The sequence below is a fragment of the Flavobacterium sp. KBS0721 genome (assembly GCF_002007065.3).
In the GTDB taxonomy this organism is placed as follows: Bacteria; Bacteroidota; Bacteroidia; order Flavobacteriales; family Flavobacteriaceae; genus Flavobacterium; species Flavobacterium piscis.
In genome coordinates, this window is sequence record NZ_CP042170.1 from 115,344 (window position 1) to 173,014 (window position 57,671).

Consider the following 57,671-nt stretch of genomic DNA (forward strand, 5'->3'; position numbering starts at 1 on the left):
CCGCTGTGGCGCAAACAGAACTAGGAACCTATGATGATCCGGAAGAAGCACTTGCCGCAACGCAAAAAGCTTTGGCCTTATTATCAAGCAATGTTAATGTAGGTATCGAAAGTGTACAATACATTAAAGAATACGAACAATCAAAAAACAAAATTTTTAAACAGTAATTAAAATTCAATCAAAAATGAAAAATTTCATCATAACACTAGTTTTAGCATTTGTTAGCACTACTTTTTATGCTCAGGGAGCATTTGACAAATTTGACGGTCAGGACGATGTAACCTCAGTAATTGTAAACAAAAAAATGTTCGATTTAATGAGCAAAGTAAAAGTTGATGCCTCTGATAAGGAAACACAACAATACATTAAACTAATTAAAAAATTAGATTATCTGAAAGTGTTTACCACTAAAAACCCAAAAATTGAAGCAGATATGAAAGCTTCTGCCGAAAAATATGTAAAAACAGCTGGTTTAGAAGAATTAATGCGAATTAACGATGGTGGCAGAAACGTTAGAATATCAGTAAAATCAGGAGCTACAGATTCTCAGGTAAGAGAATTACTGATGTACGTAGACGGAGCCAAAAATGACGAAACTGTTTTATTATCATTAACAGGTAATTTTGATATTAACGAAATCTCAGTACTTACAGACAAGATGCAACTTCCTGGCGGTTCTGATCTAAAAAAAGCCTCTAAAGGCAAAAAATAAGATGAAAACCAACATTTTTACCTCAGCCCTTTTACTAATACTAACTTTAGTAAGTTGTAATTCTGATCCTTCATTGCAGAAATATTTTGTAGAAAATACAGACAACAAAAATTTTATTGCTCTGGATGTTTCGCCCAGTATTTTAAACGTAGAGAAAACAAAACTATCTGCAGAACAAACCGAGGCTTTAAAATCATTTGATAAGATGAACATTCTGGCTTTTAAAGCAAATGCCACCAATCAGGTTCAGTTTGAGGCAGAAAGATCCAAAGTAAAAGCGATTCTAAAAGATCCAAAATACCAGCAATTAATGAGTTTTGGCTCAGGTAAAGATGGAGCATCAATAAGTTATGTAGGTTCTGATGACAATATTAAAGAATTTGTCGTTTTTGCCAACAGAAAAGAAAACGGTTTTGCAGTGGTTAGGGTATTAGGCGAAAACATGAACCCAAATAACATCATGACTCTAATGTCGGTTTTAAAAGAATCCAAAATCGACATGGAACAATTAAAGCCTTTACAACAATTGATTAAATAATACATCTTACTTTAAACGAAAAAAAGCTCCATTTTCATGGAGCTTTTTTTAATTGAAAATGGATATCTTTATATTTTGCTACTAAACTAACTTTTATGCATAGATATACAAAAATTGGTCTTTCACTTATTGGCTTAGCGTTTTTAATGTTTTTATTAGTTATGAGTCTTATTGCAAGTATCAGATCTATTAATCCAATTCTAAATATCATAGCAGAAATTTCATTTGCAATATGGCTTCCCACACTCATCGTTGGATTTTTTTATCTGATGCGTTCCAAAAAAAAAGACTCTAAATAATTAGAGCCTTTTATATCAGGATTTGAGATTATTTACTCAAATACATTTTTCTTCTAGAGTACAATTCGTAGAATTGATCGTCTTTTAAGTCATCAATAAACAAGATGCTTTCTCCTGTTGATTTCATCTCTGGTCCTAATGCTTTGTTTACATTATGAAATTTGCTGAAAGAGAAAACCGGTTGTTTAATCGCGTAACCTTTCAATTGCGGATTAAAGTTGAAGTCCGTTACTTTATTGTGTCCTAACATTACTTTTGTAGCGTAGTTCACATAAGGTTCTCCATAAGCTTTTGCAATAAAAGGTACTGTTCTTGAAGCTCTAGGATTTGCTTCGATAATATAAACCGTATCATCTTTAATAGCAAACTGAATATTGATTAAACCAACAGTTTTAAGTGCTCTCGCGATTTTCACCGTATGATCTTTTATTTGTTGCATTACAAATTCTCCTAAGTTAAAAGGAGGCAAAGTAGCATTACTGTCTCCAGAGTGCACTCCGCAAGGTTCGATATGCTCCATAATTCCGATGATATATACATTTCCATCAGCATCACAAATTGCATCCGCTTCAGCTTCGATTGCTCCGGCTAAATAATGATCTAAAAGTAATTTATTTCCTGGAATCGTTTTCAATAAGTTGATAACGTGCTCTTCTAATTCTTTCTTGTTGATTACAATTTTCATTCCCTGACCTCCTAATACATAAGAAGGACGAATCAATAATGGGAAGTCAAGAGTATCTGCAAGAGCAGAAGCCTCGTCAGCCGTTTCAGCAATTCCGAATTGTGGAAAAGGAATATGTAATTCTCTTAATAGATCTGAGAAACGTCCTCTGTCTTCAGCTAAGTCAAGTGCATCAAAACTAGTTCCGATGATTTTTACTCCGTATTTAGATAATTTTTCAGCCAGTTTCAAAGCCGTTTGTCCACCTAACTGTACAATAACACCTTCTGGTTTTTCATGCTGAATGATGTCATATATATGCTCCCAGAAAACCGGTTCGAAATATAATTTATCAGCTGTATCAAAATCAGTCGAAACTGTTTCAGGATTACAGTTGATCATGATGGTTTCGTAACCACATTCTTTAGCAGCCAAAACTCCGTGTACACAAGAATAATCAAACTCAATTCCTTGTCCAATTCTGTTTGGTCCTGAACCAAGAACTATGATTTTCTTTTTATCAGTAACAATACTTTCGTTATCTACATAGCGCTCACCATTTGCTTTTTCTATCTCAGCCTCAAAAGTTGAATAGTAATAAGGTGTTTGCGCTTTAAACTCAGCCGCACAAGTATCAACCAGTTTAAACACACGGTTAATATTTTGATCCATACGTAGAGTATGTACTTCGCTTTCTAAACAATTTAACATGTGAGCAATTTGTCTGTCGGCAAAACCTTTTTGTTTCGCTTCAAGCAAAAGTTCTTTTGGAAGATTAGAAATTTTATAGTTCGAAATTTCTTTCTCTAAAGTATAAAGCTCTTCGTATTGTTTCAGGAACCACATATCAATTTTTGTGATTTCATGAATACGGCTCAACGGAATTCCCATTGCAATCGCATCATAAATTACAAAAACACGATCCCAACTTGCAAAAGTTAGTTTCTCGATAATCTCTTCGTAGTTTTTATATCCTTTTCCGTCAGCACCTAAACCGTTTCTCTTGATTTCTAAAGATTGAGTAGCTTTGTGTAATGCTTCCTGGAACGAACGCCCAATTCCCATTACCTCACCAACAGATTTCATCTGAAGACCTAAAGTTCTGTCAGCACCTTCAAATTTATCAAAGTTCCAACGTGGTATTTTTACAATTACATAATCTAAAGTTGGTTCAAAAAGAGCCGAAGTTGATTTTGTAATTTGATTTTGTAATTCATCTAAATTGTACCCTAAAGCCAGTTTAGAAGCAATTTTAGCAATTGGATATCCAGTAGCTTTAGATGCCAATGCAGAAGAACGAGACACACGAGGATTAATCTCGATCGCTACGATATCTTCTTTTTCGTCTGGCGAAACTGCAAATTGCACATTACAACCTCCAGCAAAATTACCAATACTACGCATCATCAGGATGGCATAGTCACGTAATTTTTGGAAAGTCGTGTCTGATAATGTCATTGCCGGTGCAACCGTAATCGAATCTCCGGTATGAATTCCCATTGGATCCATATTTTCGATCGAACAGATAATTACAACATTATCATTTTTATCTCTTAAAAGTTCCAACTCATATTCTTTCCATCCCATTAAAGCTTTATCAATTAAAACTTCGTGAATTGGAGAAGCTTCAAGTCCGCGTGTTAAAAGCTCATCAAAATCTTCTTTTTTGTAAACAATTGCAGCTCCTGTTCCTCCTAGAGTAAACGAAGGACGAATTACAAGCGGGAAACCAAATTCCTGAGCAATCTCTTTACCTTCTAAATAAGAAGTAGCCGTTTTTGCCGGTGCAGTTGGCACATTAATTCTTTCTAAAAGCTGTTTAAACTGCTCTCTGTCTTCGGTAATATTAATAGCGTTTACATCAACCCCAATTAATTTTACTCCAAAATCCTGCCAGATTCCTTTTTCTTCAGCCTCCAAACATAAATTTAAAGCTGTTTGTCCACCCATTGTTGGTAAAACAGCATCAATTTGTGGATGTTCTTTCAGAATCTCAATAATCGATTTTGTAGTTAAAGGTTTCAAATAAACATGATCGGCCATTGTTGGGTCGGTCATGATAGTCGCTGGATTCGAGTTTATCAAGATAACTTCAATTCCTTCTTCACGAATAGAACGTGCAGATTGAGAACCTGCATAATCAAATTCGCAAGCTTGACCAATAACAATAGGTCCTGACCCTATTATTAAAACTGATTTTATTGATGTGTCTTTAGGCATTTTATTTGTATTGTGTAGTTATATAAAGTACTTTAAAAAACATTCGTAGTATATTCTAAACTAGAACGTTGCATCTTTTTTTACCGACAAGGTATAAAAAAAGGCGATACTAAAAAAGTAATCGCCTTATGTATGTTTATACAAACATTATTTTTTGTGTCTAGGCTCGCTAGAAACAGTTAATTTATGTCTTCCTTTTGCTCTTCTACGCGCTAGAACTTTTCTTCCATTCGCAGAAGCCATTCTGTCCATAAATCCGTGCTTATTTCTTCTTTTTCTTTTCGATGGTTGAAACGTTCTTTTGCTCATTGCTTTGTATCTTTAAAATGGTATCTAATATCTCTTTTCTGTTTTAGAATATCGTTATTCTAAAACCGAGTGCAAATATACAAAGACTTTTTTTTCTGGCAAGTACTTTAATAAAAATATTTTTAATTCATTTTACTATATTTGCAATCACAAATATACATCTATTATGTTTCACAAGAATATTAAACTTATTTTGGCCGGACTTCTTGTAGTTGCTGGCGTTTGGCAATTTACTGAAAGTAATATCGGGAACGGAATCTTCCTTATATTATTAACGGCAATTCCGATTTTTCTTTACTTTAAAAATGAATTTATCCTTTTAGCTTTCCTTAAATTAAGAAAACAAGACTTCGAAGGTGCTAAAAAATGGCTGGCATACATCAAAAACCCGGAAGCTGCTTTAGTAAGAAAACAACAAGGATACTTTAATTACCTACACGGAATCATGTTATCTCAAACAAATATCAACCAGGCCGAGAAACATTTCAAAAAAGCTATCGAGCTTGGACTATCAATGGATATGGATTTAGCCGTAGCAAAATTAAACCTTGCCGGAGTTGCAATGTCACGCCGCAGAAAGCTTGAAGCAACTAATTTATTAAACGAAGCTAAGAAATTAGACAAACAAGGAATGCTGAAAGAGCAAATCACAATGATGAAAGATCAAATGAAGAAAATCTAAAATTGCTGAAATTCCAAATATTTAAAATCCCAAATTCCAATTAATGGTATTTGGGATTTTTTTTGTTGCTTTTTATTTTTTCAAAATATTATGAATATTGGAATTTGGAATTTAAAAAATTTGGGATTTTAAAGATTTCTAATCTTCCAAGATGATCGAAGGCAAATTCTCATTCAGCCATTTGTATTTATTCAGGATCATAATATGGGTTCCTCCTTTTACGACAATACAGCTGTTGATATATTTTATAGGAAAAACATCATCATGATCACCATGAATATGAATCACTTTGGGATCAATTTCATTTCTGTCCCATAAAATAACTGATTCTACCGCCCATTGTAAATACTTAAGGTCACGAACCGCTAAAAACTTCTCGTACAGTTTAATTCGCTTATTGATTTTTTCTCCAAAGGAATATTTTGCCAGATTTTCGATATTCAAAATCAGCTTCATCGGAATCAGCTTGTAGGCTTTTGTAGTTTTACCAATTTTCATTCTTCTAGGAAATTCGACATTACTTCTCACACTCGAAATAATAATTACTTTTCGTACTTCGATATGTTTTGCAATTTCCTGAACCAGAATTCCTCCAAACGAAACTCCAATCAAAACCGGATTCTCATGTTTAATGTTTTTAGAAATTCTAAGCGCATAATCAGATAAAGATTCTTTTGACTGCGGAATCTCCCATTCTAATAAACATACTTCAAAAACAGATTCATCTAATTTGATTCTTTCAAAAATAGCAGGACTAGCTGCCAGACCAGGCATAAAGTATACGGGAATTTTACTCATTTTAACAGAAACAGATTATGGTTACAGCTTTTAATTTCAAGCTAAAATTACTTTTTTTAGTGATATGCACTGCAAATCTTACACCATAATTAATTTAAACAAAATAAAATAACAAAAACCGCACGCAACCCAAGCCTTTACAGGACTATCAAAAAATAATTTTATATTGAAAATCAAATGATTACCTTTGTAGTCATTATAATCAATATCAAAAGATCTTTCCAGGATTTTTTAAACAATACTATTAACGTTCTTTTTCTATTATTTTTTTAATTCAATCCCCAAAAAAACATGACTAATATGGAACCTATTGAAACTATGGAAATCAAAGACAATACTTTTGCAAGACAATTTGAAACCATAGTCCCTGAAGGATTACTTTCTGTTGAATATTCATTTCAGGAAAAGAAAATCTTTCTAACCAAAATCAACTCACCAGAAGGTTTTGACAATCAAGCATTAATTGATGTAGTACTTAAAAACATCATGGAACTTATTATCGAAAAGAAATTCAGATTAATGCCTATTCATCCCAGAATTGTATTATTTATCAAAAAAAACCCTCAGTACAAGGAATTACTTCCTCCCGGAATTAGAATTTAATTTTAAAAATAGCCAATAAGTCATAGTCATAATCCACCGATAACCATGCAAATAAGAAGCATTGTTAATCGGTGATTAATCTTTTGACCCACGAGCTTTTTAAATCTATATAGCCGCTCCCAAAGAAAACAGGTGCCGGCCCGTGACCATAATGCGTTAAAGTTCTGTAAAGAGACCCTACTAAACCAAGCATAAAAGCAAATAGGAAAAATCACTAAATACAAGCTTTACTATTTTCTCGAAAAAAAAAGCACAAGATCTCTCTTGTGCTTTTTTAGAATTAAAACTGTCTTGTCCTGAAATAGCGATACACAAAAAGTATCATTATGGAAAAAGATCAAGAATTGCGCTATGTTAAGCGTACACAGAAAGATTACAGTATGTCTTTAAAACTTCAAATTGTTCAAGAAATAGAACAGGGAAAAACCTCAATTTCTCAAGTTAAGAAAGATTATGCTATTCAATCACGTTCAACAATTGTTCAATGGCTTCGAAAATTCGGTAACTTTGATTGGGACAATCAAACACCTTCTCTTATGCAAAAATCTCCTGAACAGAAAATAATGGAACTTGAAGCCAAAGTGAAGTTATTGGAAAAACAAAGAGCATTTTTAGAACAGCAGGCTTTCGTTGCTGATAAAAAAGCTATTATTTTCGATATGATGATTGATATAGCAGAAAAAGAATATCAAATTGACATTCGAAAAAACTCACCACCCGAACAATCGACCATTTTAAAAAAGAACAACAACAAACAATAATGTTTGCCTGTACTTTGTTCGGGATTGACAGACAGGTTTACTATCGTCGAGTAAAAAAAAGTTGCGATAAGAAGCTTTTGGCTTCAAAAGTTGTTAATATGGTTTTGGAAATTAGAAATACAATGCCTCGAATTGGAGCAAGAAAATTGTATTATCTTTTAAAAAGCGAGTTGAATCAACTTAAAATAGGCCGAGATAAATTTATAGATATACTTAGAGCAAATCATTTATTGATAATATCAAAACGTTCTTACCATATAACAACAAACTCTCATCATAGATTTAGAAAACATCAAAATCAAATATTAGAGTTAGAGATTTGTAGACCAGAGCAAGTCTGGGTATCAGATATAACCTATATTGGAAAAAGAAAGAATCCATGTTATTTAAGTCTAATAACTGACGCTTACTCTAAAAGAATAATGGGTTTTAATGTGGCAGATAATATGAATGCTCATAGTAGTTTAACAGCTTTAAAAAATGCAATAAAAAAACGCAGAGATAAAGGCAAAACATTAATACATCATTCAGATAGAGGAATACAATATTGTTCTGATGAATATCAAAAACTATTACATAAAAACAATATAAAATGTAGTATGACCCAAAACTCTGATCCCTATGAGAATGCAGTAGCTGAGAGAATAAATGGAATTTTAAAACAAGAATTTAATATTGATAAGTTTAATCTAAAACTTGCTGTAATGAAGGTTTTAGTGAAAAATGCAATTGATATTTATAATAACAAAAGACCACATTACTCTAATTATATGCTCACTCCAAGTCAAATGCACCAACAAAGTGTAGTAAAGATGAGAACTTATAAAAGAAAAACACCTGCAATAAAAAATATTACAGGTGTCTAATTAAATATATTTGTCTAATAATCTGTATCGATTATTTAGGACTAGTCAAACCTTTAAATAATAATAATTAATCTTATAACAGTTCTACCAATCCAAAACCTACAATAACTGCTGTCCAGACTGCAATCATACCCGGAATCATAAAACTATGATTCAATATCCACGAACCTGCCTTAGTAGTTCCTGATCTGTCAAAATTGATTGCTGCCAAATCACTTGGATAAAAACAGAAGAAGAAATAGGCATATGACGCCGGAATACAAGCTATCAATACCGGCGTTGGAATTCCTAAAGAAATTCCCAAAGGCATAATAACCAACAATGTCGCTGCCTGACTTTTTAGAAAAGCAGAAGCGCAAAACATAGCCAGAGCAAATGTCCACGGATGTGCCGTAACCGTTTCGCTAATGAGTGACAAAATATAGGGTTTGTTATTTTCTATCACTGTATCGCTCATCCAGGCAATACCAAAAATCATAATAGCCGCGACCATACCTGCATTGAAAACTTTTGTATCGGAAATACTTTTTGCCGATATTTTTGTAGCAAAAAGTATGATTGCACCAACCGCCAACATTACAAATTGCAGTACTATACTCATTTTTAAAGAATTCCCTTCTTTATCTAATGGAAGTATGGCTTCGGGAAAAATAGCAATAATTACAATTCCTAAAATTCCAAGCAGGAACAGCGCTAAAGCAGTTTTAGATTTTTTTCCGAATTTGTTAGTTTGTTCTTCCAGATCTCCAAAAATATATTTTCGTTGTTCTTCATCTTTTATTTTTTCCTGAAAAACAGGATCGTTTTCCAGATCTTTTCCTCTTTTCAAACTCCAAAGTGCTGCAAGAAGCAAACCGGCAAGACCGGACGGAATTGTAATTTTTAGAATATCGATAAGACTTACATGTAAATTGGCCGCTGCAAAAATTCCAACCAACGCTGCTGCAGCTGCAGAAATTGGACTCGCCGTAATTCCTAACTGACTACAAATTGCAGCCATTGCCATTGGGCGTTCCGGACGAATTTTATTCTTAATCGAAACATCGTAAATAACTGGCAATAATGGATAAACTGCATGTCCCGTACCTACCAGCATGGTAAGAGTAAAACTTGTTAATGGCGCTAAAAACACAATTTTATTTGGATTCTTACGAAGCAATTTTTCAGCATAACTTACAATTAAATTTAATGCTCCTGTCGCTTCTAACGATGATGATGTTGTCACTACTGCCAGAATAATCAGCATTACCTCTACTGGAGGTTTTCCCGGTTCTACTCCATATAAAAATACTAATAAGGTAACTCCTAAACCTCCCAGCATTCCCAAGGCAATACCTCCATATTTTATTCCGAAATAAATAATTACCAGAAGCAAGACTAATTGACTCCAAAACAAGAACGGAGCGTTTGCCGGTATTGCTTTTTCGGAATCAGTTGAAGCATTTTTAACGGTTTCATTTTGTGCCTTTGAAGGTGTTGCAATCTCTTTTTGAACAGTTATTTTTGAATTTGAAGGAACTGAAACCTGAGCTATAGCTTGCTCTGCAACAATATCTTTTTTGTTTGTGCTATTGGCAAAAGAAGGATTCATTCCTGCAATTGCAAAGAAGAGACAAAGTACTATTTTGATACTTGTTTTCATTTTTATTTTAAATTATTGATTAGTTAATATTTGTTTAGCCATACACTACGCAGGAGTTTTATTTCTAGAAAAATCTTCCTTGAAATTGTATGATAAATAAGTTGTTATCGTATGCCGTAGTATTAGCGACGTTTCGTTTATAATTATCGAATTGCATTCCCATTTCGATACGTCCCGTGTACCCTTTTCCAAATTCCAGACCTGCCATTGGCGTATAAGTCTGTCTTGCATTTGAATTGATTTTAAAACTTCTGTCAAAATATTCATAACGACATGAAAATTCTATAGCGGTTAATTTTTGATATTGAATTTCATATCTCAAATTGGGCAGGAAGTATGCCCCACGCATTTCGTAATCATTAATATTTCCTGTTCTGGATTCTGCAGCTAAAGAATAATATAAGTAGTGATTTATTCCTTGTTTGCCTTCAAGCTGCGTTTGTAATATTAGTTTATCCGCCAATTTAAAATCAGCTGTAAAATCTAAGGCAACTGCAAAAACTTTGGTATTAAAAACTTCCCCAAAACCACCATTAATACCAAAATTGATATTATGTTTTTTATTCAACTCGAAAGCAAAACGCGAAGAGTATTGTTTGCCATCATCTTTATCAGATGCCTGATTTCTCCCATTTCCGTTTACAGCAGAAAATGCATAACTAACGGGAAGCTTTCCTAAATTAAACCCTCCAAATACAGAAGCTCCCATTTGAAAACTTGCCCATCCATTATTACCAAACTCTGTATATTGATTAGAATAATCGAATGATTTAAGAATATCGGCAGGATTTAGTTCCTCAAGTCCAAAAGCGGGTCTAAACTGACCTGCCATAATACCAATGTTTTTATTAAAAATATACCTTGCAAAGGCATTTTCAAGAATCTTGTTTTTAGGATCTGATTTTACGTCTGCAAAATTTGCCAGAACAACAATATCAAATCCATCACTTAATTTTGTTGTAAGCCCAAGACGCATTCTTTTTATATCGAATGTATCTTCGACTCCTTCACCATCTAAATGCTGCAGTCCGGTTGCAGCATCTATTCCTTTCGTAAAGCCACTTAAGTAACGGCCCTGAAAAAGCCCCTGTACTTTAAATTGAGGATATTTTACTTCTGTTTGAGCATGAGAATCTATAGTTTGCCCACTCAAGAAAAAGGGAAATAAAAAGATTAGAAGTATAATCTTTTTGGAGAAAAATTTATTTAAAAGGTTCATAATAAAAGTTTAGATTTATTTTATTTTTATAAAAATCAAGCTATGAATAACCCATTTTTACTCCATTAAAATTATCTAATCCTTAAAGTTACGTTTGTGATTTATATCATGTTTTTAACATTTATTTAATAAATCGTTTTTCCATATTTTTTCATAAAAAAAAGGCGTTAGAATTAACTAACGCCCTTTATATTATTATATTTTTAACTAGTTTACTTCTCTATCTCTCTCATAGAATCCATTTTTTTATGAGCAAGAAAACCTGCTACATCTTCAAAATGCTCTTTTACACGTTTGTTTCCAAATTCAAAAACTTTAGTCGCTAATCCGTCAAGGAAATCACGGTCGTGAGAAACCAAAATTAAAGTTCCGTCGAAGTCACGTAAAGCATCTTTGATAATGTCTTTGGTTTTCATGTCAAGGTGATTTGAAGGCTCATCCAGAATCAATAAGTTAACTGGTTCAAGCAATAATTTAATCATTGCCAAACGCGTTTTTTCTCCTCCGGAAAGTACTTTTACTTTTTTAGTAATATCATCTCCCTGAAACATAAATGCTCCCAAAATATTTTTAATCTGCGTTCTAACATCTCCAACAGCAATATTATCAATCGTTTCAAAAATTGTTGCATTTTCATCCAATAATGAAGCTTGGTTTTGAGCGAAATATCCAATTTGAGAATTATGTCCAATTTCAACACTTCCTTCATCAATACCAATTTCTTTCATGATTGCTTTAATCATGGTCGATTTTCCTTCACCATTTTTACCTACAAAAGCTACTTTTTCACCTCGTTCGATCACAATATTAGCATCTTTAAAAACAACATGATCTCCATATGATTTAGAAAGTTCTTTTACCACTACAGGATATTGGCCTGAACGTGCCGCCGGAGGAAATTTTAATTTTAATGCAGAATTATCTACTTCATCAACTTGTACGATCACCAACTTTTCAAGCATTTTAACACGAGACTGAACAGCATCTGTTTTAGAGAATGTTCCTTTAAAACGGTCGATAAAAGCTCTGTTATCAGCAATCATTTTTTGCTGCTCATCATAGGCTTTTTGCTGGTGTACACGACGATCTTTTCTTAATTCCAGGTAATGAGAATATTTAGCTTTATAATCGTATATCCTTCCCATTGTCACTTCGATAGTACGATTGGTAATATTATCGACAAACGCTCTATCGTGCGAAATTACAACAACCGCTTTTGCTGAATTGATCAGGAATTCTTCCAGCCACTGAATACTTTCAATATCCATGTGGTTGGTTGGCTCATCCAGTAAAATTAAGTCCGGTTTTTGCAATAAAATTTTAGCCAATTCAATTCTCATTCTCCATCCTCCGGAAAATTCTGAAGTCTGACGAGCAAAATCTTCACGCTCAAAACCTAAACCTACTAAAATCTTCTCCACTTCAGCTTCGTAATTCACTTCTTCGATTGCATAAAATTTTTCGCTTAAGTCAGAAACTCTTTCGATCAATTTCATGTAAGCATCACTTTCGTAATCTGTACGAACGGTTAATTGTTCGTTGATTTCATCTATTTCAGCTTTCATTTTAAAAATTTCACCAAAAGCTTTAGATGCTTCTTCCATCACAGTCGAACCATCTTTGGTCAATAAATGCTGAGGCAAGTAAGCAATAACCGCTTCTTTTGGAGCCGAAATACTTCCTGTAGAAGGTTTACTCTGACCTGCAATTATTTTTAAAAGTGTCGATTTTCCCGCACCATTTTTACCCATAAGGGCAATTTTATCATTTTCATTTATAGCAAAAGAAACATCGCTAAATAGTGTAGTTCCACCAAACTGAACCGAAATATCGTTAACTGTAATCATTGAGATTTTTAGATTTTTAGACTGCTTAGATTTTTAGACTTCTCAGCAAGTATTTTTTTAAAAGCGCAAAGATAGATTAATTAGACTATTAGACAATATTATTTAAACCACAGCGCGCTCCATTTTTTAATATTACACCAATATTCCTACATCTTTAAAAATTTAGCCTTATCTTGTATTAGAATTAAAATCAGCAAAATATGAGAACGAAATTAAACGTGGTAGCCAGCCTAATTGCAGGATTACTGTTTGGATTTTCTGCAAATGCACAAAAAGCCGTCATTAAAAAAGAAGCCTTACCCGCAAATGCGCAAACTTTTTTAAAGGCTCACTTTGGATCTAAAAAGCCAAGCTATATATTAGAAGATAAAGAAATCCTTTCTACAGAATATAAAGTACAGTTTGACAATAAAATTGAAATAGAATTTGATAAAAAAGGAAACTGGAAAGAAGTTGACGGTAATGGAGATAAAATTCCTTCCTCTGTTATCCCGAAAAAAATTGCTTCGTACGTAAAAACTAATTTTCCTAAAGAGAAGATAACGAAAATAGAAATAGGAACTTTTGGTTACGAAACAAAACTGACAAACGGTTTAGAATTAAAATTTAACTTAAAAGGAGATTTTACTAAACTTGATAATTAGTAATTAATTTAAAACATACAAACCCAACGAGTTTTAAAAACTTGTCGGGTTTGCTATATTGTCTAATTGACTAATTATCTCATTAAATTAATCCTTTCTCCATTTTTTAGTTTCCTCAAAAATGTGTTCTAAAATTGCAGATTCTGTTTCGTCGAAATCTATATTTCGTCTTCCCATCACTAATTTTGCAGTTTCGAAAGCTTTCTTGGTTACATAAGTAGTAAAACCTCCTGCACCTCCCCATGAAAAACTAGGAACAAAATTACGAGGAAAACCACTCCCGAAAATATTGGTACTTACTCCTACTACAGTCCCGGTATTAAACATGGTATTGATTCCGCACTTACTATGATCTCCCATCATTAAACCACAAAATTGAAGCCCGGTTTTCGCAAAGCCTTCGGTTTCGTAACTCCATAACTTTACTTCTTCGTAGTTGTTTTTCAGGTTTGAATTGTTACTGTCTGCGCCAATATTACACCATTCTCCCAAAACTGAATCACCTAAAAACCCGTCGTGTCCTTTGTTTGAATTAGCAAAAAGAATCGAATTTTTAACCTCTCCGCCTATTCTTGATCCCGGACCCACTGTTGTAGCGCCATACACTTTGGCATTTAGTTTTACCTGAGCATTTTCGCATAAAGCAAAAGGACCACGAATTACGGTTCCTTCCATAATTTCGGCATTCTTACCTATATATATAGGTCCTGTTGAAGCATTCAGCGTAACAAACTCTAACTTTGCTCCTTCTTCGATAAATACATTCTCGGGCGCAATAACATTAACACTTTTTGGGATAGGCTGTGATTTTCTGTCTTCGGTTAGATAAATAAAATCTTCACGAATGGCTGCATCGTTTTTAGAAAAAATATCCCATGTATGTTCTACAGTCAGAGCATCTCCGTTATATTGAATGATTTCGTAAGCATCAAAATCTACTTCTTCCTGATTTTCTGTTGTAAAAAAAGCGATAACATCATCTCCTTTAAAGATTGCCTGATTTTCTTTTAAATCAGAAACCAGTTCTGCAAGCGTATCATTTGGTAAATATGCCGCATTGATCATTACATTTTCTTCCATTTCCACCATCGGAAATTTAGTTGACAAGTATTCTTCGGTAATAGTTGTAATGGTCGAACCTAAACGTGCTTCCCATTTTTGACGAATCGTCATGATTCCTATTAGTATATCAGCAACAGGCCTTGTAAAAGTAAAAGGTAGTAAAGCATTCCGGACGGGACCGTCAAAAAGAATGTAATTCATAAATATAAAATTTGTACTTGTTAAAATCTTGATTTGGTTATCGAGATCAAAGTTACAAATATTTATGCGTTTTCATTAAATGTGTTTCTGTTCAAAATGGAGAAATATTTTTTTTTCGCCACGAATTCACGAATTTATCTAATTTTAAACTATTATTTTTTCTCTTTAACTCCCAGATATTCAAACAAATTGGTGGCTATTATTTATCCAAAAATAATTGCATAAAAAAAGCCTCCCAAATTGGAAGGCTTTTGTATAAGTAAAAACAGTTATTAGTTTTTAACGTGTTTTGCATATTTAGTTTTAAATTTATCAATACGTCCTGCAGTATCGATAAGTTTAGATTTACCAGTATAAAAAGGGTGAGATGTTCTAGAAATCTCCATTTTTACAACTGGATACTCAACTCCGTCAACTTCAATTGTTTCTTTTGTATCTGCAGTAGATTTAGTGATAAAAACTTCGTCATTTGACATGTCTTTAAATGCAACTAATCTGTAATTTTCTGGGTGAATTCCTTTTTTCATCTTTTCTTTTATTTTATTGTTTAGAGCATTTTTATTTTGAAGCTTTTTCATGGTTAGAAAAAGGTGTAAACAAAGGATACTCTTTTTTTGTTTAAAACTTTTAATTATTTGAGTTTGCAAATTTACAATTCTTTTTTAATCTACAAATGTTTATCCCACTTTTTTTTAGTTAAATTCAAAAAGCTTTTTTATCTCTCATATATTGGGAATTGCTATATTTGTGGATTAATTAAACTAATAATTATATGGATAAAAATATATCTCCTGCCAAGTCGGGAACTATGTACGGTCTTTTGTTCGGTGTTATAATGGTTTTAGAGTTTGTCATTATGTATGTAATTGGCATGAAATCATTAGTAAACTCAAGTGTTGGAGTAATTGTAAATATAGCCAACTATTTAGTTCTGCCTCTTATTTTTATATACTTAGGTTGCAATCATTATAAGAAGGATATCAACAATGGATTCATATCTTTTTCTGAATGTTTAAAAACAGGAGTTTCAATTACTGTTATTGCAGGCTTGGTATATGCCATATTTAGTGTAATTTTTAATTTGATATTTCCTGAATTCATAAATGAAATGCTGGAAATTTCTAAAGAAGGAATGATAACTCAAAATCCTAATATAACATCACAAGAATTAGAAATGGGACTTAGCATGGTTAAAAAATTCATGAACCCATTAATTGTTCTTCCAGTAACACTTGTCATGTATTCATTAATTGGATTAATATATTCTCTAATTATTGGAGCAATAGTAAAGAATGACAAACCTTAAGTCTATAATAAAATATAAATGAATTTATCTATACTTATACCGCTTCTTAATGAAGAGGAATCACTTAAAGAACTCTATTCGTGGATTATTAAAGTGATGCAATCTAACAATTACTCTTATGAAATCATTTTTGTAGATGATGGAAGTACAGATAATTCTTGGAATATTATTGAAAGTTTTTCTAACGAAAACCCTAATGTAAAAGGAATTCGTTTCATGAAAAACTTTGGAAAATCGCAGGCCCTACATGCTGGTTTTGCAAAAGCGCAAGGTGACGTTATTATTACAATGGATGCCGATTTACAGGATAGTCCGGATGAGATTCCGGGATTATACGAAATGATCACCGCTCAGAAGTTTGATTTGGTCTCAGGATGGAAAAAGAAACGTTACGACTCTGTTGTGGCAAAAAATCTTCCTTCTAAACTTTTCAACTGGGCGGCGAGAAAGACTTCGGGAGTTGAATTGAATGATTTCAATTGCGGATTAAAAGCTTACAAAAATACAGTTGTAAAGAATATTGAAGTTTCGGGCGAAATGCACCGATATATTCCTGTTTTGGCCAAAAATGCCGGTTTTAATAAAATTGGCGAAAAAGTAGTGATTCACCAGGCTCGTAAATATGGCGAAACCAAATTTGGAATGGAACGTTTTATAAACGGTTTCCTGGATTTAATTACAATTTGGTTCTTGTCAAGATTCGGAAAAAGACCAATGCACCTATTTGGCGCGATGGGATCGGTAATGTTTATTATCGGTTTTTTATCTGCCGCATATATTGGTATTTCTAAATTATACCATATGTATAACGGAATGAAATATAGCCTCGTAACTAGTAATCCCTGGTTTTTTATCGCCTTAACAACCATGATTCTGGGAACTCAATTATTTCTTGCAGGTTTTCTTGGGGAGATTATTTTGAGAACTAAAAGCAACGAAGCACGTTACAAAGTAGCCCGAGAGGTTAATTTTTAACATGAAGCCCTAGCCTTGATTACTTCACTATACTTCTATTTTTATTGGAGTTCAGTGAATTTCATTTGAAGGGAAAAATCCTTTTTTTGTTGTTTTTTCTACAACAAAAAAGATTGGAATGATAGCAGGATTAGCTCCTGAAAATTATTATTATTTTAAATTAAATATAAAAATATACGAATGATGAATATAGCACCTAATATCCTGAATGCTGTAAACGAATGGTTAACACCTACATTTGACAACGATACACAAGCTGCGGTTAAAGAATTAATGACTACATCGCCAAAAGAACTCGAGGAAAGTTTTTATAAAAATCTTGAATTTGGAACTGGAGGAATGCGTGGTGTTATGGGCGTTGGAAACAACAGAATCAACAAATATACGCTTGGAAAAAATACTCAGGGTTTATCTGATTATTTACACGAAGTTTTCCCAAACCAACCTTTAAAAGTAGTTATTGCTTATGATTGTCGTCATAACAGTAATACTTTGGCTAAAGTTGTGGCTGATGTTTTCTCGGCAAACGGAATTCACGTTTACTTATTCTCAGACTTACGACCAACTCCTGAATTATCATTTGCACTTAAACATTTAGGATGTCAATGCGGAATCGTACTTACGGCTTCTCATAATCCGCCGGAATACAACGGATACAAAGTATATTGGGAAGATGGCGGACAAATTGTTCCTCCTCAGGATGCTGCAATTATCAATGTGATCGAAAATTTAAGCTACGATAAAATTAAATTCAATGCTAACGAAAGTCTGATTGAATATATTGATAATGAAATTGATAAGGCCTTTATAAAATCATCTATCGAAAACGCAAGTTTTAATACTCCGGCTGAAGCCAAAGATAATTTACATATTGTTTTTACTTCATTGCACGGAACTTCTATAAAATCTATTCCGGATACTTTAGCGCAAGCGGGCTACAAAAATGTTCATATTGTACCGGAACAAGCAATTCCTGACGGAGATTTCCCAACAGTTAAATCTCCAAATCCAGAAGAGCCTGAAGCTTTGACTATGGCTTTGGCTTTGGCCGATAAAACCAATTCTGACATTGTTGTAGGAACAGATCCTGATTGTGACCGTCTTGGTGTAGCGGTTAGAAACAACGATGGCAAAATGATTTTGCTTAACGGAAATCAGACGATGATTTTGATGACTTCTTTTTTATTGAAACAATGGAAAAAAGCAGGCAAAATCAACGGTAAACAATTTGTAGGCTCTACGATTGTTTCGACTCCGATGATGATGGAACTGGCTACAAGTTATGGCGTAGAATGTAAAGTTGGTTTGACCGGTTTTAAATGGATTGCCAAAATGATCAAAGATTTCCCGGAACTTGAATTTATTGGCGGTGGCGAGGAAAGCTTTGGTTTTATGGTTGGTGATGCCGTGAGAGATAAAGATGCCGTTGCAGCTACTTTATTAATATGCGAAGTTGCAGCTCAGGCAAAAGCGGCAGGAAGCAGCGTTTATAATGAACTTTTACAACTTTATGTAGAAAATGGTTTCTATAAAGAATACCTGGTTTCATTGACCAAAAAAGGAATGGAAGGTTTGCAGGAAATCAATCAGATGATGATTAATTTACGTCAAAATCCTTTAAAAGAAATCAACGGACAAAGAGTGATTATGGTTGAAGATTATCAATCATCGATCGCTTTGAATTTATTGTCTGGTGAAGAATCTGCAATGGATATCCCGAAATCGAATGTATTGATTTATTACACAGAAGATGGTTCTAAAATTTGTGCAAGACCAAGCGGAACTGAGCCTAAAATTAAATTCTACATTAGCGTTAATGCAGAATTAGATTCGGTTGCTAATTTTGATGCTGCAGAAAGTTATTTAGACGAAAAAATACAAAATATCATTGCAGGAATGCAATTGAAATAAAAAATAATGAGTGATAAACCGGAAACAAATGAGCAGCCTGAACTATTAAATTCGATTATAGGATTAATAGACCAGACCCGTCATTTTGTTGCCAAAACGGTGAATCAGGAATTAACGCTGTTGTATTGGAAAATTGGAAAGACCATTAATGAAGAAATTCTAAAAAATGATCGTGCCGATTATGGGAAGAAACTCATTAAGAATTTAAGCGAGGAACTTTCTACACGATACGGAAGTGGATTTAACAAAAGAAACCTGCACAGCTTCATCAAGTTAAACTCTATAATTCAAGACTTTACAATTGTGCACACACTGTGTGCACAATTGAGTTGGTCTCATATTAGAACCTTAATTTATATTGAAAATAATATTAAAAGAGAGTTTTACATTCAAATGAGCGTTCACGAACGTTGGAGCGTGAGAACTTTACAGGAACGCATTGACAGTATGCTTTTTGAAAGAACTGCCATTAGTAAAAAGCCCGAAGAAACTATTCTTAATGATCTTGCTCTTTTAAAATCAGAAAAACAAATTAGTCCGGACCTCACCTTTAGAGACCCTTACTTTCTTGATTTTCTGGGACTTCATGACAGTTATTCTGAGAAGGATCTGGAAAGTTCTATTTTGGCACAATTGCAAAATTTCATTACTGAAATGGGAAGCGAATTTGCTTTTCTTGCACGTCAAAAAAGAATAACAATTGATGATGAAGATTTCTATATCGATTTACTTTTTTATCATCGCGGACTTAGAAGATTGGTTGCTATTGACTTAAAACTAGGAAAATTTAAAGCCGGATACAAAGGCCAAATGGAGCTCTATTTACGTTGGTTAGAGAAAAACGAACAAAAAGAAGGTGAAAACAAACCAATTGGATTAATTTTGTGCAGTGAAAAATCTCCTGAACAAATAAACTATTTAATGCTTGACAATGACGAACAAATAAAAGTTTCAGCTTATTTAACCCAATTACCAGAAAAAAAATTATTGCTAGAAAAACTGGAAAAAGCCATTGCTATAGCAGAAAACAACATCTATAAATAAATGAGTAACATAAAAAAAATAATCCCTTTTATATATCCGTATAAAAAATATGCATTCTTAAACATTTTTTTCAATGTTTTGTATGCGCTTTTTAGCACACTTTCGTTTGTTGCTTTAATACCGATGCTTCAGGTATTATTTGATAAAAATAAGCAAATTAATGTAAAACCGGTATATCAGGGAATTTTAAAAATTCAGGACTACGGTCAGGACTATTTAAGCTATTACATTACCACCACAAAAGGCACACATGAATCCGGATATGTTTTATCGATAATGGTCGCGATTATTATTTCGATCTTTTTGCTTAAAAATTTAGCCGATTATGCCGCTATGTTTTTTATCACTTTTTTGCGAAATGGTGTTTTAAGAGACATGCGAAATGCAATGTACAAGAAAACGCTGGAACTGCCTTTGGCTTTTTATTCTGAAAAAAGAAAAGGAGATGTGATCTCAAGAATTTCAGCCGACGTAAATGAGGTACAAAACTCATTTTTAGCCATTCTGGAACTTATTGTAAAAGAACCTCTGACTATCATTTTCACCATAACCACAATGTTGATTATCAGTCCTAAGCTAACGCTTTTTGTTTTTATTTTCATTCCTGTTTCCGGTTATATCATTTCATTAATTGGAAAACAGCTAAAAAAACAATCTACTAAAGCACAACAGGAACAAGGTACTTTTTTATCGACTATAGAAGAAACTATTGGAGGTTTGAAGGTTGTAAAAGGATATAATTCTGAAAATTATTTCAACAATGTTTTTCAAAATTCTACAGAACGTTTTTTTAATTTATCAAATAGTATTGGTAATCGCCAGAACTTAGCCTCTCCTGCAAGTGAATTTATGGGAATCACTGTAATTGCGATCTTATTATGGTACGGAGGACAAATGGTTTTAATCGACAAAAGCTTAGATGGCGCTGCTTTTATCGCTTACATGGGATTAGCCTACAACATCCTGACACCTGCAAAAGCAATCTCTAAAGCTTCTTACGGAGTAAAAAGAGGAAATGCAGCAGCAGAACGTGTTCTGGAAATTTTAGATCAGGAAAACCCTATTACTTCTAAACCTGATGCTATTGTAAAAATATCTTTTGATGATAGTATCGAGGTTAAAAATATCAATTTTAAATATCAGGACGAAACGGTTTTAAAAGACTTTTCTCTTAGTATTAAAAAAGGCCAAACAGTAGCACTAGTTGGACAATCAGGAAGCGGAAAAAGTACTATTGCCAACTTAATGACTCGTTTTTATGATGTAAATGATGGTACTATTGCGATTGACGGCATCAATATAAAAGACATGAACTTACAATCTCTTCGTGGTTTAATGGGATTGGTTACTCAGGACAGCATTTTATTTAACGACACTATAAAAGCGAACATTTCGTTAGGAAAATTAGACGCTACAGATGATGAAATTATCGAGGCTCTAAAAATCGCGAATGCTTATGAATTTGTAAGCGAGTTACCTTTAGGAATCTACACTAACATTGGAGACAGCGGAAACAAACTTTCAGGAGGACAAAAACAACGTTTATCAATTGCCCGTGCGGTATTGAAAAATCCTCCGATTATGATTTTGGATGAAGCAACATCTGCTTTGGATACTGAAAGTGAAAAATTTGTTCAGGTGGCTTTAGAGAACATGATGCAAAACAGAACTTCGATTGTAATTGCGCACCGACTTTCGACCATTCAAAAAGCAGACCTGATTGTGGTAATGCAAAAAGGAAAAATCGTTGAGCAAGGAACACACGACGAATTGATTGCTCACAACGGAACTTACAATAAGCTGGTAACGATGCAGTCTTTTGAATCGTAAATAAAAGAATCAACGTTTAGCCACAGATTACACAGATTAACACGGATTATTTTTCTACTAAAGAATTAAAATCATATATTTATCTGTATAATCTGTGGCTTTTTTTTAGAATAAATCTTAAAACTCAAAAAAATGTATCTCAACAATCCAAACATAACGCTTCCTGATGATCCGGATACTATTGTTTGGAAATACTTGGACTTATCTAAATTTCTTGATTTATTATTGTCGAAGAAATTATTCATGTCCCGATCTGATAAATTCGAAGATCAGTATGAAGGTACTTTTAGCGAACCTACCTTTGAAGAGATTAAAAAACTGGCAATAGACAATCCTGACTTTTTAAATTATTACAAAACGCATCGCGAACAAGTCGCTATAAGCAGCTGGCACATCAATGAATACGAATCATTTGCCATGTGGCAGATTTTCACTCAAAACAGCGAAGGATTAGCTATCCAGTCTACTATTGGAAGATTGCAGAAAGCTTTGAATCCCGAGAATAATTTTGACCAGTATATTGGCGAAGTCAACTATATCGATTATAAAAAAGAGTATATTCCGTTTGATGATTTGTTCTTCCCGTTTTTATTTAAGAGAAAAAGTTTTCAGTACGAGCGTGAAGTCCGCATTATTACCGATACTTCAAAAAGTAATTTGAGACTAAATGACGGTTTAAAAATAAACGTCGATCTTAAACAATTAATTGAAAAGATCTATATTCATCCAAAATCTGAAAACTGGTATAAAAAGCTGGTTATTGAGCTCGTAGAACGATTAGGATTTGGTTTTGAAATTGAAAAATCTGATTTGGAAAGTGATATTTTGATTTAGATTTTTTTTTTAAGTTGCTAAGATTCTGAGACCCTAAGGCTCTAAGTTTTTTTTAGCCACTGATTACACAGATTAAAAGGATTTATATCTTATTGGCTGTGGATTTTAAATAATTTCTTAAAATATTAACCTAAACTGGACTAAAGTCCAGCTCTACAAAAGTTATCGAGCCTAGTGGCTCTTTTTTTTTGATCATAATTAAAAACAAGAAAACCATTTAGAAATTAATTTCCAAACGGTTTTATTTTGAATCAGATCTAAACTTTAATTTCAATCTAAAATCAGAAATCAGAAATCTAAAATTTAAATCGGCTTATAACTCTTCACTTCCCATTTTTTAGAAGCCAGATCAATATAGTTGTAATGCAAAACGTCGTTTTTATCAAATTGTCCGTTTTGGTTGGTATCTTCTATTGTTCTAAAGTATAAACGGCTTTTAGATTCTACTAAACTCCAGTCTATTAATTCCTGAAAATCTTCTGAAATCTTTGTGAAATTTTCTCCGCTAATACTACTTAGATATAATGTTTTAATATCTCCTGAATCAATTTTCCCATCTTTATTCGTATCAGCATCAGCCAATGTATACACCATAATTTGGTTTTGAGTTCTGTCTGCAACCGCTTTCAAATAAGTAGCCGTTAAGATCAAAGCTGGCTTATCTGTCAAAGGGCGAATAGAATCTGAATCGACTTTTTGAAACTTCAGGTTTTGCAAATATCCTGTAATTTCATATTCTCCTAAATTCGAAATTGTAAAGCTCAAGTCGTTTACACTCGAAGATCCATAACGTGATTTCGTTCCTTTTTCGAAAACGCGTAAATCACCAACAGGATGTATTAAATAACTCGTCCCTTCCATCTGAATAGGCAAATCGGCTATTTCAATCTGCGTTGAATCTGTTTTGGATACAACATTTGATTTGTTGGCAGCATCATAAATCACTTTCGGTTTCTGAACGTCGTCTTTACAACTCACTAATGTTCCGACGATTGCCAAGGCTATATATATTAAGGTTTTTTTCATGTATGCTAATTATATTAGGATATCAAATATAGTATTTTTGATTGTATTATTTCGTTTTATTGAATTTTACTAAGGCAAAGATGTTGAGAACTACAATTCCCAGATAACCGAGAAAAAGATACAAATACCTTTTATGTAGTGCCGAAATATACTGAAATTGCCTTTCTTTTCGTTCTTTTAAGATATATTCTTTATTAGCCTCCCAATATCCACATGTAATAGGGACTATTTCTTCTAAATTTTTATCAGGCTTCGGTTTTGGCAACATTAAAACAAAAAAATCATTGTTATATTGTAGATAAGTAGGCATTTGTTCAATTGCTAAAATATCCCAAATTCTAACATAAACTTCATAAGTCATTTTATTTCCCAAATGAATCTGAACCCCATTTATAGTATCATTTTCACGATTCAACTTCCTTAAAACAGCCTGAAGATTTTCTAAATCTTTAGATTGCAAAACTTCAGAACTATTAAAGCTAAAAACCTGATAATTTCTTTTAATAGATTGCAAATTTGACTTGGCAATAGACTTTTCAGGAAAATAGATATTAATACATCCTTCGCTCTTAAAGACACCTGCTTTATACCAAGAATACAAACACAACAACGGAATAAAAACCAAAGATATTATTCCCGGCACGTAAAAAATTCGTTTTCTTTTTTCACTCTTATTTGTCATAGCCTCGCATTCAGCTTTACATTAAAAACCCTTGAAGTCATATAATTTGGAATCGCGTATTGGTTTTTAGAGTACACATCACGAACCCAGGTATTGGTGATTGCGTTTTGATTATTAAAAAGATTGAAAATTTCTAACCCAACAGATAATTCTTTGAAGTTTTTCAACCATTTTGCCTTAGCCACTTTTGTACTATTGTCTACAAAAACTTTAGCAAAACCAACATCTACTCTGCGGTAATCGTTCAATCGGTTTTGATACAAATACGGATCTGAATATGCCGGCGCTCCACCTGGCAAACCAGTATTATAAACCAGATTAAGATATAATTTCACACTCGGGATATTCGGCATATAATCCTGAAACAGCATTGCGAATTTCAATCGTTGATCTGTTGGTCTGGCGATATATCCTTTATCTGCATAATTTTCTTCGGTTCTTAAATAACCAAAACTAATCCATGATTCCGTTCCCGGAACAAATTCTCCGTTCAGCCTGAAATCAAGACCTTGTGCGTACGCTTTTGCATTATTATTGGCGATATAACGAATTCTCACATTATCGATCGAATATACATTGACATCTGAAAGTGATTTGTAATACAATTCCGTTACCCATTTAAACGGACGGTTCCACATCTTGAAATTATAATCATTACTCAAAACAATATGCACGGATTCCTGCGCTTTTACATTTGGATTCACAACGCCATCCAGATCACGAAGTTCTCTATAGAAAGGCGGCTGATGATACAATCCTCCCGAAAGTCTGAAAACCATATCCATATCCCAATCCGGCTTAATTGCAAACTGAGCACGCGGACTAAAAACAACTTGATTTTTTCCTTCAACCGAGGCTCCGGAAACATCCCAACTTTGAAAACGAGCACCTACATTATACCAAATCTGATTGGATCCCAGTTCTGATTTCTTATTGTATTGGGCGTATCCCGAAAATCTGTTGATAGTATTAAAATTAGTCGCACGAACATCCTGATACGGCAAAAGTGGCCCTGTATAAGGTTCGTAAGGCTGATTGTTTTTAGGTAAAATAACAATAGGCGGATTAATAGAAAAACCTGCCGAGTCAATCATCTCCCACTCTACAATTCTGTCACGAATCGATTCTCTGGTATATTTTAGACCAAACTCTAACTGGCTGTCATTTTTCCATTCCTTAAAACCTTTAATTTCTGCATTCGCAATTAAAGCATCCAAATCATTTCTGGCGTGATTGAGCTGCGAACCAATTCCGCGTGTAAAATCGACTTGAGTTGATCCGTCGTCTCCTACATTTCCTAAACGATATTGCGCCAAAATATCAAAATGCTCCTCCTCTTTTGTATGAAACAGCGAACCTATAAATTTTAAAGTAAAACTTGGCGAAACCTTGTAAGTTGTTTTCAAAGCGCCAAAATACGTATCGTATTGATCTCGTTCTTTTCCTTCGTAATACACCGCCAGAGACATAGGCTGATCTATTGTTCCAAATTTTGTTTCGCGTGTTAATGGCTGATACAAATATTTATTCTGAGAAATATTACCTAAAAAACTCACCTGCCATTTATCCGAAATATCATAATTGACATTTGTCTGAATATCGGCAAAAGTAGGAGTATAATTGGTTTGCGTGTCCTGACTATTTACGAGCAAACTGTTGTTTCGATAACGAACTCCAGTCACCGCTGACCACTTTTTATTTTTAGAAACAGCATCAACAGCAATACTTCCGCCCAATAAACTAGCCTCTAACGAAGCGCCAAACTCAGTTGGCTTTCTATAAGTAATATCCAAAACTGAAGATAATTTATCGCCAAATTTAGCCTGAAATCCTCCTGCCGAAAAATCAACATTCTGGACCAGATCTGTATTCGTAAAACTCAAACCTTCCTGTTGTCCGGAACGAATCAAAAACGGACGATAAACTTCTACTTCGTTTACATAAACTAAATTTTCATCGTAATTACCCCCACGAACTGCATATTGCGTACTGAGTTCATTGTTTGAATTTACTCCAGGCAATGTTTTTAGAATATTTTCGATCCCTGCATTTGCTCCGGGAATTTTCTTGATTGTCGCCGCATCAACAGTAGCAATTCCCTGAACACGCTTTTTATTTTTGGTAGAAACAAAAACTTCTCCCATTTGCTCTTCTGAGCTGCTCATAACGGGATTAAAAACAAAAACTTCATTGGGATTTAAATTCACCGCAAGACTCATCATTTTTAAAGAAATATGAGTAAAAATCAGCGAAGTTTTTTTGTTTGAAGGGATATTGATTTCAAAAAAACCATTTTCATCAGATTGCCTTGTGGTTCCTAAAGAAGTAATATTTACATCAGGAACAGGACGGTTATGATCATCTAAAATAACACCTTTTACATGAGCATTTTGAGCAAATGAAAAACACGTAATACATAAAAAAAGAAAAACGAATAATTGCTTATTATGGTTCAATCGCTTTGGTTTTATTTTTGTTGACTTCTAAAAAAACGAGTTTCAAAGATAGCAGAATTACCCACATTATCAATCACTTCTATTTTTAAAACATTTTCTCCATCCAGCAACAATTCATTATCAAAAGTGTGCGTAATTCTTCTTGCTTTATTTTCATATTCAAATAAAACCCAGTTTCCGTTTAAATATCCATTGTATGATTTTATGCCGGATGCAGCATCGCTAATGGTAAAATCGATTTTTTTCTGGTCACTTATCCATTTTCCTTCAACAGGTTTTGCAATCCTAATGACGGGAGCAATTGTATCGAGAACCAAACCGTATTGGCCCAGTATTTTAGCTTTTGCAGTAAAAACATCTCCTTTTCTAATGGTTCCGTTATAACTGGTACCTTTCCCGATATACAATTTATCACGCAAAGATTCAGGATAAACAGTATCTTTAATAGTAATGGTAAAGTTCGAATGTACCGGAACCGTATCATCATGAATATAAATTTTATTGTTCCTTACATCAAAATTCATATTAAAATCTTCATAGAAAGTTCCTGCGGGAAAGAAAACTGACATATTATCTTTCTCGAAATTGGAGTCCTTATTATATTTAATAAAATATTTCGACATAACAGGTTCCGCCTGTACAAGCGGTGTTGCAGTATCGTATTCAATTGGAACTGTAATTGAATTTTGATTCCCAAAATAATCAGAAACTTCAATTCTATACGTCGAAGCCAGATTGGGTTGAGCCGAAATTATACCGCGTTCTGAATCTGTTTTAACAATACTTAAAGCAAAAGGCGTTTTCATGAAAAGCTTTTGAATACGCTGACTTGTCTTTTTATATCTCGAATAATCAATAAAAGCATTGATATAACGCATTTCGTCAAACGAATAGGTATTAAACTGATAATTATAATTTTGATTTCCGTTTAAAAAACCGGATACATTAAAGACCCCATTTTTATTATGAGAAACATCATCGTTATCAACTGCATTAATTCCAAAACCAATTTTTCCGTTTGTTTTTACTTTTCCTGCCAAATAAGTTCCGTCTTTTTGAAGCGTCATATTTACCAGCAAAGGCTGTTTCGACTGATTGACCGTTGCATTATCTAAAGGATAAACATATAAACTCGTAAGCGTGGGTTTTTGGGTATCCTTAATATTTTTATCGAATCCAAAAAACAGTGGATTGATTACAAATTCTGTTTTACTATCCCGAATTTCAAAATGCAAATGCGGCCCTTCAGAAGAACCTGTATTTCCGGAAAGCGCAATTATCTGTCCTTTTGTAACAGGCAATTCGTTTGGTTTCAGAAACATTTCGATTTCGTATGCTTTTTCTTTATAATGTGTTTTTTTTACATACTCCTGAATTTCATCCACAGTAGTTTGTAAATGTCCGTAAACTGAGGTATATCCGTTCGGGTGCGTAATATAGATACATTTTCCGTTGCCAAAAGTTGAGATTTTTATTCTTGAAACATAACCATCAGCAATTGCATGCACACTTAAACCTTCTCTTTGATTGGTTTTTAAATCGAATCCCGCATGAAAATGATTGGGCCTTAACTCCCCGAAATTACCGGAAAGCTGCATCGGAATATCAAGCGGAGCACGAAAATCATTCTTTGGATATTGCGTCTGAGCAAAAATAAAAGGGCAAAAAAATAAGGTGAGTAGTGAGAATTTCATAAGCAACATTTTTGCTAAGATAAAAAAATAAGAAGCCAAAACCGAGTAAAAAGCTACAAAAATACAATTGATTGAATTTCATTTAATTGGTTATTTTTAATGTAAAAAAATCGATAAAAAATTGCATTAATAAAAAGGAATACTAACTTTGTATGATTAAGTAATGAATAGGATTTACAATGAGTGTAATTGCAGAAATAATTGATACTCTTGAATATAAAGTCGAAAAGCTTTTTGAGAAGTCAAAAGCTCTAGAAAAAAATAATCAGGTATTACGATTAGAACTAGCCAAAGCTGCGCAAATTATCCAGAAACAATCTGAAGAAATGGAGGCTTTGAAGAAGCAATATGATACACTTAAAATAGCCAATTCGTTGCTCGGCAGCGACAATAACAAGAGAGAGACAAAGCTTAAAATAAATTCATTAATTCGCGAAATTGATTACTGTATAGCGCAACTATCAGACTAGAAAGACATGGACGGAAAGCTAAGAATTAAAATATCAATTGCAGACAGGGTTTACCCGCTAACGGTAGAACCTACTCAGGAAGAAGGACTTAGAAGTGCTTCAAAAAAAATTGATGCTATGATCAAGCAATTCGAAGAAAGTTACGCGGTTCGTGACAAACAAGATGTTCTGGCTATGTGTGCTTTGCAATTTGCATCACAAGTAGAACAAAAACAAATTGATAACGCAATCGATGGAGAAGAAACCATCGAAAGAATTAAAAGATTAAATTCGCTATTAGATCAATATCTCGAAAATTAAACGTTCTTTACAGAAACTAAGATACTGCCTACATTAGTTCACAATTGGTAAACTCAACACTAACAAATTAAAGTGAGTGAATCTTCGCTACTATAGTATGCCATGCTTCGGCAAGGAAACTTGAACAGTGAGTTAGCTCAAAACTTGTCTTTACGAGTTTATTCAAGCAATTAATGTAGGCTTTTTTTATATATAAATTTTAACAAACATGGACATAATAACGATCATTATTTCAGGTATTATAGGGATTGCGGCAGGTTTTGCAATAGCTAAAATTATCGAAAAAAGCAATATTTCTAATCTAATCAAGAACGCAAAAAAAGAGGCTTCTTCAATTTTAAAAGATGCTAATTTAGAAGCCGAAAACATTAAAAAAGATAAAATTCTTCAGGCAAAAGAAAAATTCATTGAATTAAAATCTGAGCACGAACAAGTTATTTTAGCCAGAGACAAAAAAGTAGCCGAAGTAGAAAAAAGAGTTCGTGACAAAGAATCTCAAATTTCTAACGAACTTTCGAAAGCCAAAAAAGTAAACGACGATTTTGAAGCTAAAACAAACGAGTACAATAACAAAATTGAAGTTTTAGATAAAAAACAAGCTGAAGTTGACAAATTACACAAAAGTCAATTGCAGCAACTTGAAGTTATTTCAGGGCTTTCTGCAGAAGAAGCAAAAGAACAATTGGTGGAAGGTTTAAAAGCTGAAGCTAAAAGTAAAGCCATGTCTCATATTCAGGATACTATTGAAGAGGCAAAACTTACAGCTCAGCAAGAAGCGAAGAAAATCATCATCAACACTATTCAGAGAGTAGGGACAGAAGAAGCGGTTGAGAATTGCGTTTCTGTATTTAACATTGAATCTGATGATGTAAAAGGTAGAATTATTGGTCGTGAAGGTCGTAACATTAGAGCGCTTGAAGCTGCAACGGGAGTAGAAATCATTGTTGATGATACGCCGGAAGCTATTATACTTTCTTGTTTTGATCCGGTTCGTAGAGAAATTGCACGTTTGTCATTGCACAAATTGGTAACTGACGGACGTATTCACCCGGCAAGAATTGAAGAAGTTGTAGCTAAAACAGCCAAACAAATCGATGACGAAATTATCGAAGTTGGTAAACGTACGGTTATCGATTTAGGAATTCACGGTTTACACCCAGAATTGATAAAAGTAGTTGGTAGAATGAAATACCGTTCATCTTACGGACAAAACTTATTACAACACTCAAGAGAAGTTTCTAAACTTTGTGGTATCATGGCAGCTGAATTAGGCCTGAATGTAAAACTGGCTAAAAGAGCAGGTTTACTACATGATATTGGTAAAGTTCCGGATACTGAAAGTGATTTACCTCACGCATTGTTAGGTATGCAATGGGCTGAGAAATATGGTGAAAAAGAAGAAGTTTGCAACGCCATTGGAGCTCACCACGACGAGATCGAAATGAAATCATTACTTTCTCCTATCGTTCAGGTTTGTGATGCTATTTCAGGTGCAAGACCAGGAGCAAGACGTCAGGTTTTAGATTCATACATTCAACGTTTGAAAGATCTTGAAGAAGTAGCGTACGGTTTTAGCGGTGTAAAAAATGCATACGCAATTCAGGCCGGTAGAGAACTACGTGTAATTGTAGAAAGCGAAAAAGTTTCTGATGACAACGCAGCCAACTTATCTTTCGAAATTTCACAAAAAATTCAAACCGAAATGACTTATCCAGGTCAGGTAAAAGTTACTGTAATTAGAGAAACAAGAGCAGTTAATATCGCTAAATAATCTCAACATTCTATAAAACAACAAAGGCTATCTTCTACAGATAGCCTTTATTATTTATATCAATTTAGGATTTTAAATATCGTTAAAGATGATTTTAAAACTAGTCCCTACTCCAACTTCACTTTCTACAGAAATAGTTCCTTTCATAGCCTCAATTTGATTTCTGGTTATATACAAACCAATTCCTCGGGCTTCCTGATGTTTATGAAAAGTTTTATACATCCCAAATAATAAATCACCGTATACATTCAAATCGATACCTAATCCGTTGTCTGTAATTTTTAATGATTTATGCCCTTCGGGTTCAATCGAAAAATCGAACACAATAACAGGATCCCGCTCAGGATGCGCATACTTAATGGCATTTGTTGCAAAATTCAACAACACACTTTCCATATAAGCCGGATTAAAATTAATTGTCAAATATTTAGGAACATTATTTATTATCGTAACATTCTTTTGTTTATCAAATCCTTTGATAGTCGAAATCGTTTTGTCGATATATTCACAAAGTTTTACTGGCACAACAGCAATATTTATATTGCTTTGTGTCTTTACAATCTGAGTCAGATTGGCTATAGTATCATTCAAATCGTTAGAAACGGTTCTTAAATGCTCTAGCATTTCATTAACGGTTTGGCGTTCGATATCGGCATCAATAAAGTCCAAAATCGATTTTATATTTCCTGCCTGTGTATTTAAATTATGCGAAACGATATGCGAAAAATTCACCAGTCGGCTGTTTTGATCACTGTATAATTTCATGGTTTTTAAAAGCTCTAACTCTTTTTCCTTTTGTAAGGAAACATCAGTATGTGTACCAATAACGCGTAACGGCTTTCCATTTTCATCCCGTTTAATCACTTTTCCGCGATCCAGAATCCATTTATAATTACCACTGGAAGTCATTACACGATGATAATTTTCATAATACGGAATTTTATTATCAAAGTGTTCCTGAATATCCGAATAGTATTTTGGCAGATCATCGGGATGCACAATTTTATCCCAGCGCTCGGGGTCATCAAAAATATCCGAAGAATCTAATTCTAAAATTTTAAGCGATAAAGAAGAATAGAAAACATTATTGGTCACCATATCCCAATCCCAAATTCCGGCTGTTGAGGCTTCTAAAGCAAACTGAAAACGCTCCTCGGACAAACGGAGCTTTTCTTCCTTATCTTTTAATACTGTAATATCCGAAACATGCCCGTAAAAACTCACGCAGCCATTTGAAGACAATTCTGTTTTAGAAGAAATTTTAAACCAACGCAATCCTTTTTTGGGCAAAACAGCTCTAAACTCAATATTCCAGGGTTTGATCTCTTTTCTTGCTTTGACTAAAGACTGAAAAAAAATATCCTGATCCTGAGGAAAAATTCTATTGTAAATAATAAGTTCCGGATTACTTAAAAACATTTCTGTATTAAGTTCTAAAATTTCATCAGCAGATTTACTGACAAGGGGGAAAGTATAATTGTTATCACAATCAATAATAAACTGAAAAAGCAAATCGGGCATTTCTGCAAATAACTTCTTGTAAAAATTATTCACCTCTAAGCAATCTTCATTTCCATATAAATCAAAAACCATATGCTACTTATTTTACTTAAATTTAGTGATCAAAATAACATTTAAAACAATAAAAGTGCTGTTTGTCGATCTTATCTGCTTTTAGTAGAAAATACATCACAATATATTAAATTTTCACTTAAAATGACTTGTCAGAGCAAAAAAATTATTTTCGAGGATGATAGGAATGCATTACTTCTTTTAGAAAACTTCGATCCAAATGCACATAAATTTCGGTAGTTGTGATAGACTCATGCCCTAACATTAATTGAATCGATCTTAAATCGGCTCCATTTTCAAGTAAGTGAGTAGCAAATGAATGGCGCAAAGTATGAGGACTAATGCTTTTATGCAAATTGATTTTTACAGCCAAATCTTTGATAATCGTAAATATCATGGCTCGTGTAAGCTGATTCCCTCTTCGGTTCAGGAATAAGGTATCTTCGTGACCTTTTTTGATCGTTAGATTTACACGAACTTCCTTTTGATAAATCTGCATGTATTTTTGCGTCAGTTTTCCTATGGGAACAAAACGTTCTTTGTTTCCTTTTCCGGTAATCTTTATAAAACCTTCATCAAAAAACAAATCAGAAATTTTAAGCGAAACGAGTTCAGAAACCCGAAGTCCGCAACCGTATAAGGTTTCCAGCATGGCGCGATTTCGCTCGCCTTCGTTAGAACTTAAATCAATGGCAGCAATAAGCGCATCAATTTCTTGTACAGACAAAGTATCCGGTAATTTTCGGCCTGTTTTGGGCGTTTCGATTAATTCAAGCGGATTATCATTTCTATAATCTTCAAAAACCAAATAATTAAAAAAACTTTTTAATCCCGAAATAATTCTCGCCTGCGATCGAGGATTCACCTCTTTTGCAACCGCGTATATAAATTGCTGTATTGTTTCTTCATTTATTTTTAAAGGAGAAACTTCAATTTGATTTGTTTCTAAAAAAAGACACAATCGCTCGATATCAAAACCATAATTTTCGATGGTGTTTTTAGACAGCCCTCTTTCGATCCTTAAATACGATTGATAATCTTTGATATACCGGTTCCAATTCATACTTACAAAGTAAAACATTTTTGGGCATAAAAAAACCTTCCTGAATCAGGAAGGTTTTAAATCCAAAAATAAAATTTATTGAACTCTTGTTGGTTCAACGGTTATAGAATACAATCCGGAATTATATTCTCTCGTTGTATAAGTTGATCCAGTCGTTCCTATAATAACATTATCTGCAAAATTGACAATTACATCACCAAGCAAATCATTTCCTTGGGTAAAAGTTCTCTGAACAGTACTTGTTTTAACAACTTTTTGACTTGTTCCATACTTAAGCCCTACTTTTACTAATTCTTTAAAAAAACTTCCACTTGCTTCTATACTAAAATTAGACGCAAACTCAACACTTCTTGATTCTGTTAAAATAGTTGTTTCAGTTAAATCTACCTCTTCAATATCTATTTTAATTGTAGAAGCATACTGATCTAAATCCCAATTAAAAATTGGAATATTTAAATCTACAGTTTTTAAGCCCGTAATATTTCTTTGAAATCTTGAATATGAATATTCTACAATATTGTATTCAAACAAATCACTAACTTTTGCACTAAAATATTTAATTATTTCTGAACCAATTCCATTCTTACCATTAACAATTACCCGAATTTTAAACTCAAAGTTTCCACCAGCCCATGCAGAAATAGTAGCAACTGCTTTACTTCTAGGAATTAATGTCTGAAATTTCAAATAAGGATCCCCTGTCTGATCAGCAATTTTATCATATGCTGCGGTTGGATCTCCTTGTAACCTAAATGATCTAAGAGACTCTTGAAAATCATATTTAAATGGGCCTATTGGATTGTCTGGTGTAATTCCATAATAAATATAATCTCTTTGCCACCCATCAACATTGACTGCTGTATAAGTATTATAAGCAGTAACAATTTTAGAATCTAAAGACGCAAAAGCCACTGTTCTTGAAGTTTCGTTTTTCAAGTTTTTAGAGCTATCAAAACAATCATCTAAAAACTTATAATCAACTCCATTAATATTAGCAACTCTATTTGTTTTAATATTTTTACTATTACTGTTATTACTAACAATCATCCTTTCATTATCTTTTATCACAATCACAGGAAATGCAGGAATATATTGAGATTCTAAAACCTCTTCACTGCCATCTAAATTAATTATCGGTACATCATTGCTTTTAGTAAGTCTAATTGCAACTGCTGGAATTTGACTTTGAGTATCCCATATTTCAGCAGAAAAAGAATTCTCTGGCAATTCAGGAACAAAAATTGTCAATGTTGGGTTATTAATTTCAATCTGATTTAAAAGAGCTTCACTACCAAGATTTTTTATTAGAATTTGCCTGAATGTTAAATTATTTTCTAATTTCTCATCTTTAATCATTTGATACAAAACATCGTAATCATTATCAAACATTTTTAGAGATTCATTTTTAATTAAATTTCGTAATGCTTTACTTTCGTTCAACGATTTCACTAAGGCTTTTCCAAACTCTCTTTTAAGATTTGAATCTGCATCATATAAATTTTCAACCTTTAATTCATTGTTTTTCTTAGTTGTTGGATCAACATTTTCATTTTGATTGTCACAGCTGGAAAGAGCTAGCAAATAAAAAAAACTAAATAATGATAATTTAAAACTTCTGTTCATAATGTAATTACTTTTTAAGTTAATATTATACAATTATAAGTTTTTTTTTATAATAAAAATAAATACATTAGATATTTTCCTATAAATAAAAAAACCTTCCTGAATCAGGAAGGTTTTTAAATATGAAATTATCTAATTTGATTAGAATTTGTATCCTACAGATAAAGAGAAAACACTGTTTTTAACTTTTGCATCACTACCTTCTTCTGTTTCAGCAATATTTGACAAGCCAAGGTTATAACGCAATCCTACAGAAAGATTTTCAGTAAAATCATATCCAGCACCAAAGTTTACTCCAAAATCAATTGATTTAAAAGCATCTTTTACATCTACATCATCTGAATATGTCTCACCATCAACAGTTTCCTTATACTTTGACTTAGCACTAAGTAAAAATCCAATTTGTGGTCCAGCTTCAAGACTAAATTTTTCTGCAACATAATATTTAAACATTACAGGAACATTTAAATAGCTTAAATTTACTTTATTTTCATATGAACTAAAAATATCGCTTCCTTCCTCTTTTGCTCCTTGAGTTGAGAATAAGATCTCAGGTTGAATAGCGAATTTATCAGTCAATTTAATTTCAGCGAAACCACCTACTTGAAAACCAACTAAAGATTTTGCATCTTCAACATCTCCTGTAAATGTAGCTAAGTTTGCACCAGCTTTAACTCCAAATCTTGTTTCTTGAGCACTAACACTCATAAATGCCATAACTGCAACTGCAGATAAAAGAACTTTTTTCATTTTTAATTGTTTTGGTTAAATTAATTCGAGGCAAATATAGAAATATACTTACCAAAAAATTATTTGTATTTTAACATTTTTTGTAGTAACTAGGCGCAAAATCTTATTAAAAATGATTTTTTCTTACAAAAAAAAGCCTCTCTGAACTAGAAAGGCTTTCAATCTTTTTTATAGTGATCCTAGAATTTATAAGCTAAAGATAACGCAAGGTTACTATTTTTAGCACTATCATAATAATCATCTTCATTATCAATATCTTTATCAGAAAGAGGAGATAAACCAAGAGTATATCGAAGACCAATTGAAAGATTATCTGTAAAATTATATCCTGCTCCTATATTAAAACCAAGATCTACTGACCTTGTAAAATCTTTAATGTCTTCACCATCAACTTTAGCAGACAATAAAATACCTAACTGTGGTCCAGCTTCAACACTAAATTTTTTATCTACGATATAATATTTAGCCAATACCGGAATATTTAAGTAGTTCAGCTTAGTATCGTAATCTTCTCCTAAAGGACCATCAAATTTAGTTCCCTGAGTTGAGAATAAAAGTTCTGGTTGTATAAAAAATTTCTCAACAACATGAATTTCCGCAAAACCTCCCACGTGAAAACCAACTAATGATTTAGTATTATCAACATCTCCGCCAACTACAGTTGACATGTTAAGACCTCCTTTTATTCCAAATCTCGTTTGTTGCGCATTAGCAAATCCAAATGCCATTACTGCTATCGCAGCTAAAATAATTTTCTTCATTTTAATTTGTTTTGATTAAATTTAATAATCAAATATAAAAATATACTTCACAAAAAATTATTTGGAATTTAACAAAGAAAGTGGTAATTAGACACTTAACCGCATTAAAAGCAAACGAAGACTCTGTAATTTGTTTTAAATTAAACAATTCTAAACAAAAAAAGCCTTCCTAAATTAGGAAGGCTTTTCAAAATTATTGTAATTCCAGATTAGAATTTGTAAACCACTCCAAAGCTTACATCTCTTAAATCAGTACCAAAACCAAAAGTATTTGTTTTTTCAGCACCATGTCCTCCGTTATTATTTACACTATAACCTACACCAAGCCAAGTAGCTTCAATTGCAAAATGGTTTGATAAGAAATAACTTAAACCTAAACCTAAATTTGCTCCAATTTCATTAGCTTTTGCATCACTTGGTTTGTATTTGTGGTTAGTAAAGTCAATACCTGCCTGACCATAAATAGAAAACTGAGAAGCTGGAGTAAAGTAATATCTACCAAAAGCTCCCGCTGTAAATGAATTATCTTTGTAATCATTGTCCTTCTCTGAACCAAAACCTAATTTAGCTCCGATTGCGATATTTTCAGTTACAAAGTAACCTACTTTAGGCTCAATAACAAATCCGCTAGTCTTGTCGTCACCAGTTTTTTGAGAACCTACATTTAAAGCTCCCGAAATAAAAGCATCACCTTTTGAAAATCCTCCAGTTTGCGCATTAGCAAAACTAAATCCCATTACTGCAATAGCAGCTAAAATAATTTTTTTCATGTTTACAATTTTTATTTATTATTATCTCGTAAAACTAATCTTATACTTGTTAAAAAAAGTCCATCATAAGACTGAAAAGTATTAAAATAAGCCACAATTGATAACGAAACAAAAAACTGAAAGACAAAGGATTAAAGGCAAAAACACGAAATAAGAAACACAAAAAACAAAAATGAGTGCGAATTTTATTAATTATTTAAAGCAATATATAAAACAATAAAATCAAAAAAATGTAGTTTTGACTTATAGATAACGTTAAAAAATACCAAATTTTAAAAAACACTTTTATGAAAAAGATAATTTTAGCAGCTGTTTTGTTTATGGCAACATCAGCTACAATTCAGGCTCAATTATTAAAAATTGGAGTTAAGGCAGGGGTTAACTTTGCAAATCAAACTGGAGGAAACTTTGATGGAATTTCCGTTGATAAAGAAGGTATCACAAGTTACCACGCAGGTCTTGTTGCAGAAGTAAAATTATTAGACAAATTTTCTATTCAGCCAGAGCTTTTATACTCTACAACTGGTGCATCTTATAAATTTGATGACGTGAGCGAGGATATTAAAAATGAGCTAGGATATATCTCTATTCCTGTAATGGCTAAATTTTATTTAAATAATACATTTAGTTTAGAAGTGGGTCCACAAGCTTCTTTCCTAGTTAGTGAGAAAAATGATTTTGATGTTAAAAACGGAGAAACTTTTGAATTTGGTGTAAATGCCGGATTGGGAGTAAAACTTACCGAAAACTTCTTTTTACAAGGACGTTATGGTTTAGGATTGACAGAAGCTTCTAAAAATGCTGATGTTAAAAATTCTGTATTCCAGATTTCAGCAGGATTCATGTTCTAAAAAATATATCACATACTTTTACAAAAACCGTTCTATTAATTAGAACGGTTTTTTTATTTTTACCAAGTTCAATGGTAATGTCAATGTCAATTGCAATGTCAAAAATCAATGGCAATTTCAAAATCAATTGCAATATCAATCAACTAAAAAATCAACAATACAATAACTTAGATTAAATGAACTTATATTACTTATATGGTTTAAAAAAATCTAATATTTTCAAAATAACTTAAATATGAAAATCGCTATAATCAACGGACCCAATTTAAATCTTTTAGGAAAAAGAGAACCGGAAGTTTACGGAAGTCAAACTTTTGAAGATTATTTTGAAACGTTGCAAAAAACGTATCCAAATATTGAACTGTCCTATTATCAAAGTAATATCGAAGGCGAACTGATTGGCAAAATTCAGGAATTTGGTTTTACATACGACGGAATCATTTTGAATGCCGGCGCTTATACACATACCTCTGTAGGTTTGGGAGATGCTATTAAGGCGGTAACTACACCAGTAATCGAAGTACATATTTCGAATACATATGCCCGTGAAAGTTTCAGACACCAATCATATTTATCAGGCAATGCAAAAGGTGTAATTTTAGGTTTTGGACTCAAAAGTTACAATCTCGCTATTCAGTATTTCTTATAGGTTTTTATTTAACAAATTTTTAATAAGCTCATTTTTAACTTATTCTATTTTTGTTAGAGAAACCTATTTCATGAAAAACTATACTTTACTTGCCTTTTTATTTTTTTCAATTTCAAATTTCGCCCAAATAAAGGGAACTATAACGGATGAAAAAGGAAATCCGCTGCCTTTTGTTTCTGTATTTGAAGAAAACACTTATAGCGGAACCACTTCGAACGAACAAGGAAAATATCAGCTAAATGTCAAGGAAATTGGTAAAAATAAAATCGTTTTTCAATATTTAGGTTTTAAAACTCAAAAGATATCCGTTTCGGGAGATTCAAAAACAATTGTTTTAGATGTAAAAATGCCTGAAGAAAGCTTTGCTCTAAATGAAGTTGTAATTGATCCTAAAAAAAATCCTGCTGATGCTATTATAAGAAGTGCTATAGCAGAAAAAAAAGACAACTCAGACAAAACCGGTAGATATACAGCTGATTTTTATTCGAAAGGAATGTTTAAAGTTAAGGATTTGCCTAAAAAAATTCTGGGCAAAAAAGTAGATCTGGGACAAGATATGGCATCCAATCTGGATTCAACCGGAAGCGGAATTTTGTACTTGTCTGAAACTATTTCTAAAATTATTTTTGAAAAACCCGACAAATTAAAAGAGAAGATTATTGCCTCTAAAATTTCGGGAAATAATAAAGGATATAGTTACAATACTGCTTCGCTCTCTACTTATGACTTTTACGACAACACGCTGGACTTTGATGTCAAGCTCATCTCTCCTATTGCTGATAATGCTTTTAGTTATTACAAGTACAAACTCGAAGGGACATTTTATGATGATAACAATCAGCAGATTTACAAAATTAAGGTAATTCCCAAACGTGATAAAGAACCTGTTTTCGAAGGTTACATTTATATTGTCGACGATAGTTTTGCCATTTATGCCCTGGATTTAGATATAAAAGGGTACCGCATGAAGAATGAACTTACTGAAGTGATGACCTTAAAACAAAGCTTTAGTTACAATACAAAAAATAAAATCTGGACAAAAAATGCGCAAACACTGGACTTTAATGCCGGTATCTTTGGCGTAAAATTCTCGGGAAAATTTAATTATGTGTATTCTAATTACGAGTTTCCGGCTTCGTTTGAGAAGAAAACATTTGGAAATGAAATTGTTGCCTTTGAAGCCAATGCCAACAAAAAAGATGATGCTTTCTGGAACCAGATCAGACCCATTCCGCTAACGATCGAAGAAAGCACAGATTATACTAAAAAGGATAGTCTGCAAACCATTAGAAAATCTCAAAAATATATCGATTCTGTAGATGCAAAAAACAATAAGTTTAAAGTCACCGATATTTTAATGGGTTATGATTATAAAAACACTTTCAAAAAATATTCTTTTGATTACAAAGGATTATTAAACATTGCTTCTTTAAGCTTTAATACCGTTCAGGGATTTAATTTAGATTCTGGCTTTTCCTTTAGAAAATGGGATGAAGACAAAGGAAAAAGCACTTCGATAAGTACGACATTTAACTACGGTTTTTCGGATGAGCGTTTTCGCATTGTTGGTGAATTCAGTCATAAATTCAATAACCTGAATTTTGCGACCATTGGAGTTTCCGGAGGAACAAAGGTCACACAGTTTAATAGTTTCGAACCTATAACGAAGCTGGTCAATTCTGTAAGTTCTTTATTTTTTAAAGACAATTATATGAAATTATACAACCTTGAATATGCTCAGATTAACTATTCGCAAAACATTCTAAATGGCGTGAATTTGTTTGGAAAAGTAGCTTATGAACAGCGAAAACCTCTTTTTAATACCACAGATTATTCTTTCTTTAAAAAAGATGATATCTACTCTTCAAACAATCCGGTGCCACCAAATGATTTTACAACACCGGCTTTTAATCAGCATCATTTATTTAAGGCCGCTATAAGTACCCGCATTAATTTTGGCAACAAATACATTTCAAGACCTGATGGAAGATATAACATTAAAAATGATAAATATCCAACAGTATTTTTAGCATTTGAAAAAGCATTTGCTGTCAGTGAAAAAAAATACGAGTTTGAACGAATTGGCGCTTCTGTTGTTTACGATTTATCATTAGGTAACAAGGGAACTCTGGGAATGAATATTAGAACAGGAAAATTCTTTAATGCCGAAAATATTTCGTTTATAGATTACAGACATTTTAACGGAAACCAAACTCATATAGGAACAAGCGATCGTTATTTGAATGTTTTTAATTTGATGCCATACTACGCTAACAGCACAAACGACAGTTATTTTGAGATGCATTTAGAGCACAACGATACCGGATTTATCATGAATAAAATCCCGCTATTGAATCTTTTAAAATCTACCATGAATCTTGGATTTCATTCATTGGCCATTCCGGATAGAAAACCTTATACTGAATTAACGGTTGGTTTAGACAATCTTGGATTCGGAAAATTTAAATTGTTCAGGGTGGATTATGTTCATTCTTATCAAGGTGGAATTGAACAAAACGGAGTTGTTTTTGGGTTGAAGATTTTGAATGTCCTTGATTAGATTAAAGACAATCTTGTCACTTCGACGAAGGAGAAGTCACATAAAGAAGTTCATACAAAGTAACTTCTGCATATGCTTTGTTTAAAGTGACAAAAAACTATAAAAACATTAAAATTATGTTTAATCCACAAGAAGGATTTCATTCCTATTATGTGTACATTTTAACCAATAAATATCGTTCTACTTTTTATATCGGCGTAACTAACAATTTAAAATTAAGATTACAACAACATAAAGACAATTTAGGAAATGGAAACAAAACTTTCGCTTCAAAATACACTATAGAATTTCTAGTTTATTATGAAAAATTTGTTTGGATCCAAGAAGCAATTGCTCGAGAAAAAGAATTAAAAAAATGGAGAAGAGAAAAGAAAATAGAATTAATACAAAGTTTCAATTCAGGCATGGAATTTCTTAATTATCATTTCGAATAAACCATCAAATTGTCAATTTTGTCATTCGAAAGAGAAATTACGTGACGTGATCTACTTTATGTGACTTCTCCTTCGTCGAAGTGACAAACTTTATCTATAAAAAAATCCGCTTACTCTTTAAAAAAAGAATAAACGGATTTTTTTCTAGATTCAAAACCTTAGCACCTTTGAACCTTTGCCCCTTTGAACCTCAGAATCAATGATAATCATCCGGTTCAATATGTATCAAAACATTCCCCAATTGAGGAATTTTTTCTTTTAAAGTATCTTGCAATTTATGAGACAAATCATGTCCTTCTTTCACTGAAATTTTTGCCGAAACTATGGCATGAAGATCTACGTGATATTTCATTCCCGCTTTACGGATAAAACATTTCTCGGTTCCCAAAATTCCTTGCACAGTTAATGCTTTTACACGAATTTCTTCAACTAAATCATCATTCAAATTTTCATCCATAATCTCTCCAAGCGCAGGTCTGAAAATTTTATAGCTGTTATATAAGATAAAAAAAGCAGCAAAAAGTGCCGCCCAATCATCTGCTGATTCATAGCCTTTTCCCATAATCAACGCAATCGAGATACCAATAAATGCGGCGACTGAGGTAACAGCATCACTGCGATGATGCCAAGCGTCGGCCGCCAAAGAAGAACTATTAGTTTCTTTACTTCGTTTCATCACCAGCCTAAATGAATATTCTTTCCAAACAATGATTACACCCAAAACATACAATGTCCATGATTTTGGCAATCCGTGAGGAGTTTGAATATTTGAAATACTTTCGTACGCAATAATTGTGGCCGAGGTAATTAAAAATCCAACAACCAAAAAGGTAATTAAAGGCTCTGCACGACCGTGGCCGTAAGGATGGTTTTCATCTGCCGGTTTATTAGAATATTTGATTCCGAACAAAACCAAACAAGATGAAAATATATCTGCAGTAGACTCGATCGCATCTGCAATTAAGGCATAAGAATTGCCAAAAAAACCTGCCAAACCTTTTACCAAGGCTAAGCAGGTGTTCCCAACTATACTAAATATAGTAGCTTTTACAGCTTTTTGTTCATCTGTCATTTAGACTATTTTTTTTCGCCACGAATTCACGAATTATAAAAACCCTTAAATTTTAGAATTCAATTACACTAATTTTATTTAAAAATTAGTGTAATAAAAACAATCTTAATCTTCGTTTAATTCCTGAATTCGTGGCAAATATTTTTACGCTCTCACGATTTTTGCTCCAATTGCTCTTAAACGTTCGTCTATACGCTCGTATCCACGATCGATTTGTTCGATATTTTGAATTGTACTTGTTCCTTTTGCTGATAGCGCTGCAATTAATAATGAAATCCCGGCACGAATATCCGGAGATGACATTGTTGTTGCTTTTAGTTGAGATTCAAAATTATGTCCCATAACCACCGCTCTGTGCGGATCGCATAACATAATTTTTGCTCCCATATCGATTAATTTATCTACGAAAAACAAACGGCTTTCGAACATTTTCTGGTGAATTAAAACATCTCCTTTTGCTTGTGTTGCCACAACCAAAACGATACTTAATAAGTCAGGTGTAAATCCTGGCCAAGGCGCATCTGCGATTGTTAAAATAGAACCATCAATATCTGTTTTTACTTCATATCCGTCTTTATGAGCCGGAATGTAAATATCATCATTACGTTTTTCGATTGTAATACCTAGTTTTCTAAAAGTATTCGGAATCAAACCTAAATTTTCCCAACTTACATTTTTAATCGTAATTTCGCTTTTTGTCATCGCCGCAAGACCAATCCAAGAACCAATTTCGATCATATCAGGTAAAATTCTGTGCTCACAACCTCCAAGACTTTCAACACCTTCGATAGTTAATAAGTTCGAACCCACTCCAGTGATTTTAGCTCCCATAGAGTTTAGCATTTTACACAACTGTTGTAAGTAAGGCTCACAAGCTGCGTTGTAAACTGTGGTTGTTCCTTTTGCCAAAACAGCTGCCATTACAATATTTGCAGTTCCGGTTACAGATGCTTCGTCAAGTAACATATCTGTTCCTTTAAGTCCTTCTGCCGGGGCTTCTACTCCATAAAAGTGGTCTTCTCTATTGTATCTGAATTTTGCTCCAAGGTTAATAAAACCTTCAAAGTGAGTATCTAATCTACGACGACCTATTTTATCTCCTCCAGGTTTAGGAATATATCCTTTTCCAAAACGGGCCAATAATGGTCCAACAATCATAATAGAACCACGAAGTGCTCCACCTTCTTTTTTGAAAGCTTCGGTTTCTAAATATCCAACGTTAACTTCATCAGCCTGAAACGTAATCGAACCCGGTTCATTGCGTTGAATTTTAACTCCTAAATTACCCAACAAAGTGATTAATTTATTGATGTCAATAATATCGGGAATATTATTAATTTTTACTTTATCCCCCGTTAGAAGCACGGCACATAAAATTTGTAATGCCTCATTTTTTGCTCCTTGTGGCGTTATTTCTCCTTTTAAAGGAATTCCTCCTTCGATTTTAAATACTCCCATATTTTTTTTTAGGTTCTGAGGTTCTGAGGTTCTAAGGTTCTGAGCTAAAAATCTTAGTAGCTTAGCATCTTAGTATCTTAGCACCTTTTTTTATTTCTGATTATTGTTTTTTTGAAATGGTTTTGGTTTTCCCGGACCTTTATTGTTTTTGTTACTTTGAATTTTTGGCTGTCCTGGTGGCGTAATTTTGTTCGACATGCGCTTGTTTGTACGCAATAAATCGGTAGTATTCAAAAGCTCTTCTGTGCTTTGTAATAAATTGATTTTTCCTCCTGACAATTCAAATAAATGTTCAAAAATCACATCATCTTTTACCGTGTCTTTGTTCCAGCTCAGATATGATTTTTTCATGTGGTTGGCAATTACCAATACCAATGCATTTTTCATTTCTCCATCTTCCCATTTGTTGGCAACATCAATCATATATTTGATATTGTTACCATAAAATCTGTATTTAGGAAAGTTTTGCGGATAGTGTAAAACATCTGGTTTTAACTGCAACACATCTCTTGACGGAATTGGATATGGAGATTCTACATTCAATCTAAAATCAGACATGATAAAAAGCTGATCCCATAATTTATGTTGAAAATCCGGTACATCACGCAAATGCGGATTCAGACTTCCCATAACCTGAATGATGTATTTCGCCGCTTTATTGCGCGTTTCATCATCTTCGATAATAGTGGCCTGATCGATTAATTTTTGTAAATGACGACCATATTCCGGAATAAGTAAACGTTGTCTTTCAGAATTGTATTCTAAATTAAAAACAACGTCATTCGCGATTTCTTTTTTATATTTTTCGACCATAATTATAATGAAACTATACCTTCTATAGTAGAAACTTCTTTGTATTTGCTAATCACCTGATCGGCACTATGCATTGTAACATCTACAGAAACACTGGTAAATTTACCTGTTTTAGATTTTGTTGTTTTAATAACGGCGCCCATACTGTCAAAAGCTTTTTCAACCCGTTCGACATTATCATCGACCGACGGCACTATAAATTTATACAAATATTCTGCAGGCCAAGTATTTGAGTTATCTAACTCTACCTTTAATCTTTCGTAAAATTCGGCTGTGTTTTTTTCTTTATCGTTCTCCATTTGCACATTAAAATAGAAGGCAAATATACGTTTTTGATTTCAGATTTCAGATTTTAGATTTTAGATTTTTTTCATTGAAAAAAGAGTTGATTCTTTGCCACGAATTTCACTAATTCACACTAATTATATTGCGGTAAATCTATCCTTGATTTTGTTTTTTTTTGATCAATTCTAAAGTTAAAATTCTTGAAAACTCGTGAAATTAGTGGCAAACTTTTATATTTGGAAAACATTGCGGAGAACTTTGCCCGCAAAGTTGCAAAGTTTTGTAAACTTCGAATGTTTTCTCTTTGCGTCTTTGCGACTTTGTACGATTAAAAAATACATTACTATGAAAAACTACATTCTTATTCTTTTTATTGCACTCACATTCAACTCAATAAAAGCTCAGGAAATAAAAACGATGACTTATTTTCAGAATGACACAATCAAACTGGATCTTGATTTGTATCTGCCAAAGAAGAAATCCAACGAAAAAATTCCGTTAATTATTTTTGCTTTTGGTGGAGGATTTTCGGGTGGAGAACGCACAAGCGAAAAAGAATTCGGGCTTTTTATGGCAAAAAATGGGTATGCGGTTGCCAGCATTTCGTATTCTTTATATATGAAAGGAAAGGATTTTGGTTGCAAAGGAACTTTGACTGAAAAAATAAAAGCAATACAAATTGGTGTGAGCGATATGTGGCAAGCCACTTCTTTTTTGATCGAAAATGCCAATAAATATAACCTTGATGCTTCGAAAATATTTATTTCAGGAATTAGTGCCGGAGCCGAAATTGGTTTTCATGCTTCGTTTTGGGATTATAAACTTATGAATTTATACAAAAATAATCTTCCTGAAAACTTTAAATACAAAGGTTTCATAGGTGGTTCGGGCGCTATCCAGGACATCAATTTAATCACAAAAGAAAAAGCAATTCCGATGTTATTGGCACACGGAAACAATGATGATACTGTTCCGTATGCGGCAGGCTCCCATCGTTCCTGCCCTACAAATGCTTCTGGATGGCTGATTCTTTTTGGGTCTTACGCGGTTTACAATCATATGAATGATTTACATAAAGATATTGAACTTATTACTTTTTGTGGCGGCGGACATGAATTTTCAGGTTATCTTTTTCACCAGGGACAGCAATATGTTCTGGATTTTGTAAATGATGTTTTGCAAGGAAAAAGATTTGAATCGCATATTATTATTCCTTCAGGGAAGAAAGGTGCTGGTGCTGGAAAATATTTGTTTTGTGAATGATACAATTAAAACAACAACTTGCCTACTATTATAAAACTGGACTAAAGTCCAGCCCTACAATATTTGTCGAGTCTACGACTCTTTTTTGTTTGAATTACTGAGGAACGATTCATTTTATCGAGCCTACGAGTCTTTTTCGTTTGAGTTCCGGAGGAACGATTCATTTTATCGAGCCTACGAGTCTTTTTCGTTTGAGTTCCGGAGGAACGATCCATTTAATAGGGCTGGACTTTAGTCCAGTTGAGGCAATATAGCCCCAAAGTTTTAGTCAAAAGCAGTAGTGATATCACCTAAAATTGCGAAATCATTCGCTCAAGGAAAAATAATCTTTTTAAATACAATAAGTTTAGGTAAATTTGCGCTTTATTTTAAGAAAGTGCAAAAACAAATCATAGTTTTAATTGGTGGCCCGGGAACGGGAAAATCTACTCTTATTAACGAATTGGTAGCTCGTGGCTACTGCTGTTATCCTGAAATTTCAAGACAAGTTACACTCGAAGCACAACAGCGTGGTATCGACCAATTGTTTCTGGAACAACCTTTATTGTTTAGCGAAATATTGCTTGAAGGCCGCATTAAACAATACGAAGATGCTCTTGAAGAATCCGACAGTGTTGTTTTTATAGATCGCGGAATTCCTGATGTTGTCGCTTATATGGATTACATAGGTGATGATTATCCTTCACATTTTGTAAAAGCTTGTGAGGATTTCAAATACACTAAAACTTTTATTTTACCACCCTGGGAAGAGATTTACGAATGCGACACTGAGCGCTACGAAAATTTCGAACAGGCTTTAACGATACAAAAACACCTTGTTGAAACCTATAAAAAATATGGCTACGACTTAATTGAGGTGCCAAAAGATACGGTTGACAACAGAATTCTTTATATCTTAGATAAAATTTAGGCTTGTTTTAAAGTTGCAAAACTAGAAACTGATTTCTAAATTTTTTAACTTTAAAACAAGGCCAATGTCTGAAGCGCAAGAAATTCTTTTAAAATACTGGAAACACGACAGTTTTAGACCTTTACAAAAGGAGATTATTGACTCAGTTTTGGATGGTCAGGATACTTTTGCCTTACTACCAACAGGTGGCGGAAAATCGATTTGTTTTCAGGTTCCGGCCATGATGAAGGAAGGTATTTGCCTGGTCGTTTCGCCTTTGATCGCTTTAATGAAAGATCAGGTGGCGAATTTGCAAAAGCGGGAAATTAAAGCAATTGCTCTAACAGGAGGAATTCATACCGAAGAAATTATTGATCTTCTGGATAATTGCCAGTTTGGAAATTACAAATTTTTATACCTTTCTCCGGAACGGCTTCAGTCAGACTGGATTTTGGAACGCATAAAAAATCTTCCTATAAATTTAATTGCAATTGATGAAGCGCATTGTGTTTCGCAATGGGGACATGATTTTCGTCCGGCTTATTTGAAGATTTCAGAACTTAAAAAATTTTTTCCTAAAATTCCCTTTTTAGCTTTGACGGCTACAGCAACTCCAAGAGTTATTGAAGATATTAAAACCGAATTGGGATTGAAAACCCCAATACTTTTTCAGCAATCTTTTGAACGAAAAAATATTGCATACATGGTTTTTGAAGTCGAAGACAAATTGTATCGCACAGAACAAATCTTAAAAAAAAATCCACAGCCTTCTATAATATATGTACGAAATAGAAAATCGTGCCTGAATATGTCAACGCAATTACAATCTTTAGGATTCAAAGCAACCTACTATCACGGCGGACTTTCATCAAAAGAAAAAGATAAAAACATGCAATTGTGGATGTCTGAACAAGCACAGGTAATTGTAGCCACAAATGCGTTTGGAATGGGGATCGACAAAGACAATGTAAAAACAGTAATTCATACTCAGCTTCCTGAAAATATAGAAAACTATTATCAGGAATCAGGAAGAGCCGGGCGAAATGGCGAAAAAGCTTTCTCAGTTGTCTTGACGAATTCGTCAGACAGCATTCAGTCTGAACAGCAATTTTTAAGCATTTTGCCGGATAAAAAGTTTCTGAATACCATGTATGTAAAGCTTTGCAATTATTTTCAGATAGCTTATGGCGAAGGTTTAGATGATTCTTTTTCGTTTAAACTGAATCATTTTTGCCAGAAATATGATTTCCCAACTCTCAAAACATATAATGCTTTGCAGTTTTTAAATCAGCAGGGAATCATTACCATGTCTCAGGAATTCTCTGAAAAAATTACGATGCAGTTTTTGATTGAATCGAAAGAAGTAATTCGATATACGAGTTTACATTCTAATGACGAAGAAATCATTCTGGCGATTTTGAGAACTTATCCGGGAATTTACGAAATGAAAATGCCTTTTAATATTTCACTAATTGCAAAAAAATCAAACCATACCGAAGCACAGGTTGCTGCTGTTTTAGAAAAATTGAAAGAGAAAGAAATCATTGAATATAAATCTAAAAATAACGACGCTACTATATTATTTAATGAAGTTCGCGAAGATAATCTTACCATAAACAGAGTTGCAAAGTATCTGGAAAAACAAAATCAGCTTAAGAAAGACCAGCTTTTATCTGTTCTGCATTATATAAAGGACAATAAAACCTGTAAAAACCGATTGATTTTGGATTATTTTGGAGAAGAAACCACAGAAAATTGTGGCGTTTGCTCCTATTGTATTACTCAAAAAGGAAAAATTACCGAAGCAGATTCGATTGCAGATAAAATTTTACATTTATTAAAAACGGCAGCTTTAACGTCGAGAGAGATTGAAACCAAAATAAAACTTGACGCAAATGATGTAATTTTGGCACTTCAGGAATTACTTGAAAACAATTATATTACCATTCAGGCAAACAATAAATACACTTTAAAATTATAATGGAAAAATTGAGAATTATATTTATGGGAACCCCGGAATTTGCAGTAGACATTCTGGATACCATTATCAAAAACAATTATGATGTTGTTGGCGTTATCACAGCTGCAGATAAACCGGCAGGACGAGGACAAAAAATAAAATATTCGGCCGTAAAAGAATATGCTTTGGCAAACAACCTAACTTTATTACAGCCAACCAATTTAAAAGACGAAAGTTTTCTAGCCGAATTAAAAGCGCTCAACGCCAATTTACAAATTGTAGTTGCTTTTAGAATGCTGCCAAAAGTAGTTTGGGAAATGCCAAGTTTAGGAACTTTTAACCTCCACGCTTCTTTACTACCAAATTATCGCGGTGCAGCACCAATTAACTGGGCAATTATTAATGGAGAAACCACAACCGGAGTTACAACATTCTTTATTGATGACAAAATAGATACTGGTGCAATGATTCTGAATTCAGAAATTACTATTGAACCGGAAGAAAATGCCGGACAATTGCACGATCGATTAATGTTATTAGGCAGCGAAACTGTTATTGACACTTTGAAGGTAATTGAAAACGGAAATGTAACCACCACAATTCAGAAAGATGATGCCGAAATTAAAACAGCTTATAAACTAAACAAGGAAAATTGTAAGATCGACTGGACAAAATCCGGAGATGAAATCATTAATTTAATTCGAGGTTTAAGTCCATATCCTGCTTCGTGGTGCTTTTTGAAAGATAAAAACGAAGAGTTAAGCATTAAAATATACGAAGCAAAACTGGTTTTAGAACCACATTCTTATGAAGTTGGAAGCTTGATTAGCAGTAAAAAAGAAATCAAAATTGCGATCAAAGATAGCTTCATTCAGCTTTTGAGTTTACAATTACCGGGAAAAAAGAGAATGCAAGTAGCAGAATTACTTAACGGGATCACTTTTACTGATAGCGCAAAGGTCTATTAAGGTCAGTAAAACAGGGGTTTTTACCTGATTTTGAGCTCAAAACAACTGGCGTTATGAACAAAAAAAGCAAGTTATCAACAATTTTTGCTAAAATTAAAGAAAACACTTGCAAGGAACGGATTTCCTACTAAATTTGTGTATTAACAATTTTTTTTAACCAACAATTAATAACTAATTATTATGAACAAATCAGAATTAATCGATGCTATCGCTGCTGATGCAGGAATCACAAAAGCTGCGGCAAAATTAGCTTTAGAGTCATTTTTAGGAAACGTAGGAGCTACTTTGAAAAAAGGTGGTAGAGTTTCTTTAGTAGGTTTTGGATCTTGGTCAGTATCTGCTAGAGCTGCAAGAGACGGAAGAAATCCTCAAACTGGAAAAACTATTCAAATCGCTGCTAAAAATGTTGTAAAATTCAAAGCCGGAGCTGAATTAGAAGGTGCAGTGAACTAAGTAAGAAAGTTCTCTAAACTTATAATATAATCAAAACCCTCCTCATGGAGGGTTTTTTTGTGCGGTTTAACGATTTTATTTGGGTTTTTAAAAATTTTATGATTAAATTTAATAAAAATTGTAGCCGTATGATTTCAGAAAAATTAAAAAAAGGACACCTGCTTGTTGCTGAACCTTCTATAATTGGAGATTTATCTTTTAATAGATCGGTAATTTTATTAGCAGACCATAACAAAGAAGGATCAATAGGTTTTATCATTAATAAACCATTAAAGTATACTATTAATGACCTAATACCTGAGATTGATGCCAATTTCAAAATATATAACGGCGGCCCTGTTGAACAGGACAACCTGTATTTTATTCACAATATTCCGGAATTGATTCCTAATAGTGTTGAGATTTCAAATGGGATTTATTGGGGAGGTGATTTCGAATCGACCAAAGACTTAATAAACGACGGATCTATTGGCAAAAACAATATTCGCTTTTTCTTAGGTTATACCGGTTGGGACGAAAATCAGCTTGAGAATGAAATGCAAGGTAACTCCTGGATCATCACTGATAATAGTTATAAAAATAAAATTATCGGAAAGTCGACCACCCATTTTTGGAAAGAGCAAATTATTGAGCTCGGAGGCGATTATCTTATTTGGTCTAATGCACCTGAAAATCCGTATCTGAATTAATTTTCAGATATAGATTCATTCAGTTTTTGCACTAATAAATGAGCCAGATTACTTGTAAACTCCTTTTTACGATACTTAGTTATCGGTTGTATCCCCGTGATTACATTTGTGAGGAATAATTCGTCAGCTTTTTGAAGATCAAAAGGTGAAATTATTTCTTCTGCCACTTCTATGCCTTCAACTTTTTTAGCCAAAGCTACTATTTGTTTGCGCATTATTCCGTTCAAACAACCTTCGGAGATTGGAGGAGTAATTAGTTTTTTACCTACTAGCATAAATAAATTACCTTGTAGACCTTCGACCACATTTTTTGTGTCGTTTACCAAAAGACAGTTAGCCAAACCATTTTCGTGAGCAAAAATGCTTCCGGTAACATTTATCATTTTATTGGTCGTTTTAATCGACGATAATAATTGTTTGGTCACATAGAAGTCTTTATATAAATCAACTTCATATTCTCCAGTATTTATAGCGTAAGATGTACTTTCTAATGCCGTTGCATGAATTAAAAAAGAAACTTCGTTGGTTTTTGGCAAATACAAACCTCCGTCTTTTCTAAAAACGGTAATTCGGGCTCTAGCCGAAGAAGAAATATTTTCCTGATTGGCAAGACTTAAAACTTGCTGCTCAAAATATTCCATTGTAAAATTCATCGGAATCTCCATTCGAACAACACGCATTGAAGCCATTAATCTAAAATAATGATCTTCAAGAAACAAGATTTTATTATTGACTATTTTTAGTGTTTCAAAAACACCATCTCCATACAAAAAAGCACGATTTTGAGTTAAGATATTATCCTCTTGTGCTGCTATATTTCCGTTAAAATTGATCATAAAAAAACCCTGAATTTTGTTCAGGGCAAATATAAGGTTTAAAATAGAATTTTACTAAACAGATCCTATAAGATGTTTCAGATCTGAGATCTGATTCTCCCACAATTGTTTAGCTTCTCCTACTTCTTCTTTTTCGGCAAAATCTACTACCATTAATGATACATCTTTAGTCAGTTCATCTACTAAAATATGCAATTCAAAAAAGTACTCTGTATCCTTACTGCTTTCGTCGACCCATTTAAATTTGACTTTTTCCCCAGTTTTTTTAGAAGCCAAACGTGCTTTTTCCTGCGAGTCATTCCAGATAAAAGTGAAAAATTCGCCTCGTGAGTTTACATTGTCTGCAAACCATTCTGACAAACCTGACGGCGTTGATATATATTGATATAATAATTGTGGCGAAGAATTTATTGGAAACTCTATTTCGTAACGTATTTTTGGATCCATGTGCTACTTTTAATTTTTTCGAAATATAAGAATATATGTCCAAAAACAATGCATTTTTAAAAATATTTTTTTTTCTTCAATTTATTCTTGGAAGCTTTAATAATATTTCTATCTTTGCACCCGCAATGAGGAACACGGTTCACTTGCAATCTTGGCGAGGTAGCTCAGTTGGTTAGAGCGCAGGATTCATAACCCTGAGGTCACGGGTTCAACTCCCGTCCTCGCTACAAAATAAAAAACACCACTGAAAAGTTGGTGTTTTTTTCGTTTATAAAAGTTGCACATGGAAGAATTTGTTGTCTATATTCTTTATTCTGAAAGATTTAATAAAAATTATACTGGATTCACTTCTAATTTAATTGATAGATTTAAGTCTCATAATTATCTTGGAACAAAAGGATTTACTTTAAAATTTAGACCATGGACTGTAATTCATGTCGAATTTTTCCATTCTAAATCGGAAGCAATGAAAAGAGAGAAATATTTTAAAACAGGAATTGGAAGAGAATTTATTCAAAATATAATCCAAAACTTATAGCTGCAGTATTTATATCCGCCGCGGCGGACACGGGTTCAACTCCCGTCCTCGCTACAAAATAAAAAACACCACTGAAAAGTTGGTGTTTTTTTCGTTTATAAAAGTCGCACATGGAAGAATTTGTTGTCTATATTCTTTATTCTGAAAGATTTAATAAAAATTATACTGGATTCACTTCTAATTTAATTGATAGATTTAAGTCTCATAATTATCTTGGAACAAAAGGATTTACTTTAAAATTTAGACCATGGACTGTAATTCATGTCGAATTTTTCCATTCTAAATCGGAAGTAATGAAAAGAGAGAAATATTTCAAATCAGGAATTGGCAGGGAATTTATTCAAAATATAATCCAAAACTTATAGTTGCAGTATTTATATCCGCCGCGGCGGACACGGGTTCAACTCCCGTCCTCGCTACAAAAAACAAACCCCTAATCATCAATTGATTAGGGGTTTTTTATTGTAGTTTTGTTTCTAAAAATCGTATCAAGTAAGGGCTCAAGATAGAAATTTCGCAAAAAGATAAATTTAACTCAAAGAAAAAGTAAATAAAACTGGATCAATCCTCAAACCTGTGGATATAGAAAAAATTACCACGGAGAATGCAAAGTTTTTTAAATATACTAAGCTTAGAAAAAACACAAAGTTCACAAAGCTTTGTGGACTTTGATTGTAAACACTACTTAAATCTTAGTGAACTTTGCGAATCCCGATAGCTATCGGGATTGCGCTCTTTGCGTTAAAAAATAATTAGGAATATAAAATTTTAATATTTCTCCACAACATTCAGTGTTGATACATAAAACTTAAAACCTCTCCTTTCCAAAAATAAGCTCATTAACCAAATCTATTTCATCCTGACTTATGGTATGTCCCATATTTTCATAGATTTTTTTAGTAACATTTGCTCCCATTTTTTTCAGAAGCACTTCTGATTCATTTACTCTTTCAACCGGAACATGAAAATCGGGATCACTGGTACCGATGAAAATTGGTGTGTTTTCGAAGTTTCCTTCGTAATGATTTTCATAAACCTTATCGCCAATAAGTCCGCCGGTAAATGCCACAATGCCTCCGTATTTAGCGGCATTTCTGGCAGTAAATTCTAAAGCCAGACAAGCTCCCTGGGAAAATCCAAGAAAATAGATATTCTCTTTTTCAATTCCGTTTTGCTGAATTGCAACAACAACGTTATGAATAGCTTCTAATGATTTTGAAAATGAAGGCTCATTTTCATTTATAGGCGCTAAAAAAGAATAAGGATACCAGGTTCTACTTTCTGCCTGAGGGGCAACCAAGGCAAAATCATTGACATTGAGATGTTTTGAAATCGAAAGAATATCATGAGCGCTTGCACCACGTCCGTGAATCATGATCAGCGCCTTTTTAGCATCATTTAAATGCACACCGTCTGTTATAGTTTCTATATTCATAAGTTCTAAGATTATTTTTTCCAGATGTCCTGATATTCATCCGGATGTTTTTTGAATTGTGCATGCACATACGGGCAAAGCGGCAAAACCATCAAATTATTGGCACGTACGTACGATGTCATTTCGTCTAAAAGTTTCTTTGCATATCCCTTTCCTTCTCCTTCAGGTTCAACACCAGTGTGGTAAACCGTCAGCAAATCTGGTTTTATGCTTACTGTCATTTCGCCCAGCTTTTTATCATCAACATAAAGATTAAAGGCTCCATGCTTTTTCTCGTCTAATTCCAGTTTTATTGTTTCCATATGTTTTTTCTTAAGAATCTAATTTACAAATTTTTAGCTTAATTAATTTTAACCAAATGATTTTCAATACTTGCTCTTTGAGATTCATATTGTGCGGGAAGTTTTAAGTTTTGACCTAATTCTTCTAAGCTTTCATCAACTGTAAATCCAGGATTATCGGTGGCGATTTCAAACAAAACTCCACCTGGTTCTCTAAAATATAGCGAATGAAAATATTGTCTGTCTATTTGTGGTGTAATTGACAATCCGTAAGCTTCGATTTTTTCACGGAAGTACATTAAAATTTCGTCATTTTTTACACGGAAAGCCACATGGTGAACAGTTCCATTTGCATTTAAACCACGTTTTTCATCAGCTAATTCTACCAAGTCAACAATTGCGGCATTTTCTACTGCATCTGTTGCATAACGATAGCGGTTTACATCCTGATCAATCAATTTGTAACCAAATATTTCTGTTAAGATTGATGCAGTTGGTTTAATGTCATTTAAAGTCAGCGTAATATTATGAAAACCTTTTGTTGCTACGTCAGCTTTTACTTCATCTGTTTCCCAACCTTTTCTGTTGTCTCCTGTTTTAGATTCGATTAATTCTAATTTCAACCCATCCGGATCAAGGAAAGTTAGGTATTTTTCGCCGAATTTTTCTGCCGGTTTATTGTAAATTACATTATATTGTTCAAAACGTTTCTGCCAGAAATCAAGACTTCCTTTAGGAACAGAATAACCAATTTCTGTTGCCATTCCAGATCCTTTTCTTCCTTGTTGAATTCCTTCTCCCCACGGAAAAAAGGTCAAGATGGTTCCTGCGCTTCCTACTTCATCGCCAAAGTAAAAATGATAGGTTCCCGGGTCGTCAAAATTCACTGTTTTTTTGATGAATCTTAATCCGAGTATTTTTGAATAAAAATCGAAATTACGTTTAGCGTCGCCTGCAATGGCAGTAATATGGTGTAAGCCTAAGATTTTATTTTCCATGATATTTTATGTATTAAGTTGTTTTGATTTTCTTTTACAAATTTACCGCGGTTATCGCTGTTTATCGATTAACCTAGATTAAGAAATAAAACTCAGGATGAATAAAATACTAAAGTCAATTTTAGGCCTAAATTGTTCTTTATATAGAGGATAAGGTTTTATATCAAAAGTTAGTGTATCACATTAAGTTCAAAAATAGACGCTTTCAAATCCTTATTATCAAAAACTTTTCTTTACTCATAAAAAAACATAAAAAATAATAATGCTAATTGGGGTTAAAGTCTCATTTTTGCAAAATAATTAATGCGCTAACAATATGGATATAGTTAAATTTAAAATCACATCAAAAACGATCAAAGTAGAAGTACGCAATTCGAATAATTATGTTTTTAATTTTAATAGTGCTTTAGAAATTGAAAAAGAAGACAAAGAAGTTTTATTACGACTTTATCACGCATTAGATCTTCTTTTTAAGAAAGAAACTCCAAGCGAAGTAAAAAACTATATCTCACCGAACCAAACCAATATCCTGGATCAAATTTCTGCCGTTGATGGTTTAGAGGAAGAGAAATAAATAATTTATATGCAACAAACCAAAGCCCTTAAACAGTAATTGTTTAAGGGCTTTGGTTTAAAATTTATTTCGAAAACTTTAAAAATGGCTTTGATAAAAATACTTAACCAATATCGCAGCGCATTGTTGTAACGATTTTTTTGAAACCTGCTTTTTCATAGGCTCTCACTGCAGCTTCATTTTCGTCATAAACCTGCAATCTTACCTCTGTTATTCCTTGATCTAAAATCCATTTTTTAAGAGCGGTAAGTAATAAACCGCTAATTCCTTGTCCTCTAAATTCCGGGCTTACAAACATAAAGCCAAGATACCC

58 protein-coding genes, 1 tRNA gene and 1 pseudogene (2 of these 60 cut by a window edge) are annotated in these 57,671 nt (G+C 33.2%); 31 read left to right on the forward strand and 29 right to left on the reverse strand.

Annotated features, from left to right (window positions below; genetic code table 11):
• The 3 genes in view from B0M43_RS00585 to B0M43_RS00595 are tightly spaced (at most 17 nt apart) and all read left to right on the forward strand, a layout consistent with a single transcriptional unit that may run on beyond the window.
• Positions 1 to 167, forward strand: partial view of a hypothetical protein gene (locus B0M43_RS00585; protein ID WP_078005826.1) — the 3' end only. It extends 292 nt beyond the left edge of the window; only the last 167 of its 459 coding nucleotides appear in the window; its start codon lies beyond the left edge, outside the window; it ends in the stop codon at positions 165 to 167.
• Between the two features lie 17 nt (positions 168 to 184).
• On the forward strand, positions 185 to 712 hold the full coding sequence (locus B0M43_RS00590; RefSeq protein ID WP_078005827.1) for a DUF4252 domain-containing protein: 528 nt from the start codon (positions 185 to 187) through the stop codon (positions 710 to 712).
• 1 nt (position 713) lies between these two features.
• On the forward strand, positions 714 to 1,250 hold the full coding sequence (locus tag B0M43_RS00595; protein WP_078005828.1) for a DUF4252 domain-containing protein: 537 nt from the start codon (positions 714 to 716) through the stop codon (positions 1,248 to 1,250).
• A gap of 327 nt (positions 1,251 to 1,577) precedes the next feature.
• On the opposite strand, the gene carB is transcribed toward B0M43_RS00595, so the two are convergent.
• Both carB and rpmH read right to left on the reverse strand, forming a co-directional pair.
• The gene (carB, locus tag B0M43_RS00600) at positions 1,578 to 4,433 is read right to left on the reverse strand and encodes a carbamoyl-phosphate synthase large subunit (RefSeq protein ID WP_065451089.1); all 2,856 of its coding nucleotides are present in this window, start codon (positions 4,431 to 4,433) and stop codon (positions 1,578 to 1,580) included.
• Positions 4,434 to 4,580: 147 nt separating this feature from the next.
• On the reverse strand, positions 4,581 to 4,742 hold the full coding sequence (rpmH, locus tag B0M43_RS00605) for a 50S ribosomal protein L34 (RefSeq protein WP_008464848.1): 162 nt from the start codon (positions 4,740 to 4,742) through the stop codon (positions 4,581 to 4,583).
• Between the two features lie 166 nt (positions 4,743 to 4,908).
• On the opposite strand from rpmH, the gene B0M43_RS00610 reads away from it, so the two are divergent.
• Complete coding sequence (locus tag B0M43_RS00610; RefSeq protein WP_065451088.1) at positions 4,909 to 5,424, forward strand: hypothetical protein; 516 nt, start codon at positions 4,909 to 4,911, stop codon at positions 5,422 to 5,424.
• Between the two features lie 138 nt (positions 5,425 to 5,562).
• On the opposite strand, the gene B0M43_RS00615 is transcribed toward B0M43_RS00610, so the two are convergent.
• Positions 5,563 to 6,222, reverse strand: coding sequence for an alpha/beta fold hydrolase (locus tag B0M43_RS00615; RefSeq protein ID WP_078005830.1), 660 nt, complete (start codon positions 6,220 to 6,222; stop codon positions 5,563 to 5,565).
• A 291-nt stretch (positions 6,223 to 6,513) separates the two neighbouring features.
• Between B0M43_RS00615 and B0M43_RS00620 the strand changes: the two genes are divergently transcribed.
• The gene (locus B0M43_RS00620; RefSeq protein ID WP_228520454.1) at positions 6,514 to 6,825 is read left to right on the forward strand and encodes a GNAT family N-acetyltransferase; all 312 of its coding nucleotides are present in this window, start codon (positions 6,514 to 6,516) and stop codon (positions 6,823 to 6,825) included.
• Between the two features lie 26 nt (positions 6,826 to 6,851).
• On the opposite strand, the pseudogene B0M43_RS00625 reads toward B0M43_RS00620, so the two are convergent.
• A pseudogene (locus tag B0M43_RS00625) lies at positions 6,852 to 7,030 on the reverse strand (anion permease); the annotation flags it as partial.
• 121 nt (positions 7,031 to 7,151) lie between these two features.
• Here B0M43_RS00625 and B0M43_RS24600 point away from each other — a divergent pair.
• Positions 7,152 to 7,586, forward strand: coding sequence for a transposase (locus tag B0M43_RS24600; RefSeq protein WP_210418026.1), 435 nt, complete (start codon positions 7,152 to 7,154; stop codon positions 7,584 to 7,586).
• Positions 7,586 to 8,452, forward strand: coding sequence for an IS3 family transposase (locus B0M43_RS00630; protein ID WP_210418029.1), 867 nt, complete (start codon positions 7,586 to 7,588; stop codon positions 8,450 to 8,452). Before B0M43_RS24600 ends, B0M43_RS00630 begins: the two co-directional genes overlap by 1 nt.
• Before the next feature lie 73 nt (positions 8,453 to 8,525).
• Here the strand turns inward: B0M43_RS00630 and B0M43_RS00635 are convergent, their stop codons facing one another.
• The 3 genes from B0M43_RS00635 to B0M43_RS00645 all read right to left on the reverse strand — a co-directional run bounded on the left by B0M43_RS00635 (position 8,526) and on the right by B0M43_RS00645 (position 13,160).
• A complete protein-coding gene (locus tag B0M43_RS00635) occupies positions 8,526 to 10,094 on the reverse strand; it encodes an anaerobic C4-dicarboxylate transporter (RefSeq protein WP_210418041.1) in 1,569 nt (522 codons plus the stop codon).
• A gap of 64 nt (positions 10,095 to 10,158) precedes the next feature.
• The gene (locus B0M43_RS00640) at positions 10,159 to 11,313 is read right to left on the reverse strand and encodes a porin (RefSeq protein ID WP_078005831.1); all 1,155 of its coding nucleotides are present in this window, start codon (positions 11,311 to 11,313) and stop codon (positions 10,159 to 10,161) included.
• A gap of 212 nt (positions 11,314 to 11,525) precedes the next feature.
• Complete coding sequence (locus B0M43_RS00645) at positions 11,526 to 13,160, reverse strand: ABC-F family ATP-binding cassette domain-containing protein (RefSeq protein ID WP_065451085.1); 1,635 nt, start codon at positions 13,158 to 13,160, stop codon at positions 11,526 to 11,528.
• Positions 13,161 to 13,360: 200 nt separating this feature from the next.
• Between B0M43_RS00645 and B0M43_RS00650 the strand changes: the two genes are divergently transcribed.
• Complete coding sequence (locus tag B0M43_RS00650) at positions 13,361 to 13,804, forward strand: PepSY-like domain-containing protein (RefSeq protein WP_078005832.1); 444 nt, start codon at positions 13,361 to 13,363, stop codon at positions 13,802 to 13,804.
• Between the two features lie 87 nt (positions 13,805 to 13,891).
• Here B0M43_RS00650 and B0M43_RS00655 read toward each other — a convergent pair whose 3' ends face one another.
• Together B0M43_RS00655 and B0M43_RS00660 are read right to left on the reverse strand one after the other, a co-directional pair.
• Positions 13,892 to 15,067 carry a GlmU family protein gene (locus tag B0M43_RS00655; protein ID WP_065451083.1) on the reverse strand — a complete coding sequence of 392 codons (1,176 nt, stop codon included), beginning with the start codon at positions 15,065 to 15,067 and terminating at the stop codon, positions 13,892 to 13,894.
• Positions 15,068 to 15,339: 272 nt separating this feature from the next.
• Positions 15,340 to 15,594 carry a type B 50S ribosomal protein L31 gene (locus tag B0M43_RS00660; RefSeq protein WP_029272307.1) on the reverse strand — a complete coding sequence of 85 codons (255 nt, stop codon included), beginning with the start codon at positions 15,592 to 15,594 and terminating at the stop codon, positions 15,340 to 15,342.
• Positions 15,595 to 15,839: 245 nt separating this feature from the next.
• Here B0M43_RS00660 and B0M43_RS00665 point away from each other — a divergent pair, with 245 nt between their 5' ends.
• From B0M43_RS00665 to B0M43_RS00690, 6 genes are all read left to right on the forward strand, one after another.
• A complete protein-coding gene (locus B0M43_RS00665; protein ID WP_065451082.1) occupies positions 15,840 to 16,373 on the forward strand; it encodes a DUF4199 domain-containing protein in 534 nt (177 codons plus the stop codon).
• Between the two features lie 18 nt (positions 16,374 to 16,391).
• Positions 16,392 to 17,348, forward strand: coding sequence for a glycosyltransferase family 2 protein (locus B0M43_RS00670; RefSeq protein WP_065451081.1), 957 nt, complete (start codon positions 16,392 to 16,394; stop codon positions 17,346 to 17,348).
• 183 nt (positions 17,349 to 17,531) lie between these two features.
• A complete protein-coding gene (locus B0M43_RS00675; protein ID WP_078005833.1) occupies positions 17,532 to 19,259 on the forward strand; it encodes a phospho-sugar mutase in 1,728 nt (575 codons plus the stop codon).
• 6 nt (positions 19,260 to 19,265) lie between these two features.
• Positions 19,266 to 20,303: a YhcG family protein gene (locus B0M43_RS00680; RefSeq protein WP_078005834.1), complete on the forward strand. Its 1,038-nt coding sequence runs from the start codon at positions 19,266 to 19,268 to the stop codon at positions 20,301 to 20,303.
• Positions 20,304 to 22,133 carry an ABC transporter ATP-binding protein gene (locus B0M43_RS00685; protein WP_078005835.1) on the forward strand — a complete coding sequence of 610 codons (1,830 nt, stop codon included), beginning with the start codon at positions 20,304 to 20,306 and terminating at the stop codon, positions 22,131 to 22,133.
• A 132-nt stretch (positions 22,134 to 22,265) separates the two neighbouring features.
• Positions 22,266 to 22,967 carry a DUF2971 domain-containing protein gene (locus B0M43_RS00690; RefSeq protein ID WP_065451077.1) on the forward strand — a complete coding sequence of 234 codons (702 nt, stop codon included), beginning with the start codon at positions 22,266 to 22,268 and terminating at the stop codon, positions 22,965 to 22,967.
• Positions 22,968 to 23,270: 303 nt separating this feature from the next.
• Here the strand turns inward: B0M43_RS00690 and B0M43_RS00695 are convergent, their stop codons facing one another.
• The 4 genes from B0M43_RS00695 to B0M43_RS00710 are packed head-to-tail and all read right to left on the reverse strand — an operon-like array spanning position 23,271 to position 28,825.
• On the reverse strand, positions 23,271 to 23,993 hold the full coding sequence (locus tag B0M43_RS00695) for a hypothetical protein (RefSeq protein WP_078005836.1): 723 nt from the start codon (positions 23,991 to 23,993) through the stop codon (positions 23,271 to 23,273).
• Between the two features lie 46 nt (positions 23,994 to 24,039).
• Positions 24,040 to 24,675 (reverse strand): hypothetical protein, encoded by a 636-nt coding sequence (locus B0M43_RS00700; RefSeq protein WP_078005837.1) that lies wholly within the window; start codon positions 24,673 to 24,675, stop codon positions 24,040 to 24,042.
• Complete coding sequence (locus B0M43_RS00705) at positions 24,672 to 27,131, reverse strand: carboxypeptidase-like regulatory domain-containing protein (protein WP_078005838.1); 2,460 nt, start codon at positions 27,129 to 27,131, stop codon at positions 24,672 to 24,674. The genes B0M43_RS00700 and B0M43_RS00705 overlap by 4 nt, the downstream gene beginning before the upstream one ends.
• 11 nt (positions 27,132 to 27,142) lie before the next feature.
• Complete coding sequence (locus B0M43_RS00710; protein WP_078006160.1) at positions 27,143 to 28,825, reverse strand: M23 family metallopeptidase; 1,683 nt, start codon at positions 28,823 to 28,825, stop codon at positions 27,143 to 27,145.
• A 179-nt stretch (positions 28,826 to 29,004) separates the two neighbouring features.
• Here B0M43_RS00710 and B0M43_RS00715 point away from each other — a divergent pair, with 179 nt between their 5' ends.
• The 3 genes from B0M43_RS00715 (at position 29,005) to rny (ending at position 31,366) form a co-directional block, all read left to right on the forward strand.
• The gene (locus B0M43_RS00715; protein WP_065451073.1) at positions 29,005 to 29,295 is read left to right on the forward strand and encodes a hypothetical protein; all 291 of its coding nucleotides are present in this window, start codon (positions 29,005 to 29,007) and stop codon (positions 29,293 to 29,295) included.
• Between the two features lie 6 nt (positions 29,296 to 29,301).
• A complete protein-coding gene (locus tag B0M43_RS00720) occupies positions 29,302 to 29,595 on the forward strand; it encodes a cell division protein ZapA (protein WP_041516860.1) in 294 nt (97 codons plus the stop codon).
• Positions 29,596 to 29,803: 208 nt separating this feature from the next.
• Positions 29,804 to 31,366 carry a ribonuclease Y gene (rny, locus tag B0M43_RS00725; RefSeq protein ID WP_055091880.1) on the forward strand — a complete coding sequence of 521 codons (1,563 nt, stop codon included), beginning with the start codon at positions 29,804 to 29,806 and terminating at the stop codon, positions 31,364 to 31,366.
• A gap of 72 nt (positions 31,367 to 31,438) precedes the next feature.
• On the opposite strand, the gene B0M43_RS00730 is transcribed toward rny, so the two are convergent.
• The 6 genes from B0M43_RS00730 to B0M43_RS00755 all read right to left on the reverse strand — a co-directional run bounded on the left by B0M43_RS00730 (position 31,439) and on the right by B0M43_RS00755 (position 37,905).
• Positions 31,439 to 32,959: a PAS domain-containing protein gene (locus B0M43_RS00730; RefSeq protein WP_078005839.1), complete on the reverse strand. Its 1,521-nt coding sequence runs from the start codon at positions 32,957 to 32,959 to the stop codon at positions 31,439 to 31,441.
• A 145-nt stretch (positions 32,960 to 33,104) separates the two neighbouring features.
• A complete protein-coding gene (xerD, locus tag B0M43_RS00735; protein ID WP_078005840.1) occupies positions 33,105 to 34,001 on the reverse strand; it encodes a site-specific tyrosine recombinase XerD in 897 nt (298 codons plus the stop codon).
• 75 nt (positions 34,002 to 34,076) lie between these two features.
• Entirely contained in the window at positions 34,077 to 35,624 is a 1,548-nt protein-coding gene (locus B0M43_RS00740) for a hypothetical protein (protein WP_078005841.1), read from the reverse strand.
• Positions 35,625 to 35,765: 141 nt separating this feature from the next.
• Positions 35,766 to 36,374, reverse strand: coding sequence for a porin family protein (locus B0M43_RS00745; RefSeq protein WP_065451070.1), 609 nt, complete (start codon positions 36,372 to 36,374; stop codon positions 35,766 to 35,768).
• A 179-nt stretch (positions 36,375 to 36,553) separates the two neighbouring features.
• Complete coding sequence (locus B0M43_RS00750) at positions 36,554 to 37,135, reverse strand: porin family protein (protein ID WP_078005842.1); 582 nt, start codon at positions 37,133 to 37,135, stop codon at positions 36,554 to 36,556.
• 209 nt (positions 37,136 to 37,344) lie between these two features.
• Positions 37,345 to 37,905, reverse strand: coding sequence for a porin family protein (locus B0M43_RS00755; RefSeq protein ID WP_078005843.1), 561 nt, complete (start codon positions 37,903 to 37,905; stop codon positions 37,345 to 37,347).
• A 287-nt stretch (positions 37,906 to 38,192) separates the two neighbouring features.
• Here B0M43_RS00755 and B0M43_RS00760 point away from each other — a divergent pair, with 287 nt between their 5' ends.
• The 4 genes from B0M43_RS00760 to B0M43_RS00775 all read left to right on the forward strand — a co-directional run bounded on the left by B0M43_RS00760 (position 38,193) and on the right by B0M43_RS00775 (position 42,399).
• Complete coding sequence (locus tag B0M43_RS00760; protein WP_078005844.1) at positions 38,193 to 38,756, forward strand: porin family protein; 564 nt, start codon at positions 38,193 to 38,195, stop codon at positions 38,754 to 38,756.
• Positions 38,757 to 38,991: 235 nt separating this feature from the next.
• On the forward strand, positions 38,992 to 39,405 hold the full coding sequence (aroQ, locus tag B0M43_RS00765; RefSeq protein WP_078005845.1) for a type II 3-dehydroquinate dehydratase: 414 nt from the start codon (positions 38,992 to 38,994) through the stop codon (positions 39,403 to 39,405).
• A gap of 70 nt (positions 39,406 to 39,475) precedes the next feature.
• Positions 39,476 to 41,965, forward strand: a complete 2,490-nt coding sequence (locus B0M43_RS00770; RefSeq protein WP_078005846.1) for a DUF5686 and carboxypeptidase regulatory-like domain-containing protein — start codon at positions 39,476 to 39,478, stop codon at positions 41,963 to 41,965.
• A gap of 116 nt (positions 41,966 to 42,081) precedes the next feature.
• The gene (locus B0M43_RS00775; RefSeq protein WP_078005847.1) at positions 42,082 to 42,399 is read left to right on the forward strand and encodes a GIY-YIG nuclease family protein; all 318 of its coding nucleotides are present in this window, start codon (positions 42,082 to 42,084) and stop codon (positions 42,397 to 42,399) included.
• Positions 42,400 to 42,595: 196 nt separating this feature from the next.
• On the opposite strand, the gene B0M43_RS00780 is transcribed toward B0M43_RS00775, so the two are convergent.
• The 4 genes from B0M43_RS00780 to B0M43_RS00795 all read right to left on the reverse strand — a co-directional run bounded on the left by B0M43_RS00780 (position 42,596) and on the right by B0M43_RS00795 (position 46,041).
• Positions 42,596 to 43,471, reverse strand: coding sequence for a cation diffusion facilitator family transporter (locus tag B0M43_RS00780; protein ID WP_078005848.1), 876 nt, complete (start codon positions 43,469 to 43,471; stop codon positions 42,596 to 42,598).
• A gap of 144 nt (positions 43,472 to 43,615) precedes the next feature.
• Positions 43,616 to 44,929 (reverse strand): UDP-N-acetylglucosamine 1-carboxyvinyltransferase, encoded by a 1,314-nt coding sequence (gene murA / locus B0M43_RS00785; RefSeq protein WP_065451062.1) that lies wholly within the window; start codon positions 44,927 to 44,929, stop codon positions 43,616 to 43,618.
• Positions 44,930 to 45,019: 90 nt separating this feature from the next.
• Positions 45,020 to 45,742, reverse strand: coding sequence for a DUF4290 domain-containing protein (locus tag B0M43_RS00790; protein WP_065451061.1), 723 nt, complete (start codon positions 45,740 to 45,742; stop codon positions 45,020 to 45,022).
• Between the two features lie 2 nt (positions 45,743 to 45,744).
• Complete coding sequence (locus tag B0M43_RS00795) at positions 45,745 to 46,041, reverse strand: DUF493 family protein (protein WP_017498101.1); 297 nt, start codon at positions 46,039 to 46,041, stop codon at positions 45,745 to 45,747.
• 331 nt (positions 46,042 to 46,372) lie between these two features.
• On the opposite strand from B0M43_RS00795, the gene B0M43_RS00800 reads away from it, so the two are divergent.
• From B0M43_RS00800 to B0M43_RS00825, 6 genes are all read left to right on the forward strand, one after another.
• The gene (locus B0M43_RS00800) at positions 46,373 to 47,290 is read left to right on the forward strand and encodes a carboxylesterase family protein (RefSeq protein ID WP_065451060.1); all 918 of its coding nucleotides are present in this window, start codon (positions 46,373 to 46,375) and stop codon (positions 47,288 to 47,290) included.
• 376 nt (positions 47,291 to 47,666) lie between these two features.
• Positions 47,667 to 48,200 carry an AAA family ATPase gene (locus B0M43_RS00805; RefSeq protein WP_078006161.1) on the forward strand — a complete coding sequence of 178 codons (534 nt, stop codon included), beginning with the start codon at positions 47,667 to 47,669 and terminating at the stop codon, positions 48,198 to 48,200.
• Positions 48,201 to 48,264: 64 nt separating this feature from the next.
• On the forward strand, positions 48,265 to 50,160 hold the full coding sequence (locus B0M43_RS00810) for an ATP-dependent DNA helicase RecQ (protein WP_078005849.1): 1,896 nt from the start codon (positions 48,265 to 48,267) through the stop codon (positions 50,158 to 50,160).
• Positions 50,160 to 51,107: a methionyl-tRNA formyltransferase gene (fmt, locus tag B0M43_RS00815; RefSeq protein ID WP_078005850.1), complete on the forward strand. Its 948-nt coding sequence runs from the start codon at positions 50,160 to 50,162 to the stop codon at positions 51,105 to 51,107. The genes B0M43_RS00810 and fmt overlap by 1 nt, the downstream gene beginning before the upstream one ends.
• A 180-nt stretch (positions 51,108 to 51,287) precedes the next feature.
• Entirely contained in the window at positions 51,288 to 51,560 is a 273-nt protein-coding gene (locus tag B0M43_RS00820) for an HU family DNA-binding protein (RefSeq protein ID WP_017498096.1), read from the forward strand.
• A 128-nt stretch (positions 51,561 to 51,688) separates the two neighbouring features.
• Entirely contained in the window at positions 51,689 to 52,249 is a 561-nt protein-coding gene (locus B0M43_RS00825; protein ID WP_065451200.1) for a YqgE/AlgH family protein, read from the forward strand.
• On the opposite strand, the gene B0M43_RS00830 is transcribed toward B0M43_RS00825, so the two are convergent.
• The gene (locus tag B0M43_RS00830; protein ID WP_078005851.1) at positions 52,246 to 53,085 is read right to left on the reverse strand and encodes an aminotransferase class IV; all 840 of its coding nucleotides are present in this window, start codon (positions 53,083 to 53,085) and stop codon (positions 52,246 to 52,248) included. The two genes, B0M43_RS00825 and B0M43_RS00830, sit on opposite strands and share 4 nt — an antisense overlap.
• Positions 53,086 to 53,139: 54 nt before the next feature.
• A complete protein-coding gene (locus tag B0M43_RS00835; protein ID WP_026984135.1) occupies positions 53,140 to 53,532 on the reverse strand; it encodes an START-like domain-containing protein in 393 nt (130 codons plus the stop codon).
• A gap of 153 nt (positions 53,533 to 53,685) precedes the next feature.
• Here B0M43_RS00835 and B0M43_RS00840 point away from each other — a divergent pair.
• The 3 genes from B0M43_RS00840 to B0M43_RS00850 all read left to right on the forward strand — a co-directional run bounded on the left by B0M43_RS00840 (position 53,686) and on the right by B0M43_RS00850 (position 54,435).
• Positions 53,686 to 53,759 (forward strand) — tRNA-Met (locus B0M43_RS00840).
• A 56-nt stretch (positions 53,760 to 53,815) separates the two neighbouring features.
• Positions 53,816 to 54,070 carry a GIY-YIG nuclease family protein gene (locus B0M43_RS00845; protein ID WP_078005852.1) on the forward strand — a complete coding sequence of 85 codons (255 nt, stop codon included), beginning with the start codon at positions 53,816 to 53,818 and terminating at the stop codon, positions 54,068 to 54,070.
• A gap of 110 nt (positions 54,071 to 54,180) precedes the next feature.
• Positions 54,181 to 54,435 (forward strand): GIY-YIG nuclease family protein, encoded by a 255-nt coding sequence (locus B0M43_RS00850; protein WP_078005853.1) that lies wholly within the window; start codon positions 54,181 to 54,183, stop codon positions 54,433 to 54,435.
• A gap of 443 nt (positions 54,436 to 54,878) precedes the next feature.
• On the opposite strand, the gene B0M43_RS00855 is transcribed toward B0M43_RS00850, so the two are convergent.
• From B0M43_RS00855 to B0M43_RS00865, 3 genes are read right to left on the reverse strand one after another with little or no spacing between them, the layout of a single operon-like run.
• Positions 54,879 to 55,505, reverse strand: a complete 627-nt coding sequence (locus tag B0M43_RS00855) for an alpha/beta hydrolase (protein WP_078005854.1) — start codon at positions 55,503 to 55,505, stop codon at positions 54,879 to 54,881.
• An 11-nt stretch (positions 55,506 to 55,516) separates the two neighbouring features.
• Complete coding sequence (locus B0M43_RS00860; RefSeq protein WP_065451039.1) at positions 55,517 to 55,807, reverse strand: GNAT family N-acetyltransferase; 291 nt, start codon at positions 55,805 to 55,807, stop codon at positions 55,517 to 55,519.
• A gap of 38 nt (positions 55,808 to 55,845) precedes the next feature.
• Complete coding sequence (locus B0M43_RS00865) at positions 55,846 to 56,784, reverse strand: ring-cleaving dioxygenase (RefSeq protein ID WP_078005855.1); 939 nt, start codon at positions 56,782 to 56,784, stop codon at positions 55,846 to 55,848.
• A gap of 316 nt (positions 56,785 to 57,100) precedes the next feature.
• Here B0M43_RS00865 and B0M43_RS00870 point away from each other — a divergent pair, with 316 nt between their 5' ends.
• Positions 57,101 to 57,358: a hypothetical protein gene (locus tag B0M43_RS00870; RefSeq protein WP_065451037.1), complete on the forward strand. Its 258-nt coding sequence runs from the start codon at positions 57,101 to 57,103 to the stop codon at positions 57,356 to 57,358.
• Positions 57,359 to 57,461: 103 nt separating this feature from the next.
• Here B0M43_RS00870 and B0M43_RS00875 read toward each other — a convergent pair whose 3' ends face one another.
• Positions 57,462 to 57,671 carry the 3' portion of a GNAT family N-acetyltransferase gene (locus tag B0M43_RS00875; protein WP_078005856.1) on the reverse strand. It continues 267 nt past the right edge of the window, so only the last 210 of its 477 coding nucleotides appear in the window; the start codon falls outside the window, past its right edge; it ends in the stop codon at positions 57,462 to 57,464.

Bases quoted from the DNA above. Each gene is read 5' to 3' on its own strand.
- B0M43_RS00680 (WP_078005834.1), top strand. From the start codon at position 19,266: ATGAGTGATAAACCGGAAACAAATGAGCAGCCTGAACTATTAAATTCG.
- B0M43_RS00790 (WP_065451061.1), bottom strand. From the start codon at position 45,742: ATGGTCGAAAAATATAAAAAAGAAATCGCGAATGACGTTGTTTTTAAT.
- B0M43_RS00640 (WP_078005831.1), bottom strand. From the start codon at position 11,313: ATGAACCTTTTAAATAAATTTTTCTCCAAAAAGATTATACTTCTAATC.
- B0M43_RS00780 (WP_078005848.1), bottom strand. From the start codon at position 43,471: ATGACAGATGAACAAAAAGCTGTAAAAGCTACTATATTTAGTATAGTT.
- B0M43_RS00685 (WP_078005835.1), top strand. From the start codon at position 20,304: ATGAGTAACATAAAAAAAATAATCCCTTTTATATATCCGTATAAAAAA.
- B0M43_RS00730 (WP_078005839.1), bottom strand. From the start codon at position 32,959: ATGGTTTTTGATTTATATGGAAATGAAGATTGCTTAGAGGTGAATAAT.
- B0M43_RS00755 (WP_078005843.1), bottom strand. From the start codon at position 37,905: ATGAAAAAAATTATTTTAGCTGCTATTGCAGTAATGGGATTTAGTTTT.
- B0M43_RS00760 (WP_078005844.1), top strand. From the start codon at position 38,193: ATGAAAAAGATAATTTTAGCAGCTGTTTTGTTTATGGCAACATCAGCT.
- B0M43_RS00690 (WP_065451077.1), top strand. From the start codon at position 22,266: ATGTATCTCAACAATCCAAACATAACGCTTCCTGATGATCCGGATACT.
- B0M43_RS00720 (WP_041516860.1), top strand. From the start codon at position 29,302: ATGGACGGAAAGCTAAGAATTAAAATATCAATTGCAGACAGGGTTTAC.
- rny (WP_055091880.1), top strand. From the start codon at position 29,804: ATGGACATAATAACGATCATTATTTCAGGTATTATAGGGATTGCGGCA.
- murA (WP_065451062.1), bottom strand. From the start codon at position 44,929: ATGGGAGTATTTAAAATCGAAGGAGGAATTCCTTTAAAAGGAGAAATA.
- B0M43_RS00800 (WP_065451060.1), top strand. From the start codon at position 46,373: ATGAAAAACTACATTCTTATTCTTTTTATTGCACTCACATTCAACTCA.
- B0M43_RS00845 (WP_078005852.1), top strand. From the start codon at position 53,816: ATGGAAGAATTTGTTGTCTATATTCTTTATTCTGAAAGATTTAATAAA.
- aroQ (WP_078005845.1), top strand. From the start codon at position 38,992: ATGAAAATCGCTATAATCAACGGACCCAATTTAAATCTTTTAGGAAAA.
- B0M43_RS00770 (WP_078005846.1), top strand. From the start codon at position 39,476: ATGAAAAACTATACTTTACTTGCCTTTTTATTTTTTTCAATTTCAAAT.
- B0M43_RS00660 (WP_029272307.1), bottom strand. From the start codon at position 15,594: ATGAAAAAAGGAATTCACCCAGAAAATTACAGATTAGTTGCATTTAAA.
- B0M43_RS00855 (WP_078005854.1), bottom strand. From the start codon at position 55,505: ATGAATATAGAAACTATAACAGACGGTGTGCATTTAAATGATGCTAAA.
- xerD (WP_078005840.1), bottom strand. From the start codon at position 34,001: ATGAATTGGAACCGGTATATCAAAGATTATCAATCGTATTTAAGGATC.
- B0M43_RS00675 (WP_078005833.1), top strand. From the start codon at position 17,532: ATGAATATAGCACCTAATATCCTGAATGCTGTAAACGAATGGTTAACA.
- carB (WP_065451089.1), bottom strand. From the start codon at position 4,433: ATGCCTAAAGACACATCAATAAAATCAGTTTTAATAATAGGGTCAGGA.
- B0M43_RS00795 (WP_017498101.1), bottom strand. From the start codon at position 46,041: ATGGAGAACGATAAAGAAAAAAACACAGCCGAATTTTACGAAAGATTA.
- B0M43_RS00750 (WP_078005842.1), bottom strand. From the start codon at position 37,135: ATGAAGAAAATTATTTTAGCTGCGATAGCAGTAATGGCATTTGGATTT.
- B0M43_RS00615 (WP_078005830.1), bottom strand. From the start codon at position 6,222: ATGAGTAAAATTCCCGTATACTTTATGCCTGGTCTGGCAGCTAGTCCT.
- B0M43_RS00635 (WP_210418041.1), bottom strand. From the start codon at position 10,094: ATGAAAACAAGTATCAAAATAGTACTTTGTCTCTTCTTTGCAATTGCA.
- B0M43_RS00620 (WP_228520454.1), top strand. From the start codon at position 6,514: ATGACTAATATGGAACCTATTGAAACTATGGAAATCAAAGACAATACT.
- B0M43_RS00870 (WP_065451037.1), top strand. From the start codon at position 57,101: ATGGATATAGTTAAATTTAAAATCACATCAAAAACGATCAAAGTAGAA.
- B0M43_RS00655 (WP_065451083.1), bottom strand. From the start codon at position 15,067: ATGAATTACATTCTTTTTGACGGTCCCGTCCGGAATGCTTTACTACCT.
- B0M43_RS00650 (WP_078005832.1), top strand. From the start codon at position 13,361: ATGAGAACGAAATTAAACGTGGTAGCCAGCCTAATTGCAGGATTACTG.
- B0M43_RS00835 (WP_026984135.1), bottom strand. From the start codon at position 53,532: ATGGATCCAAAAATACGTTACGAAATAGAGTTTCCAATAAATTCTTCG.
- B0M43_RS00820 (WP_017498096.1), top strand. From the start codon at position 51,288: ATGAACAAATCAGAATTAATCGATGCTATCGCTGCTGATGCAGGAATC.
- B0M43_RS00865 (WP_078005855.1), bottom strand. From the start codon at position 56,784: ATGGAAAATAAAATCTTAGGCTTACACCATATTACTGCCATTGCAGGC.
- B0M43_RS00610 (WP_065451088.1), top strand. From the start codon at position 4,909: ATGTTTCACAAGAATATTAAACTTATTTTGGCCGGACTTCTTGTAGTT.
- B0M43_RS00700 (WP_078005837.1), bottom strand. From the start codon at position 24,675: ATGACAAATAAGAGTGAAAAAAGAAAACGAATTTTTTACGTGCCGGGA.
- B0M43_RS00740 (WP_078005841.1), bottom strand. From the start codon at position 35,624: ATGAACAGAAGTTTTAAATTATCATTATTTAGTTTTTTTTATTTGCTA.
- B0M43_RS00645 (WP_065451085.1), bottom strand. From the start codon at position 13,160: ATGATTACAGTTAACGATATTTCGGTTCAGTTTGGTGGAACTACACTA.
- B0M43_RS00630 (WP_210418029.1), top strand. From the start codon at position 7,586: ATGTTTGCCTGTACTTTGTTCGGGATTGACAGACAGGTTTACTATCGT.
- B0M43_RS00595 (WP_078005828.1), top strand. From the start codon at position 714: ATGAAAACCAACATTTTTACCTCAGCCCTTTTACTAATACTAACTTTA.
- B0M43_RS00745 (WP_065451070.1), bottom strand. From the start codon at position 36,374: ATGAAAAAAGTTCTTTTATCTGCAGTTGCAGTTATGGCATTTATGAGT.
- B0M43_RS00860 (WP_065451039.1), bottom strand. From the start codon at position 55,807: ATGGAAACAATAAAACTGGAATTAGACGAGAAAAAGCATGGAGCCTTT.
- B0M43_RS00715 (WP_065451073.1), top strand. From the start codon at position 29,005: ATGAGTGTAATTGCAGAAATAATTGATACTCTTGAATATAAAGTCGAA.
- B0M43_RS00830 (WP_078005851.1), bottom strand. From the start codon at position 53,085: ATGATCAATTTTAACGGAAATATAGCAGCACAAGAGGATAATATCTTA.
- B0M43_RS00695 (WP_078005836.1), bottom strand. From the start codon at position 23,993: ATGAAAAAAACCTTAATATATATAGCCTTGGCAATCGTCGGAACATTA.
- B0M43_RS24600 (WP_210418026.1), top strand. From the start codon at position 7,152: ATGGAAAAAGATCAAGAATTGCGCTATGTTAAGCGTACACAGAAAGAT.
- B0M43_RS00710 (WP_078006160.1), bottom strand. From the start codon at position 28,825: ATGAAATTCTCACTACTCACCTTATTTTTTTGCCCTTTTATTTTTGCT.
- rpmH (WP_008464848.1), bottom strand. From the start codon at position 4,742: ATGAGCAAAAGAACGTTTCAACCATCGAAAAGAAAAAGAAGAAATAAG.
- B0M43_RS00850 (WP_078005853.1), top strand. From the start codon at position 54,181: ATGGAAGAATTTGTTGTCTATATTCTTTATTCTGAAAGATTTAATAAA.
- B0M43_RS00825 (WP_065451200.1), top strand. From the start codon at position 51,689: ATGATTTCAGAAAAATTAAAAAAAGGACACCTGCTTGTTGCTGAACCT.
- B0M43_RS00665 (WP_065451082.1), top strand. From the start codon at position 15,840: ATGGATAAAAATATATCTCCTGCCAAGTCGGGAACTATGTACGGTCTT.
- B0M43_RS00590 (WP_078005827.1), top strand. From the start codon at position 185: ATGAAAAATTTCATCATAACACTAGTTTTAGCATTTGTTAGCACTACT.
- B0M43_RS00810 (WP_078005849.1), top strand. From the start codon at position 48,265: ATGTCTGAAGCGCAAGAAATTCTTTTAAAATACTGGAAACACGACAGT.
- fmt (WP_078005850.1), top strand. From the start codon at position 50,160: ATGGAAAAATTGAGAATTATATTTATGGGAACCCCGGAATTTGCAGTA.
- B0M43_RS00775 (WP_078005847.1), top strand. From the start codon at position 42,082: ATGTTTAATCCACAAGAAGGATTTCATTCCTATTATGTGTACATTTTA.
- B0M43_RS00670 (WP_065451081.1), top strand. From the start codon at position 16,392: ATGAATTTATCTATACTTATACCGCTTCTTAATGAAGAGGAATCACTT.